Below are 56520 nucleotides of genomic sequence, written 5' to 3'. Positions count from 1 at the left end.
TCACCTGTCTCAGCGACACGTTTAAATAGGAGAGCGGCCCCACCACGAGATACGATGTCTAACAACGACATTCGCTCGTCCGGTACCAGCCGGGCGGGTCGAGTTCTTCGAGGGCACGCTAGCTACTGAGACCGAGTTCGAGTCCGCGCGGGTCTTCGACACGACCCTGCGCGACGGCGAACAGGCTCCCCGTACCTCCTTCTCCTACGACGAGAAGCGCACCATCGCCGACGCCTTGGACCGGATGGGAACCCACGTCATCGAGGCCGGGTTCCCGGTGAACTCCGACGCCGAGTTCGAGGCGGTCAGCGACATAGCCGCGAGTACGTCCGCGACCACCTGCGGACTGGCGCGCGTCGTGGAGAAAGACGTTGAGGCCGCACTCGACTCCGGCGTCGAGATGGTCCACGTCTTCGCCTCGACCAGCGACGTGCAGATAGAGGATTCGATGCACGCCACCCGCGAGGAAGTCGTGGAACGGTCGGTGAACGCGGTCGAACGCGTGAAGGAGGCGGGCGTGACAGCGATGTTCTCGCCGATGGACGCCACCCGGACCGACGAAGACTACCTGAAAACGGTCGTCGAAGCCGTCTCGGAGGTTGGCGTCGATTGGATAAACATCCCCGACACCTGCGGGGTCGCCACCCCGAGTCGGTTCGCCGACCTCGTTGGATTCGTGGACGACCACACCGACGCGCGAATCGACGTTCACACCCACGACGACTTCGGCATGGCCTCGGCGAACGCCATCGCCGGATTCGAGGCTGGCGCGGACCAAGCGCAGGTCTCGATAAACGGTATCGGCGAGCGCGCGGGCAACGCGGCCTACGAAGAGGTCGTGATGTCGGTCGAGAGCGTCTACGGCGTCGAGACCGGAATAGACACGACCGGCATCGCGGAACTCTCCGCGATGGTCGAGGAGTACAGCGACGTGCCGGTTCCGGCGAACAAGCCCGTCACCGGCGACAACGCCTTCGCTCACGAGAGCGGTATCCACGCCGCGGGCGTCATCGAGAACTCCGACACCTTCGAGCCGGGGTGCATGACTCCCGAGATGGTCGGCGCGGAGCGCGAGTTCGTACTGGGCAAGCACACCGGCGCGAACTCGGTCCGCAAGCGACTGGAGGACCGCGGATTCGTACCGACCGACGACGAAGTTCGGCAGGTGACGCGGCGGGTCAAAGACTACGGTGCGGAGAAGAACCGCGTCACTGTCGCCGACCTCGAACAGTTCGCCCGCGAGGTCGGCATCGCACACGAGGAATCGGAGGTCAGCGCCTGATGGCCCACTCGGCAGTCGCCTCCCCTCGCCAGCGGCGCGCGGCGCGTTCGGGACGCCGACCGACGAGAGTCGGGACGCCGACCGCCGGAAATCCGGCGGTCGGCGTCCCGGAGCGTGGGACCGACCGGACCTTCGCGCAAAGGTTGCCACCCGGACAAAGGTTATAACCGTCGGGGTCGGTACGTACGCAGTAACGATGCGACAGTCACCCACTGCCACCAGCGAGAGACGCTTCGCGTCTCTCGGCGGCCGAGCGGCCGACGCCGCGAGCAGTGCGACTGTCGAGTGCGTGATTATTGTAGGGGCTTGGGCCCCTACACTACCACTTCTCCGAACTTCCGTCCCGCATCGTTCCCGAAACCACCAGCACGCGCTCGACCAACCGTGACACGCACCACCACACCTATAACCCAAGACGCATCGACAGCGAACTACCCGGCACCGACAGATACGGGAGGGGTCCGAGGTGAGTGAGTCCGCACCGCGGCGACTCGCCGACGACACCGACGCCGAGGACTCATCGACCGAGGCGACGGCCGACGACGACCCGACCGACGCAGAGACTTCCGATTCGGGCGTCGAAACCGGCGCGGGAGCGGTCGTCGCCGCGCTCGAACGCGCGGGGGCGGAGACGCTCTTCGGCGTGCAGGGCGGGGCCATCATGCCCGTCTACGACGCGCTGTACGACTCCGACCTCCGGCACGTCACGATGGCCCACGAACAGGCCGCGGCCCACGCCGCCGACGCCTACGGCATCGTCTCGGGCACGCCCGGCGTCTGTCTGGCAACGTCCGGACCGGGCGCGACGAACCTCACGACCGGCATCGCCGACGCCGACATGGACTCGGACCCGATGGTCGCGCTGACCGGACAGGTTCCGTCGAACTTCGTCGGCAACGACGCCTTCCAAGAGACCGACACCACCGGCCTGACCGCGCCCATCACGAAGACGAACTACTTCGCCCAGCACGCCGACGACGTGGGTAACACCGTCGGCGAAGCGTTCGCGCTGGCGAGCGAAGGCCGACCCGGACCGACGCTGGTAGACCTGCCGAAGGACGTGACGCTGGCGGAGACCGACGCCGAGGTCCGGGACGCGGAGACGCCCGACACGTATAATCCTCCGACCTCGGCCGACGACGAGTCGGTCCGGTCGGCCGCGCGAGCGCTCGAACACGCGGAGAAACCCGTCATCCTCGCGGGCGGCGGCGTCGTCAAGGGCGAGGCCAGCGACGAACTCCGGGCGTTCGCCCGCGAGTACGAGATTCCGGTCGCCACCTCGATGCCCGCGGTGGGCTGTTTCCCCGAGGACGACGAACTCGCGCTGGAGATGATGGGGATGCACGGCACCGGGTACGCGAACATGGCGACGACCCACTGCGACGTGCTGTTCGCGGTCGGATGCCGGTTCGACGACCGACTCACCGGCGGCGTCGATACGTTCGCGCCCGAGGCCGAAGTCGTCCACCTCGACATCGACCCCGCGGAAATCTCGAAGAACGTCTACGCCGACGTGCCCCTCGTCGGGGACGCCGCCACCGTCTTGGAGCAGTTGGACGCCGAGATGGACCGCGCGCCCGACGCCGAGGAGTGGCGCGACCAGTGCCAGCAGTGGAAAGACGAGTACCCGATGGACTACCGGACGCCCGACGACGAACCGCTCAAACCGCAGTTCGTCGTGGAGGCGCTGGACGAAGCGACCGGCGACGACGCCATCGTGACGACCGGGGTCGGCCAGCACCAGATGTGGGCCGTCCAGTATTGGACCTACAAGGAACCCCGGACGTGGGTGTCGAGTCACGGACTCGGAACGATGGGGTACGGCCTGCCCGCCGCAATCGGCGCGAAGATGGCCGCGCCCGACACGGAAGTCGTCAGCTTCGAAGGCGACGGCTCGTTCCTGATGACGATTCAGGAACTCGCGGTCGCGGTCCGCGAGAATCTGGACATCACCGTCGCGGTCCTCAACAACGAGTACATCGGGATGGTCCGCCAGTGGCAGGACGCCTTCTTCGACGGGCGGCGGGCGGCCTCCGAGTACTCGTGGTGCCCCGAGTTCGAGAAACTGGCCGAAGCGTTCGGCGCGCAGGGGTTCACCGTCTCGGACTACGACGAGGTGGCCGACACCGTGGAGGCGGCGATGGCCTACGACGGTCCCTCCGTCGTTGACTTCCGCATCGACCCCGCCGAGAACGTCTACCCGATGGTTCCCTCGGGCGGCGCGAACGGACAGTTCGCACTCTCGGAGGACCAACTATGAGTTCGGACGACGCCGGACTACAGGGTCCGTCCCCGCAGGAGCGACCCCAACCGCAGGGTCGCCGGAACGAACAGGGCGAGCGAATCGACACCGCCACCGACCCCGAACAGGACACCCGAACCGCCGAAGTCTCCGCGTTGGTCGAACACGAACCCGGCGTGCTGGCGAAGGTCTCGGGCCTGTTCTCCCGGCGGCAGTTCAACATCGAGAGCCTGACCGTCGGCCCGACGACGGTCGAGGGCCACGCCCGAATCACGCTGGTCGTCGAGGAGACCGACTCGGGCATCGAGCAGGTGAAGCGACAGGTCGAGAAACTGGTCCCGGTCATCGCGGTGGGCGAGTTGGGCGACGACGCGGTGTGCGCCGAGTTGGTCCTGCTGAAGGTCCGCGGCCAAGAACCCGACAAAGTTCACGCCATCACTCAGATGTACGAGGGCCAGACGCTCGACGCCGGACCCCGGACCATCACGGTCCAGATTACCGGCGACCAGCAGAAGATAGACGACGCGGTGGACGCCTTCCGGCAGTTCGGTATCATCGAAATCGCCCGGACCGGTCAGACCGCCCTCGCGCGCGGCGACACGCCCACGACGCCCGGCGAGTCGCCCGCCGCGTCCGCGGAGAGTACAGCGAACACCGAAGACAGAGATTCCACAGCAAACGATGACTGACGAATTCGACACCACGGTATACTACGACGACGACGCGGACAGCGCCTACGTCGAGGACGAGACGGTAGCAGTCCTCGGCTACGGAAGTCAGGGCCACGCACACGCCCAGAACCTCGCCGACAGCGGGGTGGAGGTAATCGTCGGCCTGAAGGAGGACTCGTCGTCGCGGGCGGCCGCCCGCGACGACGGACTCCGGGTGGCGACCCCGAAAGAGGCCGCGAGCGAAGCGACCATCGTCTCGGTCCTCGTGCCCGACACGGTTCAGCCAGCGGTGTACGCCGACATCGAGGACGAACTGGAGGCGGGCGACACCCTCCAGTTCGCACACGGGTTCAACGTCCACTACGGCCAAATCGAACCGCCCGAGGACGTGGACGTGACGATGATAGCGCCGAAGTCGCCGGGCCACCTCGTCCGGCGCAACTACGAGAGCGGCGAGGGCACGCCCGGCCTGCTGGCGGTGTATCAGGACGCGACGGGCGAGGCCAAGCAACAGGCCCTCGCGTACGGGCAGGCCATCGGGTGTACGCGCGCGGGCGTGGTCGAAACCACGTTCCGCGAGGAGACCGAGACCGACCTGTTCGGCGAGCAGGCCGTCCTCTGTGGCGGCGTCACCGAACTCATCAAGGCCGGATACGAGACGCTCGTTGACGCAGGGTACAGCCCCGAGATGGCCTACTTCGAGTGTCTGAACGAGATGAAACTCATCGTGGACCTCATGTACGAGGGCGGGATGGGCGCGATGTGGGACTCGGTGTCCGACACCGCCGAGTACGGCGGCCTGACCCGCGGCGAGATGGTCGTGGACGAGACGGCCCGCGAGAACATGGAGGAAGTCCTCGAAGCCGTCCAGAACGGCGAGTTCGCCCGCGAGTGGATTGCCGAGAATCAGGCCGGGCGGCCCTCCTACCGCCAGCGCCGCATCGCCGAGAAGAACCACGACGTAGAGGAAGTCGGCGAGCGCCTGCGCGACCTCTTCGCGTGGGCCGAGGACGAGGAACCGAGCGAGAACGACAGCGAGAAAGTGACAGCGGACGACTGACCCAATGACCCGAACCAACCGAACCGACGCGCCACCGGACGACCGAACGACCGACCGACGAACGACCCGAATGGGCGACGTGAGCCACACCCATCCGTACGCCGAGCAGGGTGCGCTCGACCGACTCTTCGAACGCGGGCCGGTCGTGGCCGCCGACGGCGGAGAGCGCGAGGCCTACGACCCCGAGGAAGACGACGAGAGCGAACGAGACCGGATGAAGGACGTGAACCACACGCCGCCCCACGGCGAGGGCGCGGACCGCGTGTTCGAACGCGGCGGCGAGCGAGTCGTCTCCGAGGAGTGAGCGGCGGGAAAACGATGCACGGAGGAACCGATTTTTCCGACGCGACGACGGGTAGCCGACGGCCCGTAGCGGCGCACACTCCGACCACGGCAGTATCTGTACGGATTAAAGAACGATATACAATGTTTAGAGAAACATTTTCGATGGTAACGGAACGGAATAGTTGTTCGAGAGCGACCGGCGGGAGGCGGTTCGCGTGAGCGAGCGCACCCTCTACGACAAGGTGTGGGACCGCCACAAGGTGACCGAACTCCCGACCGGACAGGACCAGTTGTTCGTTGGTCTCCACCTCGTCCACGAGGTGACGAGTCCCCAAGCCTTCGGGATGTTGCGCGAGCGCGATTTGGAAGTCGCCTACCCCGAGCGCACCCACGCCACCGTGGACCACATCGTCCCGACGGCGGACCGCGACCGACCCTACGAGGGCGCGGCCGAGGAGATGATGGCCGAACTGGAGGAGAACGTCCGCGAGGCGGGCATCGACTTCTCCAGTCCCGACACCGGCGACCAAGGCATCGTCCACGTCATCGGCCCGGAGCAGGGTCTGACCCAACCCGGCATGACAGTGGTCTGTGGCGACAGTCACACTTCGACCCACGGCGCGTTCGGCGCGCTGGCGTTCGGAATCGGGACCTCTCAGATTCGGGACGTGCTGGCGACCGGCACCGTGGCGATGGAGAAGAAAGACGTGCGCCGCATCCGCGTCACGGGCGAACTCGGCGAGTGCGTCGGGGCCAAGGACGTAATCCTCCAGATTATCCGCGAACTGGGCACCGACGGCGGCGTCGGCTACGTCTACGAGTACGCGGGCGAGGCAATCGAACGCCTCGACGTGGAGGGCCGAATGAGCATCTGCAACATGTCCATCGAGGGCGGCGCGCGGGCCGGATACGTCAACCCCGACGAGACGACCTTCGAGTGGCTAAAGGAGACCGACGCCTTCCGCGACGACCCCGAGAAGTTCGAGCGACTGAAGCCCTTCTGGGAGTCGGTCGCCTCGGACGACGACGCCGAGTACGACGACGAGGTAGTCGTAGACGGCGACGACCTCGAACCGATGGTGACGTGGGGCACCACGCCCGGACAGGGCGTCGGCGTCACGGAGCCGATTCCCGACCCCGCGGACCTGCCCGAAGACAAGCGCGAGACCGCCCGACGCGCCCAAGAACACATGGGCGTCGAACCGGGCGAGACGATGGCGGGCTACCCCATCGACGTGGCCTTCCTCGGGTCGTGTACCAACGCCCGCCTGCCGGACCTCCGGCGGGCCGCCCGCCTCGTCGCGGGTCGGGAGGTCCACGACGACGTGCGCGCGATGGTCGTCCCCGGAAGCCAGCGCGTGAAGGCCGCCGCCGAGGAGGAGGGACTGGACGAGGTGTTCGAGGACGCCGGGTTCGACTGGCGCGGCGCGGGGTGTTCGATGTGCCTCGGCATGAACGACGACCAACTGGAGGGCGAGGAGGCCAGCGCCTCCTCCTCGAACCGCAACTTCGTCGGGCGACAAGGGAGCAAGGACGGCAAGACGGTCCTGATGAACCCCCGGATGGTCGCCGCCGCCGCAATCGAGGGCGAAGTCACCGACGCGCGCGAACTGCCCGAGACCGACGTGGCCGACTCGGAGGTGGAGGCATGAGCGACGAAATCGAGACGGTCGAGTACGCCTCGGGCACCGGAATCCCGGTCCGGGGCAACGACGTGGACACCGACCAAATCATCCCCGCGCGGTTCATGAAGGTCGTGACCTTCGACGGTCTCGGCCAGTTCGCCTTCCACGACCAGCGATTCACCGAGGACGACGAACCCAAGGACCACCCCTTCAACGAGGACAAGTTCCGGGACGCCTCCGTGATGGTGGTCAACGCCAACTTCGGGTGCGGTTCCTCGCGCGAACACGCGCCCCAAGCGCTCGTCCGGTGGGGAATCGACGCCATCGTCGGCGAGAGCTTCGCCGAAATCTTCGCGGGCAACTGCCTTGCGCTCGGCGTGCCGACGGTCACGGCCGACCCCGAGGACGTAGAAACGCTCCAGCGCTACGTCGAGCAGAACCCCGACGCCGAAATCGAGGTCGACGTAGCTCAAGAGGAAGTTCGCTACGACGGACACACCATCGACGCGACGGTGGACGACGCCCAGCGGAAGGCGCTGGTCGAAGGCGTCTGGGACACCACGGCCCTGCTCAAATCGAACGCCGAGGCTGTCGCGGATACTGCCGCGGACCTGCCCTACGTGGAGGGAGCGGAATGACCGCCGACCCCGAGCGAATCGCGGTCGTTCCGGGCGACGGCATCGGCAACGAAGTCGTCCCCGCGGCCCGCGAAGTGCTGGAGGCGGTCGGCCCGGACTTCGAGTTCGTGGAGGCCGACGCGGGCGACGAGGTGAAAGCCGAGACCGGCGAGGCCCTCCCCGACGAGACGCGCGAACTCGCCGCCAACGCCGACGCTACGCTGTTCGGCGCGGCGGGCGAGACCGCGGCGGACGTAATCCTGCCTCTTCGGAGCGCGGTCGATTCGTTCGCCAACGTCCGGCCGGTCCGGGCCTACCCCGGTACGGACGCCCTTCACCCCGACACGGACCTCGTGTTCGTCCGCGAGAACACCGAAGGCGTCTACGCGGGCCACGAGGACGAGATTGCGCCCGGCGTAACCACGCTTACACGGGTCGTTACCGAGTCGGCTTCCGAGGAAATCGCGCGTTACGGCTTCGAGTACGCCGCGGAACGCGGAGAGCGCGTGACAATTGCTCACAAGGCCAACGTGATGCGGACCACCGACGGCCTGTTTCTGGAGACGGCCGAGTCGGTCGCCGACGAGTTCGACGTGGAGTACGACACCGCGCTGATGGACGCGCTGGCGATGCACCTCGTGATGCGCCCCGAGGAGTACGACGTGGTGGTCTGCCCGAACCTCGCGGGCGACGTGCTGTCGGACCTCGCGGCGGGTCTCGTCGGCGGTCTCGGTCTCCTGCCGAGCGCGAACGTCGGCGACGAGCGCGCGCTCTTCGAGCCGGTCCACGGCACCGCTCCCGACATCGCGGGCGAGGGCGTCGCCAACCCGAGCGCGACGATGCTCTCGGCCGCGATGCTGTTGGAGTATCTGGGCTACGACGACGCTGGCGAGCGCGTCCGCTCGGCCGTGAAAGCCACGCTGGAGTCCGGACCGCACACGCCGGACCTCGGCGGCGACGCCACGACCAGAGACGTGACCGACGCGGTTCTGACGAAACTGTAACGCCCCGAGAAGTCCGAGAATCTATCCGAAGGGTTATCGAAGCGGTTCGCGCCCGCCGATGAGGTTCGTCGTGTCTACCTCGTCGGCGCGCGCACCTCCTTTCTTGACCTCCGTCGCGGTCATGCACTCCAGACAGCCGAAGACCTCGTTGTGGTTGTTTCCGAAGACGCGAGCGAAGTCCCGCGTGACGAAAGAGCCACAGCTCTGGCATCGGTTCTCGGCCATCGTGTCGTCGCCGTTGGTGAGTCTGTTGTCGGTTGTGGTCATGTCTGCGCGATAGATACACACAATCCTATCCACTTTGTTATCCAGTACCTACACCCCCGTAATCAACCATTAGCGGACCCAGTAACCGGGTATTACGGGATTCCTCACCCGCGGACCGATTCCGAAAGCGTACCCCTAATTTAAGATGACGGGGTGAGAATCCTGTCTGGTCCCGTTCGTGAGGCCGCCTAAACGCCCCGGAGAGGTACCAGAGCGACGACGAAGCGTCGGGTCGAACCCCGATAATCGCGCCGTACTCACGTTCTCACGCCCGTTAGCCCGGCCGCGGGCGCGAGCGAGAGCGGGCACTGCGCAAACGGGCACGCGCGCCTTCCCGTGCTCCCGTCGTCCGTTTCGCCGGAGCTAACGATTTCCTATTCGGTCGAAACGGTTGGCGACCGGTTATTCTCGACCGACGGCGAGCGCAAAAGACTCTCCAGACGCGAACGCCGCCGCGTCGAGCGAGCGAACGCGAACAGACAACCTTTTAGGCCTGCCTAAACCACGACGAACTAACGAATGACCGCGAACGAGGACATCTGCGTCGTCGTCCCGACGATTCGGGAGTACGACTGCATGCGGGCCTACTTCGAGAACGCCCGCGAACACGGCTTCGACTTGGACCGACTTCACGTCTTGCTCGTCACCGAGGACTTCTGTGACACCGACGAGATGCGCGAGATGCTGGCCGACGAGGGCGTCTCGGGCGAGGTGTTCGACGGGAGTCGGCGCGAACAGTGGTACGACGACCACGGCATCGCGGAGTACGACCACCTCGTGCCCGCCGCGAGTCACGCCGAGACGAGTTTCGGCCTGCTCTACCTCTGGGCCAACGACTTCGACTACGGTTTCTTCGTGGACGACGACACCCTGCCCCACGAGGACTTCGACTTCTTCGGTCGGCACCTCGCCAACCTCGGCTTCTCGGGAGAAATCGAAGAAGTCGCCTCCGACGAGAACTGGGTCAACGTTCTCTACCAAAACGTCGAGGAACACGGACTCTACCCGCGGGGCTACCCCTACTCGGCGATGGACGAGGCGGTCGAAACCGACACCGCCGAAGTCTCCGACGTGGTGGCCTCTCAGGGCCTGTGGACCAACGTGCCGGACCTCGATGCGGTCCGCATCCTGATGGACGGCGACCTGCAGGGGCAGGCCCAGACCCGAACCTCGACCGACGACTACACCGGCGACTTCGTGGCCGCCGACGGCAACTACCTCACCGTCTGCTCGATGAACCTCGCGTTCGAGCGCGAAGTCGTCCCGGCGTTCTACCAGCTCCCGATGGACGACAACGAGTGGGACGTGGGCCGGTTCGACGACATCTGGTCGGGCGTGTTCCTCAAGCGCGCCTGCGACGTGCTGGGCAAACACATCTACAACGGCTACCCCCTCTGCGAACACAACAAGGCCCCGCGCTCTACGTTCGGCGACCTGAACAACGAGGTGCCGGGTCTCGAACTCAACGAACACCTCTGGGAAATCGTAGACGACGTGGGTGGAGACGCGACCACCTACGCGGGCGTCTTCGAGGCGGTGGCCCGCGAACTCGCCGACGGCGACTTCGAGCAGTACGAAAACGGGGAGTTCTTCAACTACGTCGGCGAGTACATGCTCGATTGGCTCTCGGCGCTCGACGAACTCGAATCGCTCCAGACGACCCCGACTCCGGCCGACGACTGAGACGCCGCGCCGACGGCCGAATCGGTAGGTATAAGACTTTTAGGGCAACCTAATTTCAAACATGAACGAGCGTCGCGGATGGACACGTCGTCGGCTTCTCGCGTCGGGTGCGGTCGGCGCAGTAGCCGGACTGTCCGGTTGTCTCAGCCAGTTTACCCAACAGGAAGAGAGCGGTTCTGACCTCACCATCTCGGACTTCCGCGGGTCCGGTCCGCTGGTCGAGTCGCGGTCCGCGCCCGGCGGCACCTCGATGGACGACCTGCCGGACCTCGACGGCACCCTGAACGTCTATCTCGGCGGCGGGGAGGGCGGTCTCTACGAGAATCTAGTCCGACTCATGGAGAGAAAGTACCCCAACTTCACCGCCAAGGTCAGGATGGCCCCCTCGACCCAACTGGCGAACGAAATCATCGAAGTCGAGAAGGGCGGCGAGAGTCCGGCCGACGTGTTCTGGTCCATCGACTCCACGTCGCTCGGACTCGTCGCCGACGCCGGAATTACCGCGAAACTCCCCGAGCGCGTCGTAAAACCGGTTCCGAACGGCTTCCGCGACGGCGACCGTTCGTGGGTCGGGGTCGCCGGGCGCGCGCGGTCGATTCCGTACAACACCGACGAATTCTCGGAGTCCGACATCCCGAACAAAGTCCAGCAGTTCACACAGAACTCCGGTCTGCAGGGCGCGATGGGGTGGGCACCCACCTACGGCGCGTTCAAGTCGTTCGTCACCGCGATGCGCCTGCTCGAAGGTCCCGAGAAGACCAAACAGTGGCTCCGCGGGATGCAAGACCAGAACGTCTCGCGGTACTCCGACGAGTTTCAGGTGTCAAACGCCGTCGCCGACGGCGAGATTACGGCCGGATTCGCCAACCACTACTACGCGCTCCGGGTCATCGCGTCCCGAGAGGACGCCCCCATCGACCTCGCGTTCACGAAGAACGACGCGGGCGCGCTTGTCAACGTCTCGGGGTGCGAAATCATCAAGGGCACCGACCAGAAGGAACTGGCGGCCGACTTCGTTCGACACCTGCTCTCGGCGGAGGCCCAAGAGTTCTTCGCCACGACGACGTTCGCGTACCCGACGGTGCCCGAGGTATCGCCGGTGGGTCCGCTCCCGACCGTGGACGAACTCGAACCGCCGGAAATCGACCTCTCGAAGCTCTCGAACCTCGAACCGACTCTGAAGCTGATGCGCGAGGTGGGGGTACTGTAGCGGATGGCGACGAGTGACCGCATCCGAAACGCGACCGCGAAACTCGGCGGCGACGACTCGTCGCCGCCGGTCTCGCTGGTCCTGCTGGCGGGGTCGGTCGCGGCGGCGGTCGCATTCCCGGTGGTATGGTTGGTTCTGCGGTCGCTCGAAATCGGCTTCCAGCAAGCGATTGACCTGCTCTTTCAGCCTTCGACGCTCGAAGTCGTCACCAACAGCGTCCTCCTCGTCGGGGGCGTCACCGTCGGGTCGGTCCTCGTCGGCGTTCCGCTCGCCGTCCTCACGGTCCAGACGGACCTGCCGTTTCGCCGGTTCTGGACCGTCGCGGTGTCGCTCCCGCTGGTCGTGCCGAGTTACATCGGCGCGTTCGCGTTCGTCTCGGCGTTCGGACCCCACGGGGTCCTCTCGGACCTGCTCGCTCCCCTCGGCGTCGAGTCGATTCCGACGATTTACGGCTTCGAGGGTGCGACGTTAGTGCTAACGCTGTTTACGTACCCTTACGTCTTCCTGACGACGCGGGCCGCGCTCCTCTCGTTCGACGGGACGCTGATGGAGGCCGCCCGGACGCTGAACCACGGCCGGTGGTCCGCGTTCCGGCGAGTGACTCTGCCCCAAATCGCGCCGGGCATCGCGGCCGGAAGCCTGCTGGTCGCGCTCTACGCGCTCTCGGACTTCGGCACGCCCGCCATCATGCACTTCGAGGTGTTCACACAGCAGATTTACGTGACGATGTGGGAACCGAACTACGCGGCCCTGCTGTCGCTCCAACTGCTCGCGTTCGCCGCGGTCATCCTCGCGCTCGAAAATCGTCTCTCCGAGAGCGAGGACGGTGCCCACGTCTCGCGCGGGTCGGGGTCGGTCCGCATCTCGCTGGGCGCGTGGAAGGTTCCGGCGCTACTGTTCTGTGCGCTGGTCGTCGTGCTGTGTCTGGTCGTCCCGGTCGGCATCCTCTTCATGTGGCTGACCCGGAGCGGCCCGGCCTACACCGGCGGCGGGTTCGACTTCCAGTTGGTCTACGGCCTGAACTCGGTGTGGGTCGCGGTGCTGGCGGCGCTGGCCGCGACCCTCGGGGCGCTTCCCGTGGCGTACTTCTCGGGGCGGTCGGACTCCCGACTCGCCACGCTGTTCGAGCGAGTCAGCTACGTCGGGTACGCGACTCCCGGCGTCGTCCTCGGTCTCGCGCTGGTCTACTTCGCGTCGTCGAACGCGCCCGCGCTCTACCAGACGATTCCGCTGTTGGTGTTCGCCTACGTCGTCCGGTTCCTCCCGCAGGCGGTCGGCGCGGTCCAGTCGTCGGTCCTACAGGTGGACCCCAAACTCACCGAGGCCGCCCGGACGCTCGGCGAGTCGCCGAGCGCGGCGTTCCGCCGGGTGACGCTCCCGCTGGTCCGTCCGGGCGTGGTCGCTGGCGCGGCGCTGGTCTTCCTGACGACGATGAAGGAACTGCCCGCGACCCTGCTGGTCCGTCCGACAGGTTTTGAAACCCTCGTCACGTACATCTGGCGAGTACAAGACGCCGGGTACTTCGGACAGGCCGCGGTTCCGGCGCTGGTCCTCGTGGGCGTCTCCGCGCTCTCGATGCTCGTCCTCCTCAAGCAGGACGGCAGTCTCGTGCGACAAGAAGGAGGAAAAGATGCCTAAGGGAACGATGTCTAGTCAACCCATACACGACGACTCCGAAACGATGGACGTACCCGAATCAGAATCCATGGCGGCGACCGCACCGAGACGCGAGAGCGACGACTCCGCCGACGCCGGGACGGTGCTGGAACTCGACGGCGTGGTCAAGGAGTACGCCGCCGAGACCGCGGTGGACTCGCTGTCGCTATCGGTCCGGGAGGGCGAACTGCTCACCCTGCTCGGACCCTCCGGGTGCGGCAAGACCACGACGCTCCGGATGATGGCCGGTCTCGAACGACCCGACGGCGGTGAGGTCCGACTCGGCGGCGAGGTGGTCTCGGACACGAGCAATCACGTCGAACCCGAGAACCGCGACGTTGGTCTCGTCTTTCAGGACTTCGCGCTGTTCCCACACCTCAGCGTGGGCCAGAACGTCGCGTTCGGTCTCACGGACGCCGACGAGACCGAGACCGAACGCCGCGTGACCGAGTTGCTGGACCTCGTGAACCTCGCGGGCCACCGCGAGGCCAAACCCGACGAACTGTCCGGCGGCCAGCAACAGCGCGTCGCGCTCGCTCGGTCGCTCGCGCCCGAACCCGACATCCTCCTGTTAGACGAACCCTTCTCGAATCTCGACGTGCGCCTTCGGGTCGAGATGCGCGAGGAGGTTCGCCAGATTCTGAAGGAAGCGGGCGTGACGGCGGTGTCGGTCACGCACGACCAAGAGGAGGCACTCTCCATCTCCGACCGCGTGGCCGTGATGAACGACGGCCGGATGGAGCAGGTCGGTACGCCCGAGAGCGTCTTCGAGCATCCCGAATCCCGGTTCGTCGCGTCGTTCCTCGGACAGGCCGGGTTCCTCTCGGCGTGGTACGAGGAGGGGACGGTCGTGACGCCCATCGGCAACTTCGCGCCCCAGCGACTCAACGGCCTGACGACCGAGTACGCGGGCACCGACCTCGACGTGTTGGTCCGGCCCGACGACCTCCGGGCGACGGTCGTAGACGAGTCGGAGGCCGACGGCCATATCATCCACCGCCAGTACACCGGCCCGTCGTTCGTCTACCGGGTCGAACTCGACAACGGCGACATGGTTCACTGCCAACACAACCACGTCAAGGAACTCGACATCGGCAAACCGGTCCGGGTCGAGTTGGACGCCGACCACACGCTGGCGTGGTACCCGCCGAAGGAGGGCGAGGAGTCGATTACCGAGCGAGTCTCCCAGTCGGCGTGACTCGATGAATCGCCGCCGGTTCCGTCTCTTCTCGGCGATGCTGGCCGCGTTCGCCGGGGTCGTCGTCTTCCTCGTCGCTACCAAACTGTTTCCGTACCACACGACCAACCACGACGAGGCGGTCTACCTCCAGCAGGCCGCGATGCTTCTGGAGGGTCAGCTATCGCTGTACCCGCCGGTCCCCGACTCGTTCCGGCCGTGGTTCTTCGTCCGGGACGGAGGTCGCCTCTACCCGAAGTACGCGCCGGTCCCCGCCGCGACGTTCGCGGTCGGAAAGCTACTCGGTAACGCTCGCCTCTCGCTCGCGCTGGTCGGGGCGGGAAGCGTGGCGCTGACCGCCGCGATTGCGTCGGAAGCGTTCGACCGGCGGACCGGCCTGCTGGCGGGCGTCTTTCTGCTCGCCTCGCCGCTGTTTCTGGTGGACTCGTCGGTGTTCCTCCCGTACGCGACGACGACGTTCTGGAACCTGCTTTTCGCGTTCGCCTACGTCCGGTCGGCCCGACGCTCGCGCACGCCCGACCCGTCTGCGCGTCCCGCGGGCGAGAGCGCCCGCGGGACGCGCGGGGCGCACGGCTACGCCCTGCTCGCCGGTCTCGCAATCGGCGTGGCGTTCTTCGCGCGACCCTACACCGCGGTCCTGTTCGCGGCCCCGTTCATCGCCCACGCGCTCTACTCGCTGTGGACCGGTCCCTCCGCGACTCGGTTGACTCGGCTCTCGCTGACCGCGCTCGGCGGGTTGGCCGGGGTAACGACGGCACTGGCGTACAACGCCGCGATGACCGGCTCGCCGTGGGTGTTCCCCTACGCCGCGTTCGCGCCCCAAGACGGACTCGGGTTCGGCCACCGCGAGATTCTGGGCTACGCCCGCGACTACACCCCGGAGCTGGCGCTCCGGGCCAACGCCGAAGTGGTCTCGCTGTTGTTTACCCAGTGGGTAGTCGGCGGGCCTGTCGGCACCCTGCTCGCGGCGGTGGGCGTCGGCGCGTTCCTGCGGCGCGCGGGTTTCCGGCCCGCAGACTGGTCGGCCGAGTTCACCGACGCGCAGTTGCGGGCCGTCCTCGCGGGTCTGTTCGTCTCGGTGGTCGCGGGCAACGTCTTCTTTTGGGGCAACCTCAACGTCCTCGGGTCGCTGGCGAACCCCGACGACGGACTCGTCTCGACGCTCGGGCCGTACTACCACTTCGACCTGCTCGTTCCGACCGCGGCGTTCGCGGCGCGCGGGGCGCTCCTCGGGGTTGGCCGGGTGCGGGCGCTCGCGAGCGAGCGCACGCCGCGCTCCCGGCAGGTCGCGGTCGGCGTGGCGCTGGCGGGTGCGCTCGTCCTCGCGGGCGCGACGGCGGGCGTCCTCGCACCGACGATTTCGGAGAACGCCCGGATTACCGACGAGTACGAGCGGGCGTATCAGCCATTCGAGGAGCGGGACCTCTCGGACGCCGTGGTCTTCCTGCCGACGCCGTACGGCGACTGGCTCAGCCACCCGTTCCAGCACCTCCGGAACGACCCCGGATTCGACGGCGAGACGGTCTACGCGCTGTCGGACGGGCCGGACGACTTCGAGGTGGCCGCGGCGTACCCGAACCGGACGTACTACCGCTACGTCTACCGCGGCGAGTGGATGCCCTACGGCGGCGAGTCGGTGGACCCGGCGCTCCAGCGAGTCCGCGTGGTCCGCGGCGAGCGCGTCTCGGTAGACGCTTCGTTGGCGGTGCCGGAGTACGCCCGCGGCGTGTCGGCCCGCGTCTCGGCCGACGGCGGGTCGGCCTACTACGCGGTCGAAGGCACGCCAGCGAACCTCTCGCTCGACCTTCGGGTGGCGAACGGGACGGCCCGACTCGCCGGGCGGGGCGTCGGTCCGGTCGGCGAGAACGCCACGGTCCCGGTCGGGCGCGAGGACGAGGTGGTCGTGCAGGTGTTCGTCAGCGAGGGCGCGACCGGCTTTTCCTACCGACTGGAACTCCCGGTCCGGCGCGCGAACGGGTCGGTCGCCGCGCTCTCGCCCGCCAGAGAGGTGTGTCTGGTCGCGCGCAACTGCAACGGCGCGGCGGCCTACGTTCCGGGGTCGGTGCCCGAGCGCGTCGGGATGGAGACGACGCTCCGGGCGAACGGGTCGGTGGACGAGCGCGGAAACGAGACCGCTCGGACTTCTCCGGACGGTCCACGGGGTTTCGACGGTCGTCACCGACCGACGCGGCTTCGATAGACGTGACTAACCACCCGGCGCGCGGGGGTGCGACCGCGAAGCGTGTCGCACCCGTCCGCGCGAGGGAGGCCGCGGACGCGGCCGCCGAGGTTGGGGAGGCGTGAGGCCCGCGGTGGTGGTGGTGCGCGGTGCTGTGCGGTCGCTCCCCCGGCCGCACTAGAACCTCACCCCGCGCTCTCAGACCGACCCTCCGACGCCGGACCGTCCGACCCTCCGACGCCGGACCGAAACGGCGAAACGAGTTCGCGGAGAACCGACGCCTCGATGACCGACCCCGACTCGCTCGCCGACCGGGACGACGTGCCGAGAAGCGCGGAGACGGTTCACCTCGACGCCGAGGAGTTCGAGACCGTGTGCCGACACGTCGAGGCGGGCCGGGACCGCTGGGTGGGTGCGTTCGTCCGCGACGACACCGACGCCGCCGACGAAAGCCGAATCGTCCTCGTCCGAAATCGCTGGGGCGACGGCTGGGTGCTTCCCGGCGGGACCGTCGAACTCGGCGAGACGCTCCGCGAGGCGGTGGTCCGCGAGGTCCGCGAAGAGACGGGTCTGGACGCGACCGTCGAGCGTCCGCTGGAGGTGGTCGAACAGACGTTCGAGTCCGACGGGTCGGCCGCGTCGGGCCGCTTCGTCGTGTTCGAGGCCCGCGCGAGCGACACCGAACTCGGCGACGACCTCGGCGTGGACGCCGACGAGATAGCCGACGCCGCGTGGTTCGACGCCGTGCCCGACGAGAGCGAGCAGGCCGGTCTGCTGACTCGTCACTTCTGACACCCGGCGGTGTCGGACGTGGAGCGTTGTTCTTTAGAAATCAAATCCATTCCAAAAGAAATATTTTCGATTGCTTTAGCAACGTCCCTATATTCGACGGTTGGCTCGGCCCTCGCGGGCTACCCGGACTGACGGTCTCCGACCCCGACTTCCGGGCGACCGCACGTGGCGTCCGGGCAGGGTTCGTCCCGTCTTCCGATGTAAACGTTCGGTCGTCGAGCGCACTCCGGTACTCACGCCACCGCTATCGCTCGTCCAGACACACCTTCACGATGGACTTGGCAATCGCCGCGCCGCCCGCGAAGGGGTCGAGTTTCGTCTCGCCCGCGCGCTCGTCGTACTCGATGGGAATCTCGCGCACGTCGTAGCCTCGCATCTGCGGGCGAATCAGCAGTTCCGCCGAGAGTCCCGTGTTCTCGGTCCATCGGATGGTCTCGATTACGTCGCGGCGGTACGCCCGCATCCCGGTCGTGGTGTCGTGGACGAGTTCGCCCATCAGGAGACTCGTCAGCGCCGCGAACGCGTAGTTGCCCCACCGGTTCAGGTCGGGCATCGCTTCGGCACCCCAGTAGAGTCGGTCGCCGCTCACCACGTCGTAGCCCCGGTTTATCCAGTCGAGAAACTCCGGGAGTTGGTCCATCGGGTAGGTGTCGTCGCAGTCGGTCGTCACTACCACCGGGCGGTCGGGGGTCAGGAGGGCCTCGCGCACCGCCACGCCGTAGCCCTGCGGTTCCTGTTCGACCACCTGCGCACCCTTCTCGCGGGCGATTTCCGGCGTCCGGTCCGACGAACCGTCCACGCAGACGACTTCCGCGCGCCCGTCGGTCACGCGTTCGATGTCGTCCAGCACCGTCCCGATGGCGGCCTCCTCGTTGTACGTTCCCATCACGACGCTCACGTCGTCGAAGGTGTACTCGGGACCGTCGCCCGCATCGCCGCTGTCGTCCGACCGCGCCGTGTCCGTGTTCATGCTGTCCGTCGGTTGTCCCGGCGCGTATTTGAGCTTTTAGGTTCGCCAAAAACGGACGGTCGGCGGACTCGGGGACACGCTTAACCCGGTCACTGCCGGGAGTGTTATTAGGTAGCGTCCGACACGGACCGGCCGCATCGACCGGCTACGACACACCGACCACACCATGACCGAACGCATCGACTTGGACGAACTCGACGCCGGAGACGCCGACGAGTCGGCCGCGTCTTCCGGCGCAGACCCCGACCCGATGCCCCGCGTCCCCCGCGAAAACGAGGACAAGCCAGTTGGCGTCCTAGCCGAGTCCGGCGGCGCGGGCGCAGGTGCGGGCGACACCGATGCGTCCGGCGCGCCCGCATCGGGCGCGCCGGACGCAAACGGACGTTCTCGCTCGCGCGCGGGCAAAACACAATATAGTACTCCGCAGTCGCCCTCGGGACCTCACGGCGGCGACGCGGCCGACATGACGCTGGCGTTCACCTACGGCGCGGCGACCCGCCTCTCGAACTTCGGCGGGGTCGCGGCCGACGCCTACGGGTGGGCCGACTGGGTTGGGTCTCGTCGGCCGGGTCCCGGCCCACGTCCTCAACAAGTTCCAGCGCGACCGAAACGTGGACCTCGACTTCTTCAACGGCGCGAGCGCCGACCCCGGCGAGGACGAACCACTCGCCGAGCGCGCGGACTGGGAGTTCGTCCCCCTCCCGGAGGCCGTCGAGAAAGCCGGATGGGAAGTCACCGAAGCGGACGAGGTAGGCGACGAGGCGGACGACGGGACTGAGCCGCCGGAGTAGCTTTTTCACCTTCGTCGTGGTAGCACGGGTCATGGGGGAGTACAGATGTCACGCGGTCCTCGCTGGCCTGCGTGCCCCGAAGTCCCGACCGAAAGCCCATGAACATCCGGTCTCCCTCGGAGAGCGGCGCGTTCTCGGGAATCCCCTCGGCGTCGGTGTGTTCGACCGGGAGTCCGGCCCCGCGGAATCCGGTCCGGCGCTCGGCCACGTCGAACACCTCGCCGAGGCGCGCCCCGACCGACTCGCCCGCCAGCGAGTCCCTGTCGCCGAACGCCGCGGCCTCGGTCGCTCGGAGGTGCGAGGCGGCGTCACTGGCCAACACCAGCGCGGCGTCGAAGTCGAGCAGGTCGGGGTCGTCGGTTCTGGAGAGGATTCGGGGCCGCCTGACGGGGGCCGAGTCGAGTTCGCCGATGCGCTCGAAGTACCGCGTCCCCCACGCGAGGGCGTGGAGCAGGCCGTCGGGAGACCAGTCGTAGGCGGATTCGAGCGTCCGCAGAGCGCGTTCCACGCGTGCCGTCTGCTCGGCAGGTCGTGAGGATTCTCCGGCAGGTCGAGTTCGGCCGTCCGGCCGTCGGTCGCCCGGAACTGCGAACACCCCGCGAGTCCCGCGGCGGCCGCCGCGCCAGCGAGTGTCCCGAGCAAGCGGCGTCGTGAGGCCATCGTGGTAGTCGAGAGGGCTAGCGCGGGCACGGGAAGGGTGGCTCCCGACTCGTCGGCGCGGCCGACCGGTCGTCACCGCGTCACTTCCGAGATGACTCGCTCGATTTCTTCGAGACTGTCGGCGACGTGTTCGCGGTGGGTTCGGTATCCGAGGACGCAGATTCGAACGGCGAACTCGCCGTCCAGCGTCGTCCCCGAGAGGTGGATTCGGCCCCGAGAGTTGATCACCTCCAAGAGTTCCTCGTTGAGCGCGTCGAGCGCTTCGCCCTCGACGCCCGGCGGGTTGACCCGGAACGCGAGCGTGGACAGTTGCGGTTCCGCGACTATCTCGACGTTTTCGAGTTGGCGGAGGCAGTCGGTGGCTTGCTCGGCGAGTTCCAACTTCTCGGCGAGGGTGTCCCGGAAGGCATCGACGCCGTGCATCTTCAGCGGTAACCACGCCCGAAGGCCGCGGAAGTCCCGAGACTGTTCCGGCCCGAGTTGGCTGAAGTCCACCGTTCCGGACTCGGGGTCCCAGTCGGGGAGGTAGTTGGCATCCACCGAGTGGGTCCGTGCCAGCGCCTCCACGTCTCGAACCAAGAGCGCCCCCGTGCCGTACGGGAGAAATAGGCCCTTGTGAGGGTCTACCGTGATAGAGTCGCACCGGTCCAGTCCGTCGAGTTGCTCGCTTCCCTTCTCGGTCAACGCGAAGAACCCGCCGTAGGCACCGTCGGCGTGAAGCCAGAGGTCCTCTCGGTTACAGAGGTCCGCGAGAGCGTCTAAATCGTCCACCGCGCCCGTGTTCGTGCTTCCTGCGGTCCCGACCACGAGGAAGGGGTCCTTTCCGGCGTCTCGGTCCTCCTCGATTGCCGATTCGAGGGCGTCTACGTCGATGCGAAACTCGTCGTCGGTCGCAATCGAACGCACGTTCTCCGACGGGAACCCGGCCAGAAGCGCGGCTTTCGCCACCGAGTGGTGCGACTGGTCGCTGGTGTAGATAACGCCGTCGAGGAAGTCGTCGGCGAGGCGTTCCTCTCGGGCGGTAATCGTAGCGACGAGGTTTGCCATCGACCCGCCGGACGTGAGCAACCCGAAGGCGTCTTCGGGGTAGCCGAGGAGGTCACAGAACCACTTGACGACGTTCGTCTCGATAGCGACGAGGGCGGGGGCTTCGACCCACGTGCCGACGTACCGATTGGTCGCGTTCGCCACGAAGTCCGCCAGTGCCGCGTGGAACAGGCCACCGCCGGGGACGTAAGCGAGGAACTTCGGGTGCGGGTTGGCGGCGGAGTGCGCGATAGCGTCCTCGAATAGCGTGTCCAGTAGGTCGTCGTAAGCAGTCGGTTCTCGGGGGACCGACTCGCGTAACTGCTCGGCTTTCTGGTGTGCGTGGTCGAGGTTGGCCGCAGGTCCTTCCGGAAGGCGTTCGAGGTGGTCCTGCACGCGCTTTGCGCTCTTCCGAATCATCTCGTCTCTCTTCTCGCGGGAGAACTCGAGCGGGCGGTCGGGGTTGACTTCGGAGTAGCGACTACCGTCGGTCTCGAACGACTGCTCTTTGTCTTCCCCTGTAGTACTCTTGGAATCAACCATCTCGGTAAAAAATAAAAACCCGATATTCAAAATGGTTGCCCCACAGATATATTATTTCGCCTCTTACTCGGTGCCCTGCTCTGTGTGTCGAGACGGTGCGCGGGTGGCGTTTGACCCGTTGGGCCTCTCAGACGGTGACTGTATCCGGGGAGCGACCCCGAATCAGCGCACCGCGCCGGAGTTCTGTATCCCGTCGATGTTCTCCGGAAGCGCGCTGACGAACTCGAACTCGCGGGGTCGCTTGTAGCCTTCCAGTTCGTCCCCCTCGACGCAGTGGTCTTCGAGTTCCTCCGCCGTCAGGTCGTCGTCTCCGACGACGTACGCTTTCGGGACCTCACCCCACTCGTCGTCCGCGATGCCGACGACGGCGGCGTCTTCGACGGCGGGATGGGACGCGAGCGCCGTTTCGACGTTCTTCGGATAGATGTTGTCGCCGCCGAACTTGATGCGACTGCTGAGTCTCCCGGTGACGACGTAGTGGCCCTCTTCGGTTTCGCGGCACGCGTCACCCGTGAAGTACCACCCGTCCTCGAACGACTCACCGGCGTTCTCGTAGTCGTTCAGGTAGCCTTGGAACGCACCGGGGGCGTCACGGTGGATGATGATTTCTCCCTCTCGACCCGGTTCGACTTCCGCCGTCGGGTCGCGCGACCCTATCTCGACGATTCGCATGTCGTTGGACGCCTCGGCGTACCCGAAGACGGTGGGGTCGTCCCGATTTCGGAGGTTCAACATCGTGTACGGCGGGAAGATTTCGGTCATCCCGTAGGTGTTGTAGATGTAGTCGGGGTCAATTCGCTGTTTGATGTCGGCGAACAGTTCCTCGCTCATCGGGGACGCGGCGGTGGCGATAGTCTCGACGGACTCGAACACCTCGCGGTCTTCGGTCTCGCTGGGTCGTTCCGACTCGTCGTCGGGGTCGAGCAACTTCTTGTAAATCGGCGGCGCTTCGTGGAGGTAGGTGACGTTCTCTTCTGCAATCACCTGACGGGCCACGTCGAGTTCCGAGTGGGGAAGCAAGACGTACGTACCGCCGGTGACGAACGCTGGCAGTAGGTTACCGTGGACCGCGATGGTGTGGTAGAGCGGAATCGTACCGAGGATAGTCTCCCTGTCGTAGTCCTCCTGCGTGTGGATGTTGAGGAAGGCCCGGTCGATGCCGCCGCGGTGCGTGATTTTGATTCCTTTCGGGTCGCCGGTGGTCCCGGAACTGTACTGGACGACGCTGAGGTCCTCGGGATGTACCTTCGTGGTAATCGGCCCGTCGGGTTCCCGTACCAGCGTTTCGTACTCGTCTACGCCCGACGCCGAAACGTCGGCAGTCGTGACGAACGTGTCACAGTCTAACTCCTCGCGGAGGTCCATCACCTGCTCTGCTACCGTCTCCCCGAACGCCAACAGCGACAGCTCGGCGTCCGAAACGAAGTAGCGGAGTTTCTTGTCGGTGATGCGATAGTCGAACGGCACGGCGACGGCACCGACTCGCTGAACCGCGAGGAAGAGAAAGACGTGTTCCGGCGTGTTCGGAAGCGCCGTCCCAACTCTGTCCCCTTTCTCGATACCGAACGCCCGGAGACCGGCCGCTACCTGCTCGACTTTCTCGTCGAGTTCGGCGTAGCTAAACCGCCGTTCGCTTACCGGGTCGACGACGGCGGTCCGATTGGGCGTCTGGTTCACCGTATTTCGAAGCAGTTCGTTGACGTTCCACATTGTTCTGTTTTAGATATACGTAACGTAAAAATTTGTCGGCGTCCTATATTATAAAATATCGTCCGAGCGTATTCTTTACCGGAGTGTCTCGTATCGTTGTACACGCGGGACGTTCCTCCGGCGGGTGTCGCCCGGTCGTTACCTTCCGAGGGAAGTTCAATATAGACGTAAGAATTTATGTGTTCGAACGTGAATGACCCGAGTAGTGGTAGCAATCGGACCGCCCCACGGTGGGACCGGGATGAACCTGCCGCTGGCGGCCGACACCGCGAGTCTGATACTCGCGGTCGGTGCGGTCGTCTTCGGTCTCGTCGTCTACGACGCCTATCGAACCTACTGGGGGTAGCACGTGCAGGGAGACACGTTCGCGTCGCCGCGCCCTCGGACTGCTCCGGGGGTCGGTGTACGCCCTGACCGCACTGCTCGGTCTCTCGTTGCTCGTCATCGGCACCATCGCCGTCATCGCCGAGGTGAAGGGGACGTGGCACTGGTCTATCCACCTCGAATCGACGCTGAGTTTCGTCGGCCTGTTCGTCCAGTACCTGCTGGCGGCGCTCGTGCCCCTCTTCGGCCTGTTCGTCGCGGTCCGCGGGCGGTGGTCGGATGCGTGAAGCGTCCGCCCGCCGGGTCGCCCCACTCGCGCCGTTCGTCCTCGTCGGGGCGCTTCTGGTCGTCGTCGCGGGCGTCGTCTGGTCGCGGCCGTCGCCGAGACCCGACAGACGTGGCGGTGGTACTTCCGGATGGAACAGTCGGTAGCGGCGGCGACGCCGGTCGTTCTGGGCCTTTCGGGGGCCTCGCTGGTCGCGCTGTTCGGCGCGGTGTTTCTGACTGGCGACTAGAGATATGTTTGGGATAGTTGAACTCGTCGCGTCGTACCGAGCGACGCCGAAGGAGCGTCAAGCACCGGTTGTTTTCCCGGATTCGGTGGGCTCGACGTACACCCCACCACCCCGAGATTCCATATATCGAAAAGTAATTTATACGTGCGAAACAGACCGCCCGGAAAAGTTAGATGCCACACATTCTTGGCGCGGTCACCACCAACTCTCGAAATATCCGTCGCGGACGCCGGATTACTCACACCGTCGGCAGCGAGTCGTCGGACGGTCGAACCGCGCCGACTGCGGAGCGGCGCGACGACAGAGCCGACGAGATTACAACAGCGATAGATGTTTTGCTCGTGGACTTCCCGAACTCGGTCGCCCCAGTTGTGGGTGTAGGTGTCGGTGATGTCGTCGGCCACGTCGCCGCGGAGGTACTTCACGATACCCCGGTCGCCCGTCCTATCGCGGAGGTGGGTCGTGAAGAAGTGCCGGAAGTAGTGGGGCGTCACGTTCTCCTCCGCCCCACCGCCCGTCCGGTACCACCCGGCCTCGCGCGCGTGAGTCTCCACGACGTTCCGGACCATCTGTGGCGTGAGTCGCCGACCTCCTTGCTGGTGCTGACGGACAGGGGTTCGGCGTCCGAAATCGCGTCGGGCCGGATTGCCAACCATCGAGTCAGCACTGCGGCGAGTTCCTCGTCCACCGGAACGATGGTGGCGCGCTTGCGCTTGTTCGCCGCCGAGCGTTCCTCGGCGTTGACCGTCTCGCCGCGGTCCACGCTGGCGACGAACAGCGAGTTCCCCCGGCCGTCGAGTTGCGGCCGCGCACCGAGTCGGTACGCCTCCGCGACTTCGCCCGAGAGTCGGAGGTCCCGAAGGTCAAGGTTGCAGAGTTCGCCGACGCGCAACCCGGTCTTCAACAGGCTGACGACCACGGCCCACTCCAGCGGGTGGGTCACTTCGACGACGAACGACCGCATCTGCGGGACCGAAATCTCGCGGCGGGTCGGGTCCTTGTCGATGGACTCGTTCATCTCCTCGACGACGAGCGCCATGGGGTTGGCGTCGAATTCACCGACCTGCGTCATGTAGTCGTAGAACCGGTGGAGGTAGGAAGCGTAGGTAGCGACCGAACTCTCCGCGAGGTCGGTCCGGAGACCGTGGACCCACGCCATGCAGTCGCGCCGAGTCGCCTCGCCGGGTGCGAGCGACTCGCCGCCGGGGTTGCGCTCGGAGTCGGCGAGGAACTGCTCGAACTCCCAGAGGACCCGCTCGTAGTACTTCCGCGTGCGCTCGCTCTTGCCGTGGAATCGCAGGTCTTCGAGGAAGTAGCCGATTGGGTCGTCGGGGTCGGTCTCGTCTGCGGTCGGACTACTCGCCATCGCTCACCATCGTGTACCCACCCCGGCGGCCGCTGTACTGAACCCGGTTCTGGTTCTGGAGTCGCTGGAGTCCCCTCCAGTCGGTCCTCGAAGTCGCCCGATAACTCCTCGACCAGTCGGTCCCACGACAGGTAGTCGTCCGAGTCCAGAGGGTCGAGGAGACGGATTTCGAGACCGTGACCCCTAGGGTTGGAGTCGTTCTTAGGGCCTTCCGCGGGAGTCCTCGAACTAACCACAAAAATATTGCTTTAAGAAATATTTTTGTTTCTATCGTGGTGAAGTAGTATTGTCGACGAATCGACCGCGACCAGTAGCCGGATGTCAGTACGAACCCCGCCAGAATATTTAAGATAATTTTTGCTTTTCGGAGATGACTGCCCTCTCCAGCCACGTATCGAGACGTAGACTATAATAGAAATTCTAACATTTCCGGTAGCGGGGAAGATATTAGAGGCGTGAGTCTAGGACAGCTACTACCCAAAAGCAGTGCTATAATCACAAATAATTGGTTCTAATCGGTGTTCGAGACGGACTCCTCTCCAAAATAAGATTGTTTATTTGCTTGTCTGGGATAGTTTGATAGTGGTGGGGTGAGAGGGGAGAAATATGTCCGAAGACGAGAACGTCGATACGTCTCGGAAAGTAGTAAAGACGTTCGTCCCTGCGTATCAGAAGGAGGAGTGGAAACGACACGCCGACGAACTCGACATGAGCCAAAGCGAGTTCGTGCGGACGATGGTACAGGCCGGTCGGTCCGACTTCGAGTTCGAAGCAACGGGAACGCCCGAGTCGGACACGGAGGCCGAGAGTACACGTAACGGTGGCGGTGATTTAGAAGAACACGTTCTCTCGGTCCTCTCGACGACAGAACACCTATCTTGGGACGGACTCACCGACGAACTGACGAACAACATCGAAGACAGACTGGAGGAGACCCTTCAACAACTCCAGACGGAGAACCGAATTCAGTACAGCGGCCGTCACGGAGGATATGCGTTGATTTCGGGAAACGATGGCAACTGAGAAGTCTCGAAGCGACGAGAGTGCCGAAGATTCGGTCGCGTACTTCCTACAGGACATGACCTATCACGGAAAGACCGAACGTACCCGAGACGCCTACGAGCGCGTTCTCAGGCAGTTCGAGTCGTTCCTAGCCACGCCCTCCGAAAATCCAATGGGGACCAGCAAGACGCCCGGCGAGGCGACTCGACGCGACTGCATGGCGTGGATGCACGAACTCCGTGGGACTGTCGCCGAAAGCACGGTGGCTACCTACGCCTCCTACCTCCACCGGTTCTACGCATACATGACGCAGGTCGGTGAATTCGACGCCAACCCCATGGCGCTCGTCGTCGAGGAGATGGACGAACGAATCGACACGAATCCGACTCGCAGAGATATCTCGGTGTCGGAGATGCGGGCCTTCGTGGAGGGAATACGACACCCTCTCGACCGAGCTATCGTCGTTACGTTGCTCAAAACGGGAATGAGAGCGGGTGAACTCTGTAATCTCGACCTCCGAGACGTTTCGATGGTCGAGGCTAAACGCGTTACACGCCCGCAACTCGACGGGAAAGCCGATTCAATCTACGTCTCGCCGGAACCGACTGTCGGCGAAGACTTCAACGGAGAACGCCGTTCAGCCTCGAACAAACGAAAGCGGGCGACCGTGATACCGATGGATGACGAATTGAAGCAGACGGTCAAAAGATGGCTGGCTGTCCGCCCGGACGCGCCATCGCCTGCCGAACCGCTTTTTACGACGACTCGAGAAGGATGGGGGAATCGAATCACACCGGATATTGTCCACTCCGTCGTGAAAAAGTACGCTCGTGAGTACGGTTGGCATCAGCAAGGCGGCGGGGCGGAGGAGAACGTGACGCCCCACTACTTCCGGCACTTCTTCACGACCCACCTCCGCGATAGGACGGGCGACCGGGGCATCGTGAAGTACCTCCGCGGCGACGTGGCCGACGACATCATCGACACCTACACCCACAACTGGGGCGATAGAGTCCGAGAAGTCTACGAACGAAACATCTACCAGCTCTGCTGAAGGACGCTCGAATATACACCGTCCTTCGATATATTCACCACTGAGCCGAGCATCCCGAAGTGACCCGCATCCCGCGGGGTCAGTAAATCGCCATCTCGGTCTCGGTTTCGGACCGCGCGAACAGGTCTTTCACGCGCTCGGCCACCTCGCCGCTCTCCTCGTAGTTCTCCATCAGAACCGTCTCGCTGGGGAACAGTTCCTCGCCGACGACCAGTCCGTGTTCGCGCGCCGTCGAACCGGTCACGGTCAGGTAGACGCCAGCGCCGGTGTCGGCGATGGCGGCCTCCTCTTCTTCGTCCTCGTCGGGATAGTTGAAGTCGAGTTTCCCGGCGTTTCGCGTCCCGAGGACCGCCTCTACGAGACGCTCGTAGCGCGGTGAGATACAGAGACCGCCCTCGTAGTTCGTCAGAAACTCGCGGGTGGGTCGGTCGCCCTGCGGGAGCGTCTCGGGGGTCGCCATCAGGGTGTGATACACGGTGTCGCCCATCCCGGCGACGACCCGAACGTCGGTGTCGTGCGGGTCGATGCGGGCGTTCACGTCGGCGATTCGGGTCAGCGGGTCGGGTCGCAACTCCACGACTTCCTCCAGCACGAGGTCGGCGCTGTCGAACCCGAGCGCGAAGTCGTGTTTGCGGAGCGAGCGAAACGGCTCCTCGCGGCCGACGAGTCGCAGGTCCACGTCGCCCGCCGAGAGGGTCACGCTGTCGAAGACGATTCGGCGGGGCTTTCCGGCCCGGTCGTCGCGCAGGAGCGTGAAGTCCGGTCTCGCGGGGTCGCCGAGGTTGCTGTACTCGGCGAGTCGGTGGTAGGCGTCTTCGTCCGGGGTCTGGTCGCCCTTCGTGACGGCTTTCTCGTAGCGGAGCGTCGAGATAATCTCGTCGGCGACGCCCTCGGCATCGGCTTCCTCGGCGACTCGCTGGAGAACCGCTTCCAGCGGACGGCCCTTGCGCGGCACCGCAACCGGAATCGTTTCGGTCATTGTTCACTCAATGGAATGGCGGGAGTAAACGCGTTGCGCTTCGTGGTATCCGGTGGCTTGGTTGCCGATAGCAGGCGATTCGAGGGGGAGCTACGTCCCGCCGCCGCCGAGGAACTCGAAGCGCGCGCCGCCCGCCTCGCTCTCGGTGATGCGAATCCGCCAGTCGTGGGCCTCCGCGATGCGCCGGACGATGGCGAGACCGAACCCGGTGCCGTCCGACTGCGTGGAGTAACCGCCCTCGAAGACGAGTTCCCGGTCCTCCGGCGGAATACCCGGCCCGTCGTCGGCGATGAAGAAGCCAGCACTCGCGTCGGCGGGAACACCGTCGATGTCGCCGACGACGACGGTCTGGCCGCCGTGGTCTACCGCGTTGCGAAAGAGGTTCTCGAACAGCGCCCTGAGTCGCCTGCTGTCCGAGACGACGGTTCGGTCGGTCTCGACGCGGAGGTTCATCTCCGGCGTCTCGACGGTCATCCACGCCTCCCGCGCGGCGCAGTTGAGGTTCACAGCGGTCGGGTCGTCTACCGTGTCGCCGCGCCGAGAGAGCGCCAGCACCTCGTCTACCAGTCGCTCCATGCGGTCGTGGGCGTCCTCGACCGCCTCGAAGTGGCGGTCCTCGCCGGTCTCGCGGGCGAGTTCGAGGTGGCCCTGCGCGACGTTCATCGGGTTCCGGAGGTCGTGAGAGACGATGCTGGCGAACTCGTCCAGTCGGTTGCGCTGTTCGGCCAACTCGTCGGTGCGCTGTTGGAGGCGACCGTAGTAGGCCCCGAGCAGACCGCCACCGAGGACGCCGAGCGTAACCTTCGTCAGGACGATAGACGCGGGTTGCAACATCGGTTGGCCCGTTATCGACTGGAGTAGCGAGAGCCATCCCGTCAGCAGGCCCATCGACACGCCGCCCGCGAAACTCCAGAGAAAGACGACGCCGACGAACTTGTCCGGAAACTCCGCCGTCCGAAGCCACACCCCGAGCGCCACGACGAACAGCGAGAGCGCGGTTGGGATGGCGAACTGGACGAACTCGGGGGTGGTGAACGTGCCGTCGATGGCGACGTAGCTCACCGAAACCGCGAGAAGGCCGCCACCGAGTCCGACGACCGACCAGTTCCTGAACGAGACGGCATACTGGGACACTACCGACACGTCTAACCGCGAGAACATAAAAGTAGTCGTCAATTAGTTGCCGAACACGTCGTTGATTCGCTCGCGCCACTCCTGAATGCCTTCGAGTTCGTCGTGGATGTCGGCAACGTCGCCCTCGACGCTCTCGACCCGTGCGGTGAGGTTCTCCTCCAGCGCGTCGAGGTCCGTAGACAGCGACTCGACGCTCTCGGAGACGCTTTCTACCTCGTCGGCCACCTCGCTCACGTCGCCGAGTTCCTCGCGGACCGCCTGTAGTTCGTCGCGGACATCTTCGAGTTCGTCACCGACTGCTGTCACGTCGCCGGTGTTCGCGCCGACGAGTTCTTCGAGTTCGTCCAGTTGGGTTTCGAGCGTCTCTACGTCCTCGCCGACCTCGCTGACCTCGGCGAGTTCGTCTTCGAGGGCTTGGACTTCCCCGCGGACGCTCTCCAGCGCCTCGACTTTCTTCCGAACGTCGTCCAGCGCTTCGACCTCCTCGCGGAGTCCTTCGAGGTCTTCGACCTCCTCGCGGAGACTTTCCAGACTCTCAACGTCGTTGCGGAGTCCTTCGAGACCCTCAACGTCGTCTTCGAGGTCCCCGAGGTCCTCGCGGAAGTCGGTCTTGAACTCGCGCACGTCGTCGCGGAGGTTGCTTTCGACCTCGCGGAGGTCGCTCCGCAGGTCGTCGAGTTCGGCGAGGTCGGATTCGAGTTCCGAGAGTTCCGCGTCGAGTTCCTCGACGCGGTCGTCGGTCGCGTCGGTCTCGGTCCGAACCGCCTGCACCTCGTCCTCGAACGCTTCGATGTCGGCCCGCATCTGTGCGAGGTCGTCCTCGAAGTCGCCGAAGATGTCTTCGGCGACGCCGTTCTCGTCGATGAACTCCTCCAGCGCCTCGGTGTACGCCGAGAGGTCCTCGACCCGCGACTGGAGGTGGCGGATGCGGACGTTGGTACTCTCGGGCATCTTCACGTCGAGTTCGCGCTGGAGGACTTCCAAGTCGCCGTCGTCTACCTCGCCAGCGCGAATCTCGTCGGCGAGCGCGGCCGCGACGCTTCCGGGACGCGGCGGCGACGGTTCGGGGTCGGCGGTCGTCGTCTCGTCGGCCACCTGCGAGGGTGGCGTCGAAACGTCGGAGTCGGCCGGTTCGTCGGGGTCGGGGGCGGCATCCTCGTCGGCGAGGTCCGGCGTTTCTTCGTCGGCGCTCGCGCGGTCGTCCGCGGCCGAGTCGGACGACTCGGCCGCTCCAACCATGTCGTCGGTCTCGACCACGGCGTCCTCCTCGGTCGCGTCGGTCGATTCGGTCTCGTCGGCTACTTCCTCGCTCTCGGGGTCGAGGAAGCTATCGGCGCCGTCTTCGTCCGCGTCCCCGGCCAGCGGGTCGTCCGAATCGCCGAGCAAGTCGTCGTTGCTCTCGGCCAGCGGGTCGTCCGCGCTCGCCGACTCGTTCTCGCCGCCGGTCGCCAGCGGGTCGTCCGCGTCTCCCGCCAGCGGGTCGTCCGCGTCCCCGGCGTCCCCTGCCAGCGGGTCCTCGGCGTCGTCGTCCAGTCCGAGGTCCTCTTCGCCCGCCACTACGTCGCGGACGAGTTGGCTGTCCTCTTCGGAGACGATGTCCGTGATGGTGTTTCCGTCCGGGCCGCCGACTTCGCCGTCGAGGTCCGGGCCACCCGCGTCCGCCTCGGGTTGTGGGTCCGGTTCGGGTTCGTCTGCCGTTTCCGGAGCGGCCGAACCGGAGTCGGACGTGCCGGACGCGACTCCCTCGATGCTCGGCGTGCCGAGGAACGTCGAGGGGTCGTCGCCGTCGGCGAGTCGGACGCCGTAGACCGTGACCAGTTCCTCGCCGGGTTCGAGTTCGCGCTCGAACTCCACGCGGTGGTCCTTGTACGCGGTCCAGTTGTCGTTCTCGTAGTCGGGGTGAAAGCCGACGTTGTCCATCGGGAACTCCTCGGGGATGTCGTCCGCGAGGCGGAGAGTCGCGCGCTCGTCTCGCTCGCAACGAATCACGAACTTGATTGCGGGTACTGCGAACTCGTCCCCCTCGAAGGACTTCTCCACGACGACGCCACTCTCGTTCGTCGTGACCACCTCGGTCATACTGTCACTCATACGGTTCACATCCCAGAACGGCCATATAAATCACACGCCCGCACGGGACGAAACGACGACCGGGACGCTCGGACGTGGCGGGGCGTGGCCGAGAGACGCCGCCGACGGGATGCATCTATTTGGGCGCGCCGGGCCTACCCACGACTATGTTGCTCGCAGGAACCTACGACGGCGTCTACCGCGCCGACGGACCGCGGTTCGACTCGCCAGAGCAAGTACTCGACGCCGGGCGCGTCATGCGCGTTCGGCAGTTCGACGGCTGGGACGGCGTGTTCGCCACCACCAAGTCCGGTCTCTACCGCTCGACGGACGGCGGCGACTCGTGGACGGAGTTGGGCGTCCCGCGTGAAGAGGTGTACTCGGTGCTGGGCGACCCCGCGGGCAAGCGCCTGTACGCCGGCACGCACCCCGCGCACCTGTACGTCTCCGAGGACGACGGAGCGACGTGGCGGGAGCTATCGGGCCTTCAGGACCTCCCGTCGCGCGACCGGTGGCACACGCCGCGCCACCGCGACGAGGCCCACGTCCGGAGTCTGGGCGCGCACCCGGACGCACCTGACCGCGTAGTCGCGGGCGTGGAAGTCGGCGGCGTCCACGTCAGCGACGACAGGGGCGATACGTGGACCGAGCGCCGGTCGGGGGTTCACGACGACGTGCATCACGTCCTCGTGCGCGGGCCGAACCACTACGTCGCGTCCTGTGGCGGGGGTCTCTACCGGACGAGAGACGCGGGCGAGACGTGGATTCGACTGGACGACGGCGCGGACCACACCTACTTCCGGGAGGCGTTCGCACTCGACGGCACCCTCTACGCGGCGGCGGCCCGGTCCTCGCCGGGGACGTGGCAGGGCGAACGCGGCGCGGACGCGGCGCTCTTCGAGTCCGACAACGACGGCGACACCCTCGAAGCGGTCCCGTATCCGGGCCAACCGGAGGAAGTCGTGCTGTCGTGGACCGACGACGACGGCCGCGTCGTCGCTGGCACGAACGACGGCGGCGTGATTCTCCGGGCCTCCAGTGAGTGGGTCGTCGGTGGCCGGATGCCCGCGGGCGTGGCGTCGCTCTGCGTGGTGTGAGCGACCGGGCGACGCGAATCGCCGGGCCGAAAATTGTTAGCACTTCGCACTCCGAAGCTTCTGTATGGTGGGTCCTGCGCAGAAGGTGGGAATCCTCGTCGAGACTGCGGTGTTCCTCATCGCGGTTCTACTCGTCGTGCAACTGCTGGAACTCTCGGGCCTACAGGGAATCGGCGTCGCGGCGGGACTGCTCGCCGTGCTACTGCTCTTTGCGCTGTTCACGAGGCTCTCGTTCACTCTGTTCGACGTGGTTGCGAACCGCGTCGGGAAGACTCGGAACGCGCTCCGTCACCGCCGGGAGTGACGTGCGTGTGGCGAGGGTGGCGCGCGTAGCGAGGAACCCGACGGAGTGCGGCGTGAGTCCGGACCGACGGCTCTTCGACCTCAGTGAGGCGACTCTCGGCCTCGACGCGGCGGACGCCAGCGTCCGCCGCGTCGAACTCGTGGCTCAGCCCTCTCGGGGTAGTCGGGCTAATCCACCTTTTTCTCGTCGGGTGTCCTTACGCCCTCACTTCGTTCGGGCGTTGCGGCCACCGCTCCTCGAAAAACCTGAACCAAAAAGCCCGCTCGCTCCTCGCTCGCGGTCGGTCACGGAGAGTCTCTGCTCAGCCGTCTCCGGTTAGTCGGACTGGCGGTCCCGCGGCGCGCGGGCAGTGCCCGCGCGCCGCCCGCGCTCGGAACCGCGCGGAGCGTCCGAGGGAAGTTGGTCCCGCCCTCGTATTTGAACCTTTTGGCAACCTATACAATTCTTAGAGCAATAAAATTAATCTTCTCGCGTGGCTTCGTGTTTCCGTCCCGGTCGCTTCGGCGCGGGGCGCGGCGCGTACGCGCCGCGCCCCCGCGTGCGAGTCTAACCCCGCCGACTCCGTGACAGCGGCGTTCAGAGGTCCACGCGGTCGCCGATTTCCGCGATTTCCAGCCGTCGCGGATACTCGAAGCTCCGGACGTGGTCGTGGAGCGCCGTCGGGTCCGCGGTCAGGCCCTTCCACATGTCCCAGTGGCTCGGCAGGAAGCGGTCGAACTGGAGGTCGCTGGCCGCTTCGACGGCCTGATTCTCGTCGTTGTACCACCGCGTGCGCTTGGGTTCGCGGGTCTCCTTGTCGGGGATGTTCCCGACCGTCCCGAACGCCAGCACGCCGAGGTCCACGTCGTACTCCTCGCCGACGCGGGCGAACTCGTCGCTGGGCTTGGTGTCGCCGCCGTGGAAGAACGTCCGACCGTCGTACTCCACGACGTAGCTGACCGGATGGGTCGCGTCGGGGTCGTGGGCGGGTTCGACGTGGACGGTGAACGCGCCGACCTCGAAGGTGTCGCCCGCCGCAACTTCCGCGAGTTGGTCGTCGCTCACGTCCCACTCGTCGGTCCAGTTCTCCTCGTCGCGCGCGACGGCGAGACCGTCGTCGGGCGCGTAGAACGTCGCGTCCGTCGATTCGAGAATCGGGGCCTGACTCGGGCCGTGAACGTGGTCGGTGTGTTCGTGGGTCGCCAGCACCGCGTCGGCCTGCTCCACGTCTGCGGGGTCGAAGGGTACCGGCACCATCCGAATCGTGCGCGGCGGGTCGCCGGTCCCGAGGTACGGGTCGATGAAGACGGTGGTGTCCTCTGCCTTCAGGACGAACCCGTTACAGCCGAGGTACCACACCGCGATGCCCTCGGGGTCGGCGTCTTCGACCGCGCGCGGAAGCCAGTCTCCCCAGTCGCTGTGGATTGCCATGTGGCCCACTGGACCGAGAAAAGAGGTAAGTGTTGTTCTTCGGGGCGACTGCGACTACAGCTTTCGAAGCCGAACGTGGTCGTCGTCGATTTCCGCGATGCGGTCGGGTTCGACGGAGTAGGCGTCTTCGTCGTGGCCTTCCCACCCGAGTCGGGTCTTGACGCGCTGGGCCAGTCCGGGGTTCGGGTCTACGTAGAGGAGGTTGGCATCCTCGTCTACTTCGGTGACGACCCCGACCTTCTCGTCGGTGTCGTCTAGCACGTCCTTGCCCACGTCGTCGTCGTCAAGCACAATGGCCTCGTCTTCGACCACCGTCTCGTCCGACGCTGCGGCCGTCTCGTCGCCCATCGTGGTCCCGCTTTCCGCGGCCGTGGTCTCGTCGGTGGTCGCGGTGGACCCCTCGGCCGTCGCCGTCTCGGTCTCCGCGCCGGTCTCGTCGCGGTCGATTCGAATCCCCTCGGCGCTCGTTCGCTCGCCCTCTACGGCTTCGCCCGTCGCGTCCGACCCGACGAGCATGGTCTCGACCACCGTGGACGTGACCGTCTCGCTACTCACGAGTTCCTCGTCGGTGAACTCGAAGACGAGTCGCTTGCGGTCCACTATCTCGTCCTCTACGATGCGGCGCTCGTAGAGGTGGGTCTCGATGACGCCCTCGTCGGTGAACTCGCTCTCGACGTGGCCGCCTTCGATGACATCCTCGGTGACGATTTCGCCGCCGAGGATGTCGCTTTCGAGGATGTTTCGCTGGACGCCTTCGAGGTTCACGCGACTCTCCAGCGTGTCGGACTCGACGGTCTCGGTCTCTTCCACGTCGTGGTCCACGACCCGACTCTCGACGCGCTTGCGCTCGATAATCTCGCGGGTCACGTTGCGGGTCTCGTCTACGTCCACGGTGACGACTTCTCGCTCGGTCACGTCGAACTCCTGAACGTCTTCCTCCCACCCGACGCTCTCGCGGTCCTCCACGATGGCGATTCCCCGCTCTTCCTCGCCGATGCGCATCCCGACGATTTCCCGCCGGACGAGTTCGGTGTCCACAACCTCGTCGCGGACGGTTTCGCTGTCTACGACCTCGCTCTCGATGGTCTCGGTCTCTCGGACCGTCTTCTCGATGACCTTCGTCTCGGTAATCTGGGTCTCGACCGTCTCGCCCTCCATCAGCGCCTGTTCGACTTCTTCGTCCTCGAGGGTCGCGCGCTCGATGGCCTCGGTCCGGTCTACGAGGTCGAACTGCTCGCGGCCCTCCTTCGGTCGGTCGGCGTGGCGGGCCAACGCGAGTTCGTGTTCTTCGAGGTGACCGTGGAACTCGTCCCACGAAGTCTCCTCTACGTTCTCGGTCGTCTCGTCGTCCGGATAGTGAATGTACGGTTCGCGCTCGCCGGACTCGGTAGTCCGGAACGCGGGCTTGGCCCCGCTGTCTTCGACCCACGTCCGAATCGTCTCGCGGTCGGTCGTGACGTTCGTCGCGTCGTCTCGCCCTGCCTCGTCCGTCGTGCTTCGATTTTCGTCTACCATAGTTCCCCCACTGTAACAGAGGTGGGTCTCGACGGACTTAGGCGTCGTTGCCAGATGTCGAAGGTGAATCAGAAAGAAGCGCGGCGTCGGTCAGTCAGTCTTCACAGCAACCGCTCGCTTGGTCGCCGAAGTCGATGGCCAGCGGTTCGGAGATTGCCGAGTTGACGGCCTCCATCTTGGCTTCCAGTTCCTCTTGGGCCTGCAGGTACTCCTCCATCACCGGCATCGAGTGGAGTTCCTGCTGGGCCTCCCGGACCTTCTGGATGTCCTCTTTGGTGGCCTCGCCGGTCTGTCGCGCGAGCATGAACTCTTGGCGCAACTGCTCGAACTCCTTGACTTGCTGTTGGGCCTCGTCGTCGTCCTCGACGGCCGCCTTGGTCTCCTCGAACCGCCGGTACTCCGGCGTCTCCGCGATGGCCTCCCCGAGTTCCCCCGCGAGTTCTTCGACGTGAGAGAGTTCGGTCGCCTCGCCGTCGGCCTCGGTTTCGATGCTCATGTGCGTCTGGATTGGAACTGCGGAGTTTTCAACCTGCCGGATACTCCCGGCGAATCGGAGTAGAACTGATGAGCGAACGACGAGTCTAGCGGTCGGGGTTGCTCTCGGCGTGATGGTCTCGAAAGCTTCGGGGGACCTGTGGTCGCCCAGCTACCTCTCCGGCGCGCGCAGTCCTGCGCGCGCCGGATAGCACCTGCGCCGGGACGACGGCGAAACACTCGGCCGACCAAACCACGCCCTCGGCGGAATCGCAAAGGCGAGACCGCCTCAAGTCGAATCGAAGAGTTGGACGACCCCGCCAGAGAACACGGGTCTTAAACGTCCTGACCGACAAACCAGTTCCAATGAGCCAAGACAGCGAGTACAGCGAGGGAGACCTCCGAAACACCGGGATGTCCCTCAAGCACGACCGGGAGTGGGACTACGAACTCGACCGCATCGTGGAGGCGGTCGAAGAGCGAGACGCCACCAAGGTCGGTCTCCAGTTCCCCGAGGGCCTGAAGCGCCGCGGCCCGAAGGTCGCCGACGACATCCGGGAACTCGTCCCCGACGACGTGACCGTGATGCTGTCGGGCCAGCCCTGTTACGGGGCCTGTGACCTCGACACCTTCCTGATGAAGCGGACCGACGTGTTCGTCCACTTCGGCCACTCGCCGATGAAGAACACGGACAAGGTCATCTACGTCCCGCTGTTCTCGAACGTGGACGTGTTCCCCATCATGGAAGAGTCGCTTTCCGAACTCGCCGACCCCGACGAGAATCCGGACGTGGGTCTCGTGACGACCGCCCAGCACATGAACCGTTTCGAGGAGATGAAAGCGTGGTTGGACGAACGTGGGTTCGAGGTCCACACCCGGCGCGGCGACGACCGACTCACTCACGAGGGGCAAGTTCTGGGCTGTAACTACGCCAGCGCCGACATCGACGCCGACCAAGTGCTGTACGTCGGCGGCGGGAAGTTCCACCCCCTCGGTCTCGCCATGGAGCATCCCGACAAGAACGTCGTCATCGCCGACCCCGTGAACAACGTCGTCACGGTCGCGGACACCGAGAAGTTCCTGAAACAGCGCTACGCCTCGGTCCACAAGGCGATGGACGCCGAGAAGTGGGGCGTCATCTTCTGTACGAAAATCGGACAGGGCCGGTGGGAGCAAGCCCAAGAGATTCTGGACGACAACGACGACGCCTACCTCATCACGATGGACGAGGTGACGCCCGACCGCCTCCGGAACTTCGACATGGACGCGTTCGTCAACACCGGGTGTCCGCGCATCACGACCGACGACGGCCCGCAGTTCCACAAGCCGATGCTGACGCCCGGCGAGTACGAAATCGCGGTCGGAAACAAACCCCTCGAAGACCTCTCGTTCGACACCTTCCACGGAACGTGGTGAGGTAGCTTTCGCCCTCTTCTCGCCGAGTCAGAAGTTCGAGACGACTTCCGCCATGCACCCGTCGCCGGGTTGGTGGTACGAGAAGTGGTCGGGCACGTAATCGACGTTGTGGTCGTCGTAGTTCGCGGGCGGAGTGCCCTCACAGCCCTCTTCCCCGACCGCCGAATCGAACTCGGCCGTGGAGTACGCCCAGTTCAGCACGCCGTCGTCGGACTTCCAGTAGTTGTCTACCGACTTGGCGGCCACGGCGATGTCGTCTCCGTACTCGCCGTCTACGGCCACCGCGTCGTTGTCTGTCGCCGCGCCGAGAAGCGTCGCCGACTCCACGAAGTCCGACTTGCCGAGTCCGTTGAGTGCGCGGAGCGTCGCGGGCACGACCCGGCCGCCCATCGAGTGACCAATAAGTCGGATTCGCGCGCCGGTCCGTGAGCGGTAGTCGGTCAGGAAGTTGGCGAGTTTCTTGCCGTTTCGCTCGGCGATGTCGGTCGTGGGCCACCAGTTGTCGGTGCTGGTGTCCGAGTCGTAGCTGAATCCGATAACCGGGTAGTCGTAGCCGTTGTTCCGGAGCGACTGCTTCACCGTGGCGAAGTGGTCGGGGGCCTCGTCGGGCGCGACTCGCCAACCGTGGACCGAGACGAGAACCTCGTTGGGGTTGGCCGTCCCGTAGCCCGGAATGTCGCCGACCGTGCTGTAGTCCCACGCGGTGTGACCGTCGGTCAACTGGTCGCCGTACCACCAGTGGATGTCGAAGTGGCCGCGGGTGGTCGCCCGCGGGAAGTCGGCCGCGCCGGTGATGTCGCCGTCGTCGCCCTCGAAGGCGGACGCGGACCCGACAAATCCCGCGAGACCGACCGTTGCGGCCGTCCCCCGGAGGAACGTCCGCCTGCCGATTCGACTCGATGCACCGTGTCGCTGACTGTCAGGGGAGCGCATACTTTTGTGTCGAATTGCTCTATATTAAGTTTAATCGTGAGAGTTTCAACTAGAGAAGCGTTGTTAGGTGTAAGGGAGATTACCATCGCCGAGGATATAACTGACATGCATTTGCCTAACCTTTTTGTATGAGTAAGGGGTATGTGCTGGTAACGATGAGCGCCACCCGTTCCGCAGATGTCCGAACTGCTATCGAACGCTGTCGCGTAGAAGACGCCACGCCGGTCAGTCTCGACGCCGACGCCATCCCTTCGACGGCCCGCGAGGACCTCCGGGAACTCAAGCGTGAACTCGACGCCGACGACTTCGTGGCCGCCCGCGTGGTCGTGAGCGCCTGCTTCGGCGAGGACTGCTCGTTCGCCACTCAGGACGAGGCCGACCGCGTGCGCGAGTACGTGCAGGCCGCCTCGTTCCTCGGCGCGAGTACCGTCACCGTCGAGTTCGACAGCGTGGCCGACGAGTCGAAGGTCCGCCCGGCGCTCGCGGCGGTCGCGGAACGCGCCCGCCGCGAGGGTGTCACCCTCGACGTGGCCGGTCCCATCACGCTCGAACACTGACAAAGCTGTCTTTCGGCAATCTGTACCTAGCCAAGAGAAATTTTTCCCTTTTCTAAATATTTCTCTACATTTGTGCGTTCGGTCGCGCTCGGCCGACCGCCGAAACGCGCCCGGCGCAACTCCAGTAGCGCGCCCGCCGACCGCCGTGGGAGGGGTAAGGGCCGCCCGCTCGCGGGTCGTAAAACCCGCGAGCGGGCGGGGCTTTCGAGGGATTCATCACTCCGTTCCCGCGGTGCAGAGCGACGGCACTCGTCCGAAAACGGTACCCAACCTCCGACGCGGAACAAAACAAGCCGAGAGAGAACCCGAACGCTCACTTACGCGGAACGACTCCCCACACGCATGAACAAGGCCGCGCTGGAGCGCCGTCTCTCGCGGGTCGAGGGGTTCGCGGACCCCCGACTCGACTTGGAGCAGTACCCGACGCCCGCGGACCTCGCGGCCCACCTCGTCCACCTCGCCAGCGTGCAGGGGGACATCGCCGGGAGAACGGTGGTGGACCTCGGCACCGGGACCGGGATGCTGGCGCTCGGGGCGGCGTTCCGCGGTCCCGCGCGCGTCCTCGCGCTAGACCGCGACCCCGCGGCACTCGCGCAGGCCCGCGAGAACGAGCGCGCGGTCGGGGTCGCGGGCGCGAGCGAGGGCGAGGGCGCAGACGCGGGCGTCGCGGACGCGGACGCGCCCGCGTCCGCGACCGGCGTCGAGTGGATGGTGGCCGACGCCGCCCGCGCGCCGCTCTGCCCGCCGGACGCCGACCGCGCGAACGTCACGGTCCTGATGAACCCGCCGTTCGGCGCGCAGGCGGGCAACGAACACGCCGACCGCGCGTTTCTGGCGACCGCCAGCGAGATTTCGGGGGTCTCCTACTCGATTCACAACGCCGGGAGTCGGGAGTTCGTGGAGTCCTTCGCCGCCGACGAGGGCGGCGAGGTGACGCACGCCTTCCGCGCGGAGTTGGCGCTCGCCCGGCAGTTCGCCCACCAGACCAGCGACCGCGAGGTAATCGACGCCGAGGTGTTCCGGATTCGGTGGCGCTGACGGAGGGGTCCGCCGGTCCCCGACTCAGTTGTACGTCTCGCGGGACGCGACCCGGACTCTGGTCCCGTCGTAGGCCGCGAACAGTTTCGGTCCCCTGCGTTCGAACCGGATGCCGTCGAGGGTCACGTTCCCGCCCACGGCGGGCATCGGCGCGTCCGCGACCGTCGAGTTATTCTGTGTGACGTGGACGACGAAAGTGCCTTGGTTCGGGACGATTGCGACCGACCGATTCGAGAGTTTCGGCCCGGCTATCGCCGGTTCGGAGGCGAACGCGTGAGTCCACTCGTCGTCGTCCGGGCCGCGAAGCCACACCTGATAGGTGGTTCCGCCGTCCACGACCGACCACCCCCGGCGCTGGACGTTGACGACCTCCGACCACCCGACGCCGCCGACCCGGACCCCCGCCCGGCCGCCGAAGGCGAGACGCCCCTTCGAGACGGCTTGGGTCCAGATTTCGCGGTCCTCGTTGACCACGACGACGCCGCTGGTGGTCACGTCGGTCGTCTCGCCGAACAGCGACACGTCGATGGCCGAGACCTTCTGGTTCGGCACGTTCTCGGCGTAGGTCACGTTGTAGCCCCGGACTTCGACCGCCGGGCCGTCGCCGGGTACGCTGGCGTCCCCGACCGTGGTGAGGTTGACCGGGACCGCCACGCCGACCATGACCGCCAGCGGGAGCAACAGCGCCAGCAGGCCGACCTGCTGGCGGGACACGTCGCCGAAGAGGGGTCTGCGGTCGGCAGTCGCCGCGACGGTGGTCAGGGCGGCGAGCGCCACCACGAAGACGACGCCCAACCCGCGATAGAGGACGTAGGTACTCTCGCCGCGATACCACCAGAGCGCCCAGAGCGTCATCGACATGCCGAGAACCACCGTGCCGGTCCAGAGTCGGAGCGCGCCGACGCGTTCGCGCCGCCGGTAGAGAACCGCGACCCCGAGCAGGATGCCGAGCAGAAGACCGAGCGCGTGGCCCTGCACCGCGATACCGAACCACCACGGGTCGCCGAAACTCCGCGAGGCCGACCCCTGAATCACGGGGTCGCGCATGGCGCGGTAGGCGGTCCGGATGGCACCCTGCGCCGACACCGCGACCACGGTCATCAGGGGGTATCGGACCAGCGCGAACCCGACGAACGCGAACGCCACGCCCGAGAAGCCGATGATTGGTCCCCACGCGAAGACGCTGGTCGCCAGACCGACCAGCGCCACGCCCGCGGGGAAGATGACGAACGCGCGAATCCACGGGTTCGAGGTCCGCGAGAAGAAGGGGTTCTCGCCGCGCTTCGACGGGAAGTGACCGAAGAAGTACTCCGCCAGCGGTGCGACGGCGAGCGTCGTCGTGAGGTTGCCGACGAGGTGGCCCGGCCCGGTGTGGGAGAACGGTGCGAGCAACCAACCCGTCGGGTAGAGATACGACCACGAGGAGAACGGGAGCGTCACGGGATTTCGCCAGTGGTTCCACCCCTGCTGAACGAACAGATACACCGCGAGGACGCCCGCTATCGAGACGAGCGTTCCCCACGGAACGCCGAGCAGGAACCGCGAGCGAAGTCGCTGGCCCCACCGACCGCTCGGCCCGTCGAGTCGCCGGACCAGAACGAGCGACAGCAGAACGGCGAGCGGAATGGCGACCTGTTCCGGCGCTGGCAACCATGAGGGCAACTGAACCATACCGATGGTTTTGACCAGCATCGTATAAATGAATGTCCGGAGTCGCGGGTCGGGCGCAAAATGTGAATCATACTACACCAATATTTGGAGAGAATGTTTCAACAATAATTAGAAAATAGTTACATAATTAATAGTTTTGTAGCGGATATGAGTGGGAACCAGACACCGCCGGGACCGTCGGGCCTTCCGCTGGTCGGTAGCATGCCGAAGTACGGACTGAATCCCTTCGAGTATCGGAAAGAGTGGGCCGAGGAGTACGGGGACATCGTTTACGTAGACGGCGGACTGGGACGAGACGGCTACATCCTCAGCAGTCCGGAACTGTTCGAGAAAGTTCTCGTTGAGGACGACGAGAAGTACCAGCGACCGCGGGAGTTCCGCGAGGTGTTCAGAGAGGGTATCGGTGCCAGCGAAGGTGAGTTCTGGCGTCAACAGCGGGAGATGATTCAGCCAGCGTTCTACCCCCAGCGAATCAAGTCGTACGCCGAGGAGATGAAGACTGCGACCGAGGAGCTAATCGAGGGATGGAGCGACGGCGAGACCCTCGACATCGAAGCGGAGATGAAAGCTCTCACGCTCGACGTGTTCGCTCGGACCGCGTTCGGAATCGACGACGTGGCCGACTACCCCGCAATCAAGGAGGCGTGCGAGGCGATTAGCGACAAGACGGCGGCATCGAATCAGGTCTTCCCGAGTTGGTTCCCGACGCCAGCGAACCGCCGGTACGAGAAGACCCAAGAGAAGTTGAACGACACGCTGGACCGAATCATTCGGGAACGCGCGGACGAGGACGACGACACGCTCCTGTCGGTCATGATAGACGCGGAGGCCGACGACGGCCACCAGATGTCCACCGAGACGCTCCGCAACGAGATGATTACCCTGATGTTCGCCGGGCACGAGACTACGGCCCTCGCGTTGACGTACGCGTTCCACCTGCTCTCGAACAACGAGAACGAACGCGAGCAGTTCTTCGCCGAGGTAGACGAGGTGGTCGGCGACGAGGGAATCACCCCGACGAACGTCCGGAACCTCGACTACACGAACAAAATCATCAAGGAGACGCTCCGTCTCCGCGCGCCCGGCCACACCGTGTTCAGACAACCGCAGGAACCGGTCACGATAAACGGGTACGAGATTAGCGACGGAGCGGCGATTTTCCTGCCGATTTGGTTGCTCCACCACGACGAGCAGTACTACGACGACCCGATGGCGTTCCGGCCCGAGCGATGGGACGGAACGCTCGAACGCGAACTGCCCAAGTACGCCTACGCGCCGTTCGGTGCCGGTCCCCACCGGTGTATCGGCGAGCGGTTCGGAAAGATGGAACTCCGAATCATGCTCCCGACGATTGCTCGGGAGTTCGAACTCGACTACGTGGGCGAGGAACCGCTGGAGTTCGAGGCGGGACTGGCCGCGGAACCGAAAAACGAGATGCTGATGGACGTTACCGCGCGGTAGGTCGAGAGGCCCCCGTCCGAAGACATCCCCTCCCGCGAGCGAAGAAGTCGCGTTCCGTAATGTTGAAACGCGCAAAGCCAGAACTGAGGGGTATGGAACTACGGGTCATCGAGAAGGCCGAGGACGAACTCTCTATCGAAATCGCCGGTGAGGACCACACCTTCATGAACGTGCTGAAGGGCACGCTCCTCGAACAGGAGACGGTCGCGGCCGCGACGTACGACGTGAACCCCGAGCAGTCCGGTGGCCAGACCGAACCGATTCTGACCATCAAGACCGAGGGCGAGGCCGACCCCCTCGATACGCTAGAGAGCGCCGCGGGCGACATCAAGAACAAGACCGCGACGTTCGTGGACGCCTACGAGAACGCGGCCTGAACCGACTTCGAGAGCGCGGTCCGCAGTCGAGCAACTTCTACGTTTCTCTCAGCAACGAAATTGTTTCTTATAACCATACATCGGTGCGTCCGAGGCGGCGACCCGAAGGGGAGACGCCGAGCGCGGACTCCGGCCGTCTGACACCGAGCGCGGACTCCGTGCGACTGCCCGACGCCGGTCGCTGGCGCTCCCGGCGTCGGGAGTCGTGCGGGCGAGTGGAGCGACGAACTGCGACCGTTCAGTCCGTTTATCGCCCGCCGACGAACCGTCCGTCCGCGCGTCCGCCCGGAGAACGCCTCGAATCGGGGATAAGCCGTGCCTAACGGCCGTAATCGGGCACGGAACTCCCGAACGGTCGCGGCGGTTTATTGGCGCAGTCCGAAAAGTCCAGTCCGCATGAGAACACGCCCAATCGTCGTAGCGGCGCTGGTACTGCTCGCCGGGGCATCCTCGGCGCTCGCGGCGACGCCGAACGCACACACCTCGCACACCCCGTCGGCGGTCGAATCGGGCGCGCTCGCGGCCCAAGACGGCGCGCAGAACGACACCGAACTCACCTACGAGAACCTGACGATACAGCGGTTGGAACTGACGAACGCCACCGTCCGGCAGGTGGTGCTGAACGAGACGACGCTGAGTAGCGACGGCGGAGCAGAGACGACCACCGCCGGAACCGCGACGGGCGAGACGACCGAAGCGGGAACCGCCGCGGCCGACTCGCTCGGCACCGCCACCGCGACGAACCTCACCGTCGTCAACGCGACGCTCCGGAACGTCACGCTTCAGGACGTGACCATTCGCAACCAGACCGTCGCGGAAGCGCTGTTCGGCGGCGCGCCGCCCGAGGGAGAGAACGCGACGCTCGAAAACGCCTCGCTCTCGGAAATCACCATCGACTCGCTGTCGGTGGACGAGGGGACCGTCGGCGACGTGGAAATCAACGACGTGCGCGCGGCAATCTCGCCCGGCGTGACGGGTGACGCCGCGACGATAGCAGACCAATCGACTGTCGAAGTCGGAACGCTGAGCGTCGGTAGCGCGGTCCTCGACAGCATCGAAGCCGACAGCGTCGGCGTCGAGAACGCCTCTATCGGTCTGGGCGTCCTCGGGGGCGGCATGGGCGGCGAGGAGACTACGACTGCCGGTGGCGAGACCACCACGGCCGCGGGCAACGCGAGTGCGCTCGGCGCGCCCGGACTCTAAGCCCGACTGCGCTCAGACTGCGCTCACGCTCCGGCGTCGGCGTCGTCGAGCAGTTTCTCGGCCGCTTCGACGCTCTCGGCGGTTTCGACGGCGTACTCCGCGTCGCCGGTCCGGTCGAACTGCATCTCCGCCAGCGGCGAGTCGCCGACGACGCGGACGACGGTGCCCACGTCGTGGGCCGAGAGGAATAGCTTCGAGCGTTCGAGGTGGGTCTTCGCCTCTTGGGGACTCGCCTCCAACTCCCGGATGTCGGTCACTACGTCGAATCCGGGGTCGAGTCGCTCCGTCGCCTCGATAGTTCGCTCGGCGGACGCCGCGGCCTCGTCCTCGTCGAACCGTCCCGCGAGAGTGACGTACAATCGGTTACGGCTCGAATCTGCTTCGATTTCGTGCATGAAATCCACGTTCTTCCGACGTGATTTTTACCTTCTGGATTGGGGTCGATAGATGGTAGACGAGTCACCGCTGGCGCGCAGAAGAAACCTCGGTCAGAGTCGGACCGGCACGCCGTGGTCGTCGAGGTACTCCTTGACCTCTCGAATCGAGTACTCGCCGAAGTGGAAGATAGAGGCCGCGAGCGCGGCGTCAGCGCCCGCGTCCTCGAACACCTCGTACATGTCCTCGGGACCGCCGCATCCCGACGAGGCGATGACCGGCGTGTCCACGGCGTCACAGACGGCCTTCGTGAGCGGGATGTCGTAGCCGTCTTTCGTGCCGTCGGCGTCGATGGAGTTGACGAAGAGTTCGCCAGCTCCGCGTTCCTCGGCTTCCTCGGCCCACGACACCACGTCGAGACCGGTCCCCTCCCGGCCGCCTTTGACGGTACACTCGAACCAGCAGGACTCGCCGTCCACCTCGACGTAGTGGTCGCCTTGCTCGTCGTATCGGCGCTCGGCGTCCACCGAGATGACGATGCACTGGCTTCCGAACGCTTTCGCGCCCTCGTTCACGAGGTCCGGGTTCGCTATCGCTCCGGAGTTGATAGACACCTTGTCGGCCCCGGCGCGCAGGGTCTCTTTGATGTCCTCGGTGGTCCGGATGCCGCCGCCGACGGTGAGGGGAATGAAGATTTCGTCGGCCACGTCTTCGACGACGCCGAGCATGGTCTCGCGGCCGTCGGCGCTCGCGGTGATGTCGAGGAAGACGAACTCGTCGGCCCCCGACTCGTTGTACTCGCGGGCCATCTCCACCGGGTCGCCGGTGTATTCGAGGTCCTCGAAGTTGACGCCCGTGTAGACGGCGGGGTCGCCCTCGTCGTCTAAGTCCACGTCGATGCACGGGATGATGCGCTTGGTGAGGGTCATTCGCTACGTGGAGGTTCGCGCGTTCGGGGTTTCACGGTTTCGACTGCGGCAGTTGCTCGGGGTCGGGGGACTGGGGTCTGCGCCGGGGAACGGTCGCGCTCGGGCCGGCGTTTCGCCCGTGGTTCGACATCCACCCCGGCGCGCGCTGTACGATTTTTCGTCCCCGGCGCGTGCTGGCGCGACCGCGTAGCGTGTCGCGCCCATTCGTGCGAGGTCGTCGGCGTTGTGCGCCGACTGCTCGTCGGAACTCGCTTCCGACGGTGGACGAGGACCGCAGGACGCAGGCCGAGGACCGCAGTCGGTTGGGGAGGGTGTGGCCCGCGGTGGCGGTGCGGGGCGGTGCGGTCTCATAGGACTCGGAAGTAGCTAGCTTTCTGCTTCTTCCACTCTCGTTTCGGTGGGAGTCGGGAGTAGCTAGCTTCCTGCTTCTTCCCCTGCTACCTGCTCCCTCCATCTGCGTTCCGAGGCCGACTTACTCCCCGCGTTCGAGTCCCGTCGGCCGAATCCCAACTTTCACGACCGCAGACCCCGAAACCCCGACGATGACCTGCAAGATGGTAATCCTCGCCGTCCGCGACGACGACACCAGCCACGACGAGTGCATCGAGTACATGCACGAGGAACACGCGCCCCTCGTCAACGACCTGCCGGGGCTTCAGCGGTACACCTCGTCGGTCCCCACGGACCCCGAGAAGGCGGGCTACGACTACGTGGCCCAACTCTGGTTCGAGAGTCCGGGCGCGATGAACGAGTCGTTCGGGTCCGAGACGGGCCAAGACGTGCAGGCGGACGCGGCGTCGTTCCTCGACATGGACGCGACGAAGATGATTCCCGCCGCGGACGAGACGGTCCACTTCGAGGCGGAGTAGCTTCGGAGCGAGGTCGGAGTCTCTTTTACTTGGCTCGATGCCGACGGAACTGACCGCAGGGACCGCCGCGACGACTGCGAGAACCGTCGAGAACGAGTCTTAGAAAGCCCCCGTCCGGTCGCCGCCGTCAGAGCGTCGCTCTGACGAGCCTTCGGTCGCTTCGCTCCCGAAGACGCCGGAAGACGGTCCTGCTCACTTCGTTGTCGCCGAAAATCGAAGATTTTCGGGATGACGAGAGCGTTGCTCTCGAACCACGCGGGCTGTGACTTCCGAGGTCTCGTTCACATCCGTTCACGAGACGGCCGCTCAGTGACATATCCTCGCTCGCTCACTGCGTTCGCTCGCTCGGATAGGGGTCACTGAGGCGACCACAGTGAACGCGACCGGACGGTCCCTTCACCCCACCCGGGCGGTTGGTCGTCCGGCGCGCGTCCGGTGGTTCGTCGGGCCGAGTGCGGACCTCGCGCGTTCGCGCGGCGCACGAGAGCGTCGCGCTCGCGCGTGCCGTACATCAAATAATATAACCTCAAAAGCCAGACTCGGGCAGTCGTCTCCCCCGGAAAATCACTCCAACTCGTACACTCGGGCCTCGTAGGGCCGCATCTCGAACGAGCGCGGTCCCGCGGCGTCCACCGCGTAGTTGTGCAGGACGCACTCGGCGTCGTCGTACTCTATACCCGGCGGGAGCGAGAACGTCGGGGTCCCGTCGCCGAAGTTCAGGACCGCGAGGAGTCGGTCGTCGCCGAGCGTCCGAAGGTAGGCGTAGATGTCCGGGTCGTCGGGCAGGAGCAGGTCGTAGTCGCCGTAGACCGCGACGGGCGTCGATTTCCGGAAGTCCACGAGGTCCCTGTAGTAGTGCCAGATGGAGTCGGCGCGCGCCCTCGCGTCCGCGACGTTCACCGTCTCGTAGTTCGGGTTGACCGGAATCCACGGCTCTCCGTCGGTGAACCCCGCGTTCTCGGCGTCGGACCACTGCATCGGCGTCCGGGCGTTGTCGCGGCTTCTGCGGGTCACGATGCGGAGAATCTCGTCCATCTCCCGGCCCTGTCGCTTGGCGCGGTTCACGAAGTTCCGCGCGCCCACGTCCATGACCTGCTCCTCGCGCTCGAAGGGGAAGTTCGTCATGCCGATTTCGTCGCCCTGATAGACGTAGGTCGTCCCGCGGAGGGTAAACAGCAACGTCGCCAGCATCTTCGCGGACTCGATGCGGTAGAGGTCGTCGTCGCCGAACCGCGAGAGCATCCGGGGCCAGTCGTGGTTGCCGAGGTAGACGCTGTTCCAGCCCTCACCCTCCAAGCCGTTCTGCCACTTCGTCAGCACCTGCTTGAACTCCGGGAGCGAGAAGTCGCCGATGGTCCACCGGTCGCCGCTCTCGCCGTAGTCGAGCGTGACGTGTTCGAAGTGAAACACCATGTTCAGGCCGTCGCCGTCCGGTCCGAGGTACTGCTGGGCCTCTTCGACAGTTGCACCGGGCATCTCGCCGACGGTCATCACGTCCCGGCCCGAAAGCACCTCGTCGTACATCTCCGAGATGTACTCGTGGGCGCGCGGCCCGGTCATGAAGTGTTCCGCGCCGACCCATCCCGAGTCGGGGTCGCCGTCGGGCAGGCCGTCGGCCTTCGAGATGAGGTCGATAACGTCCATCCGAAAGCCGTCGATGCCTTTGTCGAGCCACCACCGCATCATCTCGTAGATTCGTTCGCGGACCTCGGGGTTCTCCCAGTTGAGGTCGGGTTGCTTCTCGTCGAAGAGGTGGAGGTAATACTGCTCGGTCCGGTCGTCGTAGGTCCACGCCGACCCGCCGAACGCCGACTCCCAGTTGTTGGGTGGCTTTCCCTTCCCGCCCGGTCCGTCGCCGCGGCCGTCGCGCCAGACGTAGAAGTCCCGGAACTCGCCGTCTCCGGACTCGCGGGACTTCCGGAACCACTCGTGTTCGTCGGACGTGTGGTTGACCACGAGGTCCATGATGAGCCGAATATCGCGCTCGTGGAGTCCGTCGAGCAGGCGGTCGAAGTGGTCCATCGTCCCGAACTCGTCCATGATGGCGCGGTAGTCGCGGATGTCGTAGCCGTTGTCGGCGTTCGGCGAGTCGTAGACGGGGTTGAGCCACACCACGTCCACGCCGAGGGCCTCGAGGTAGTCCAGTTTCTCCTCAACGCCGCGCAAGTCTCCGATTCCGTCGCCGTCGGAGTCGAAGAAGCTCCGCGGGTAGAGTTGGTAGACGACGGCTTCCTTCCACCACTCCCGGTTCACGCCGAGCGCATCGGACCAGTCGGCGGACGCCTCGGCGTCTCCGCTCGCGTCTACCGACGACTGGGGGTCACCTCGCTCCATGTGGTCGGACTATCGAGTCCCGACGGCTTAGGTTTGGTTGCGCTTAAGTGGGAGGACCGGGAACGCTGAGGCATGGACGACCACAACGACGACCACACCGACCACGGCCACGACGTAGAGGGTCTAGACCGAGTTACTTCCCCGATGCAGGACTTCTCGATGTCGCAGGTCGGCATCGGTTTCGCGGTTCTCGCGGTCGGACTCGTCGTGGCGTTCGCGCTTCCGCTCCTCGCGGCCTGAGCGACCGTCTCGGTACTTTTTCGGCGAGTTTTTGCTCTTCGGGAGCGCGTCGTGGCGTCGCCGACGGTGGATGTCGGGGGGTCGGTGTCGTGAGAGTGTAACAGTTCGAAGGTCCGCGAGTGGAGAGTGATAGTTACGAGGGAGCGAGCTACTGCCGACTCCTGTGAGACCGCACCGCGACCGCGGGACACACCCTCCCCAACCGATTGCGTTGCCCGCGACCGCAGGTCAGCGAGACGCGAAGCGTCTCGCAAGCCTCGCTCTCTCCGGTCGCTGTGCTACTCATCCCTCGCGCGACCGGGCGGACCACGGAGGGCGCGCCCGCACGCGCCGGGGAAAAAGAGATGCCGGGAACAATCCCTACCTAGTCGAGTTCGCGCGCCAGCACGTCCCGGAGGTCGGCGATTTCCGCGGCGCCGTAGTTCAGCGACTCCCCATCGACCGTCAGCGAGAGCGCGCCCGAGTCGTCTGCCTCGCCGAGTTCGGCGACCGGCGCGACGCCCTCGAACGCCTCGCGGACTGCCTCGGCGTCGGTCGTGGCGACGACGGCGCGACCCGGCGTCTCGGCGAAGAGAGCTTCGACCGACGCCACGTCCGCCGTCGCGCCCGCCTCGTCCGTGACCATCTCGGCGAGCGCGACCGCCAGACCCCCGTGGCTCACGTCGTGGACCGCGGCGGTCGCCTCGTGGTCCGCAATCTCGGCGAGCGTCTCCACGACTTCGCGGGGATTCTCCGGAAGCGCGGGGAAGCGGTCGCTCCCGCCCGTCTGCGCGAGGTACTCCGACCCGCCGAGTCGGTCGCCGCCCGAGTCGCCGACCGCGAGGAGGGTCGAGTCGGCCGCGTCGTCCGAGAGGGCGGCCGGAGGCGCGTCGTAGCCCTCCTTCGTACCGGTCATCGCCAGCGTCGGCGTCGGCGGGATGGGACCCGACGGCGAGTCGTTGTACAGCGAGACGTTCCCGCCGACGACCGGCGCGTCGAGCGCCGAACACATGTCGGCGAGACCGTCCACGATTCCCTTGAATCCGCCGTACACGTCGGGCTTCTCGGGGTTGCCGCCGTTGAGACAGTCCACCGCGGCGAGGGGGGTCGCGCCCTTCGCCGCGAGGTTCGTGGCGTTCTCCAACGCGACTGCGCGCGCGCCCTCGTAGGGCGCGGCCGCGGTCCAGCGCGGGTCCGCGCCCGAGGAGACGGAGAGACCTTTTTTCGGCCTCTCGGAGCGCGAGAACCGCGGCGTCGTCGCCCGGTCCGGTCGCGGTCCGGACCTGCACCTCGTGGTCGTACTGGCGGTAGACCCACCGCTTGCTCGCGGTGTTGGGGTGGCCGACGACCGACTCGAACGCCTCCCGGAGGTCGGCGTCGGGCAGGTTGCGGTCGGGTCGGGTGGGTTCCTCGGCGTCGAGGTCGTTCATCGGTGCGCCCTCGCCCAAGAACTCGGCATCGACATCGACTACGACCTCGCCCTCGAAGGTGCAGACGTAGTTGCCCTCCGTGACTTCGCCGATGACCGAACAGCCGAGGTCGTACTTCTCGGCGACTTCCCGGACTGCATCGACGTTCTCGGGGCGGACCTCGTAGCACATCCGCTCTTGAGATTCGGCGAGCAGAATTTCGAGGGCGTTCATGTTCGGTTCGCGCTGGTGGACGCGTTCGAGTTCGATTTCCGCGCCGAGACCGCCCTTGGCTATCATCTCGCTCGACGCGCCGCCGAGTCCCGCCGCGCCGAGGTCGCGGGCCGCCTCGACTAACTCGCGGTCGACGAGGGTCTCGCTCGCCTCGATGAGCAGTTTCTCGGTGTAGGGGTCGCCGACCTGTACTGCGGGCCGGTCTTCGGTCTCGGCGTCCTCCGAGAGGTCCTCGCTGGCGAAACTCGCGCCGCCGAGTCCGTCCCGGCCGGTCGCGTTGCCGACCAGCATCAGTTTGTTGCCCGGTTCCTTCGCGTCGGCCGTGACGAGGCGTTCGGCGTCGAGCAGGCCCACACAGGCCACGTTCACGAGCGGATTGCCCTCGTAGTCGGGGTGGAACGCCGTGCTTCCCGCCACGGTCGGGACGCCGATGGAGTTGCCGTAGTCCGAAATCCCTTCCACGACGCCCTCCAGCAGGTAGCGGGAGTGTTCGCGGTCGAAGTCGCCGAAGTACAGCGAGTCGGCCAGCGCGATGGGGTAGGCACCCATCGAGAGGGTGTCGCGAACGATGCCGCCGACACCGGTGGCCGCGCCGTCGTAGGGGTCCACGAACGACGGGTGGTTGTGGCTCTCGATACCCATCGTGACGTACGTGCCGTCCGCGACTTCCACGACTGCGGCGTCGTCGCCCGGACCGACGACGACCTGCTCGCCCTCCGAATCGAAGGCCGACAGGAGCGGTCGGGACGACCGGTACGCGCAGTGTTCGCTCCAGAGGTTCTCGAACAGCGCCGCCTCCGCCGGGGTCGGGTCCCGGTCGAGTTCGGCGACGACGAGTTCGCGGTCTGGTTCGGAGAGACTCATTCACCTGTCTGTACAGACACGGCGAATTAATGCCTTTCTATGTGCAGGTGCGTGCATACCACCCGGAGAGACGGAGCGGCGTCTGCGCTCGGCGTCGGGTGGCGAGAGCAGGCCGACGGCTCGGAATTTCGGGACTCTGCTCGCGGTTCTTGTCCTATCGGTGATGTTTCTCGGTGCGCGACTGCTGACTCGTAAACTATATGTCGATATACTAAATCCGAGTTCGGGCGGCCCGTCGCGGACGGATTCGCGGAGCAAGCGAGTTAGTGTGGAGACGGATGTGAAAGACATAGAAATATGTCTCTAAGACAATTTTATATTTCTATAAGAAATATTTTAGATTTCTTTAGAAATGTGTAGGTGGTTCGGCCGCTCGCGCAGGCGGCGAGAAAACCTGACACAACTTTTAAATTGTTTTAGTTTATTAATTTTTATAGGTGATAGCTTGAACCGAAAATCCGACTCCAGCGACGTAGGACGACGAAGCGTACTGAAGACGCTCGGGGCGGCCGGAACCGTCGGCGGTCTCGGGTTCTTCTCGACCCGAACGGAGGCGGCCGGACCCACCGGTAAGGCCGTCTCGCCCGAGGACCACGAACCGCCGAACCCAGACGTGCAGGTCCGGCGAGTCGATAAGTCGGTCAAAGCGGTCTCGGCGCGCTATCCGCTCCTGACGCTCCCGGAGGACACCGTGCTGTCGTACATCGACGCCAGCGGTCTCTCGAAGCAGGAGAAAGGCGAGGCACGCCGGTCGCTCGCCGAACTTCGGCGGCGGTTCCCCGTCCGCAAGGAGAAGGACGGAAACACGACGTGGTACACGCTGGCGACGAGTAACCCGTCGAAGACGAAGGAGGACGCCGAACACTTCTCGAAGGCGGGCCGAGCGTTCGCCAAGGGCACCGCGGGGGAACTCCGCGACGGCCCGTCCGCGGCGCACAAGACGGGTCTCCACCGCGCGATGACCCGCGACGCCTGCAACGAGATGGGCATCGACTCGACGGACACCGACGAGTTGGCGAGTTACGCCGACGACCCGGACAATCCGAACGTCGAACTCGGCGTACCCGACGGCATCCCCCACGAGCAGACCGTCGAGGAGGGACTCGAAAACGCCCTCGAAGAGGTTCTCCACCACTACGGCCAATACCTCGACACCGACGCCTTCGAGGTGTGGGAGAGCGGCGACCACAGCGACGACTTCGGGAACCTCGGCGGGGCACCCTACGCCGCCGACTGGCACGTCAACAACGCCCGCTACTCGTCGGGGAGCGAGCGCAACAAGTACCTCGGGAAGGCCACCCACTACCCCTCGGACATGAGCGTCCCGCTTCACACCGGGATGGGGTGGGAACAGGCCAACCTGAACGTCTACTACGACGTGTGGAGTCTCTCGATGGAATGGAGCGTGGACCCGATGTACTGGCTTCACAGCGAGTACGAGGAGTACGTCTCGGACAACTGGACTGGCGGCCACTACCTCAAGTACGAGTACGGAAGCGACCAGTGTAGCGACGGCTACTACTGTTACTACCCCATCAACGATGTCCAGCAGGCCATTCAGGACATGGCGACCGAGAGCGGCCAGTACTCCTACGACGTGTACCACCACATCTTGGACGAGGGCCGGACCGACTGGACCAACTGGGACGCCGACACCAAAGACTACATGAAGCGCATCACGGAGAACTGCATCGACATGGCGGGACTCTACATCCGCGGGTTCCTCCACGAGTTCCGCTGAACTCGGCTACTCGATTTCCGACTGCCCGACTTCCGGCTACCCGATTTCTATCTCTCCGTCGTCTACGTACACCGAGCGAGTCGCGGTGTCGTCCCCGACTGCCTGCTCCGACAGGTCCACCGTCGCCTCGCTCGCGCCGATTCCGGGAACCTCGACGCGGACGCGGTACGCGCCCGGTTCGGTCCACACCGCTTCGAGGTTGTAGGAGGGTCCCGCGTCGCTACAGAAGTCGCCGGGCACCACGTGGGTCTCGTCGTAGACGCTCTCGCCGGTTTCGAGGTAGGTCACGACGACGCGAACCTCCTTCGAGTCGGCGTAGCAGTTCTTCAACTGGATGTCGGGTCGTCCGGGCCGGTCCTCGGGCGAGTCGATGTCGTCGGTCGTACACCCCGCGAGCGTGACCGACGCGAACCCGACGAAAGCGGCGCGGAGAACTCGACGGCGCGGCGGACGAGGAGTCACGTCCGGGCACTGATGCGCCGGGAGCATACGATTTCCGGTCTCGAAAGCGGAACTAACTCCGGGCGGACCGTTCGGCCCGGTCGGTCGGTTCGTCCTTCGCCAGCAGGAGGTCGGCGAACGCCTCCGTAATCGGGAGCCCGGCCCGGCGCTCGGCGAATAGCCACTGCCCGGCCGGATTGACTTCGAGGAAGACGAACTCCCCGTCCGACGTGTACCGGAGGTCGATTGCGGCGTAGGAGAGTCCGAGGCGGTCGGTGAACGCCAGCACCGTCTCGCGGGCCGACTCGGGAAGGTCGAACCGCTCGAAGCGCGCTTCGTCCATCGCCATCCGGAAGTCCACCGGATAGGAGGTGTCCCCGGCGTCGATTGCCGCGGTGAACGTCTCGTCGCCGACGACGGTCACGCGCAGGTCCGCATCGGCCGGGACGTACTCCTGAAAGATGACCGGCGCGAACTGGACGCTCCCGAGCAGTTCGAGTTCGTCGGGTTCGAGGATTCGGGTCTCGCGCCACGCCTCTTCGGTCGCCGAGAACGCCTTGTACACCGTCTGTTCCGGCCCGCGCTCGTTCACGAACGCCCGCGCTCGCTCGGGGTCGTTCGTGATGCAGGTCTCGGGAATATCGAATCCCACCTCGTCGGCGACTCGAAGCTGATACGGCTTGCGACCCGCACGCTCGTCGCTGAGCGGGTGGTTGACCCACTCGGCGTCCAACAGCGACCAGAGACCGTCGAACGCCGACTGGCACTCGTTGTACGCGAACTGGTAGTCCTCCCGGCGCTCGACCGACTCCGGGAGCGCGAACTGCTGTGGCCGCCGCCACCAGACGACGTTGCACTCCGACAGCGGCAGGTCCTCGCTCGCGTCGGCGTGCCGAAGCCGAGCGTCCGGACGCCCGTCGTCGTAGTCTATCGTCAACCGGAGGTCCCGCGGGAACTCCGAGAGGTCGAGGAGTCGGGCGTCGCCACCCTCGCGGTCCACCTGTCGAGCCACGACCCGCGCGTGCCGGTCGTGTTCGGTGGAGACGACGAGTATCATCGGTCGTCGCGGTACTCGCGGAGCAACTGCCGGAACTCCTCGTTCATCTCCGCGAGTTCGCTCGCCCGACGGCGAATCTCGCGGTCGAGTCGCTCGATGGACTCGTCGTCCGACTCCCGGCCGGACTCGCCGCGGGACTCGCCGCCTCGCCGTCGTGCCCCGGAGTAGTGATGGGGCGTCTCCAGCGCGAACGGTCGGCTTCCGCCGCTCTCGCGGCGTCGTCTGCGCGAGCGGCCCTGTCTGGCACCCTCTCGGCGACGACGGGACTCGCGTCCGGAACCGCTCTCCTGCCGCCCGGACTCCGAGCGAGACCGCTCCAGTTCGACTCCCGGAAACGGCCGCCACGGGTCGCGCGGGTCACGCGGGAAGTCGTCGGACCCCGGGCGCTTCTCGTCTTCGAACTGCTTGTCGAGCATCGGTCGCTTGTAGTAGTCGATGTGGGGCGGGGTGTCCTCGTCCTCCAGCGGTAGCTTCCCGTTCCACTCGTCGATGATGGGGTGTTTGTCGGTAATCGGGTGCTTGTCGATGACGGGATGTTTGTCCCACTCGTCGATGATGGGATGCTTGTCGATGATTGGACCCGAGACGCGCTCGACGGCTCTGGCGGCGTTGACCCGGCCGTGGCCGTATTTCTCGTGTCGTCCGTCGCTACCGTAGCTGACGCCGCCCACCTTCTC

At 65.5% G+C, this 56520-nt stretch carries 50 protein-coding genes and 3 pseudogenes (1 of these 53 cut by a window edge); 31 read left to right on the top strand and 22 right to left on the bottom strand.

What is annotated here, in order from left to right:
* Nucleotides 1-49 precede the first annotated feature (49 nt).
* The 8 genes from P2T60_RS06205 to P2T60_RS06170 all read left to right on the top strand — a co-directional run bounded on the left by P2T60_RS06205 (nucleotide 50) and on the right by P2T60_RS06170 (nucleotide 8786).
* A complete protein-coding gene (locus tag P2T60_RS06205) occupies nucleotides 50-1282 on the top strand; it encodes a LeuA family protein (protein WP_276282180.1) in 1233 nt (410 codons plus the stop codon).
* A gap of 466 nt (nucleotides 1283-1748) precedes the next feature.
* Nucleotides 1749-3542 carry a biosynthetic-type acetolactate synthase large subunit gene (gene ilvB, locus P2T60_RS06200; protein ID WP_276281683.1) on the top strand — a complete coding sequence of 598 codons (1794 nt, stop codon included), beginning with the start codon at nucleotides 1749-1751 and terminating at the stop codon, nucleotides 3540-3542.
* Nucleotides 3539-4213: an acetolactate synthase small subunit gene (gene ilvN, locus P2T60_RS06195; RefSeq protein ID WP_276281682.1), complete on the top strand. Its 675-nt coding sequence runs from the start codon at nucleotides 3539-3541 to the stop codon at nucleotides 4211-4213. The genes ilvB and ilvN overlap by 4 nt, the downstream gene beginning before the upstream one ends.
* Nucleotides 4206-5255 carry a ketol-acid reductoisomerase gene (gene ilvC, locus P2T60_RS06190; protein WP_276281681.1) on the top strand — a complete coding sequence of 350 codons (1050 nt, stop codon included), beginning with the start codon at nucleotides 4206-4208 and terminating at the stop codon, nucleotides 5253-5255. The genes ilvN and ilvC overlap by 8 nt, the downstream gene beginning before the upstream one ends.
* 4 nt (nucleotides 5256-5259) lie before the next feature.
* The gene (locus tag P2T60_RS06185) at nucleotides 5260-5559 is read left to right on the top strand and encodes a DUF7989 family protein (RefSeq protein ID WP_276281680.1); all 300 of its coding nucleotides are present in this window, start codon (nucleotides 5260-5262) and stop codon (nucleotides 5557-5559) included.
* A 196-nt stretch (nucleotides 5560-5755) separates the two neighbouring features.
* Complete coding sequence (gene leuC, locus P2T60_RS06180; protein WP_276282179.1) at nucleotides 5756-7192, top strand: 3-isopropylmalate dehydratase large subunit; 1437 nt, start codon at nucleotides 5756-5758, stop codon at nucleotides 7190-7192.
* Nucleotides 7189-7803, top strand: a complete 615-nt coding sequence (gene leuD, locus P2T60_RS06175; protein ID WP_276281679.1) for a 3-isopropylmalate dehydratase small subunit — start codon at nucleotides 7189-7191, stop codon at nucleotides 7801-7803. Before leuC ends, leuD begins: the two co-directional genes overlap by 4 nt.
* Nucleotides 7800-8786 (top strand): isocitrate/isopropylmalate dehydrogenase family protein, encoded by a 987-nt coding sequence (locus P2T60_RS06170; protein ID WP_276281678.1) that lies wholly within the window; start codon nucleotides 7800-7802, stop codon nucleotides 8784-8786. The genes leuD and P2T60_RS06170 overlap by 4 nt, the downstream gene beginning before the upstream one ends.
* A gap of 33 nt (nucleotides 8787-8819) precedes the next feature.
* Here the strand turns inward: P2T60_RS06170 and P2T60_RS06165 are convergent, their stop codons facing one another.
* Nucleotides 8820-9053 (bottom strand): DUF7563 family protein, encoded by a 234-nt coding sequence (locus P2T60_RS06165; protein WP_115863977.1) that lies wholly within the window; start codon nucleotides 9051-9053, stop codon nucleotides 8820-8822.
* A 519-nt stretch (nucleotides 9054-9572) separates the two neighbouring features.
* Between P2T60_RS06165 and P2T60_RS06160 the strand changes: the two genes are divergently transcribed.
* The 6 genes from P2T60_RS06160 (at nucleotide 9573) to P2T60_RS06135 (ending at nucleotide 17771) form a co-directional block, all read left to right on the top strand.
* Entirely contained in the window at nucleotides 9573-10736 is a 1164-nt protein-coding gene (locus P2T60_RS06160; protein WP_276281677.1) for an alpha-1 4-glucan-protein synthase, read from the top strand.
* A gap of 61 nt (nucleotides 10737-10797) precedes the next feature.
* Nucleotides 10798-11946, top strand: coding sequence for an extracellular solute-binding protein (locus P2T60_RS06155; RefSeq protein WP_276281676.1), 1149 nt, complete (start codon nucleotides 10798-10800; stop codon nucleotides 11944-11946).
* 3 nt (nucleotides 11947-11949) lie between these two features.
* Nucleotides 11950-13584, top strand: coding sequence for an ABC transporter permease (locus P2T60_RS06150; protein ID WP_276281675.1), 1635 nt, complete (start codon nucleotides 11950-11952; stop codon nucleotides 13582-13584).
* On the top strand, nucleotides 13577-14800 hold the full coding sequence (locus tag P2T60_RS06145) for an ABC transporter ATP-binding protein (protein ID WP_420028703.1): 1224 nt from the start codon (nucleotides 13577-13579) through the stop codon (nucleotides 14798-14800). Before P2T60_RS06150 ends, P2T60_RS06145 begins: the two co-directional genes overlap by 8 nt.
* A 4-nt stretch (nucleotides 14801-14804) precedes the next feature.
* Nucleotides 14805-17000 (top strand): DUF7846 domain-containing protein, encoded by a 2196-nt coding sequence (locus P2T60_RS06140; RefSeq protein ID WP_276281674.1) that lies wholly within the window; start codon nucleotides 14805-14807, stop codon nucleotides 16998-17000.
* Nucleotides 17001-17264: 264 nt separating this feature from the next.
* A complete protein-coding gene (locus tag P2T60_RS06135) occupies nucleotides 17265-17771 on the top strand; it encodes an NUDIX hydrolase (protein ID WP_276281673.1) in 507 nt (168 codons plus the stop codon).
* 244 nt (nucleotides 17772-18015) lie between these two features.
* Here P2T60_RS06135 and P2T60_RS06130 read toward each other — a convergent pair whose 3' ends face one another.
* A complete protein-coding gene (locus tag P2T60_RS06130) occupies nucleotides 18016-18741 on the bottom strand; it encodes a dolichyl-phosphate hexose transferase (protein ID WP_276281672.1) in 726 nt (241 codons plus the stop codon).
* Nucleotides 18742-19292: 551 nt separating this feature from the next.
* Between P2T60_RS06130 and P2T60_RS06125 the strand changes: the two genes are divergently transcribed.
* Complete coding sequence (locus tag P2T60_RS06125; protein ID WP_276281671.1) at nucleotides 19293-19532, top strand: hypothetical protein; 240 nt, start codon at nucleotides 19293-19295, stop codon at nucleotides 19530-19532.
* Here the strand turns inward: P2T60_RS06125 and P2T60_RS06120 are convergent.
* The 3 genes from P2T60_RS06120 to P2T60_RS06110 all read right to left on the bottom strand — a co-directional run bounded on the left by P2T60_RS06120 (nucleotide 19474) and on the right by P2T60_RS06110 (nucleotide 23471).
* The gene (locus tag P2T60_RS06120; RefSeq protein WP_420028702.1) at nucleotides 19474-20127 is read right to left on the bottom strand and encodes a DUF7405 family protein; all 654 of its coding nucleotides are present in this window, start codon (nucleotides 20125-20127) and stop codon (nucleotides 19474-19476) included. The genes P2T60_RS06125 and P2T60_RS06120 overlap by 59 nt on opposite strands.
* A 137-nt stretch (nucleotides 20128-20264) precedes the next feature.
* Complete coding sequence (locus P2T60_RS06115) at nucleotides 20265-21761, bottom strand: pyridoxal phosphate-dependent decarboxylase family protein (RefSeq protein WP_276281669.1); 1497 nt, start codon at nucleotides 21759-21761, stop codon at nucleotides 20265-20267.
* A 162-nt stretch (nucleotides 21762-21923) separates the two neighbouring features.
* A complete protein-coding gene (locus P2T60_RS06110) occupies nucleotides 21924-23471 on the bottom strand; it encodes a class I adenylate-forming enzyme family protein (RefSeq protein ID WP_276281668.1) in 1548 nt (515 codons plus the stop codon).
* A 205-nt stretch (nucleotides 23472-23676) separates the two neighbouring features.
* Between P2T60_RS06110 and P2T60_RS06105 the strand changes: the two genes are divergently transcribed.
* Genes P2T60_RS06105 through P2T60_RS06095 form a run of 3 tightly spaced genes read left to right on the top strand, consistent with a single transcriptional unit; the run spans nucleotide 23677 to nucleotide 24227 of the window.
* Entirely contained in the window at nucleotides 23677-23817 is a 141-nt protein-coding gene (locus P2T60_RS06105) for a hypothetical protein (protein ID WP_276281667.1), read from the top strand.
* Nucleotides 23818-23872: 55 nt separating this feature from the next.
* Nucleotides 23873-24082: a hypothetical protein gene (locus tag P2T60_RS06100; RefSeq protein ID WP_276281666.1), complete on the top strand. Its 210-nt coding sequence runs from the start codon at nucleotides 23873-23875 to the stop codon at nucleotides 24080-24082.
* Nucleotides 24075-24227, top strand: a complete 153-nt coding sequence (locus P2T60_RS06095) for a hypothetical protein (RefSeq protein WP_276281665.1) — start codon at nucleotides 24075-24077, stop codon at nucleotides 24225-24227. The genes P2T60_RS06100 and P2T60_RS06095 overlap by 8 nt, the downstream gene beginning before the upstream one ends.
* 409 nt (nucleotides 24228-24636) lie before the next feature.
* Here the strand turns inward: P2T60_RS06095 and P2T60_RS06090 are convergent.
* Nucleotides 24637-25676: pseudogene (locus P2T60_RS06090) on the bottom strand (tyrosine-type recombinase/integrase); the annotation flags it as partial.
* Nucleotides 25677-25804: 128 nt separating this feature from the next.
* Nucleotides 25805-25912, bottom strand: a pseudogene (locus P2T60_RS06085) (hypothetical protein); the annotation flags it as partial.
* A 370-nt stretch (nucleotides 25913-26282) separates the two neighbouring features.
* On the opposite strand from P2T60_RS06085, the gene P2T60_RS06080 reads away from it, so the two are divergent.
* Both P2T60_RS06080 and P2T60_RS06075 read left to right on the top strand, forming a co-directional pair.
* Nucleotides 26283-26699 carry a DUF5805 domain-containing protein gene (locus tag P2T60_RS06080; protein WP_276281664.1) on the top strand — a complete coding sequence of 139 codons (417 nt, stop codon included), beginning with the start codon at nucleotides 26283-26285 and terminating at the stop codon, nucleotides 26697-26699.
* A complete protein-coding gene (locus tag P2T60_RS06075; protein ID WP_276281663.1) occupies nucleotides 26689-27732 on the top strand; it encodes a tyrosine-type recombinase/integrase in 1044 nt (347 codons plus the stop codon). Before P2T60_RS06080 ends, P2T60_RS06075 begins: the two co-directional genes overlap by 11 nt.
* 79 nt (nucleotides 27733-27811) lie before the next feature.
* Here the strand turns inward: P2T60_RS06075 and P2T60_RS06070 are convergent, their stop codons facing one another.
* The 3 genes from P2T60_RS06070 to P2T60_RS06060 all read right to left on the bottom strand — a co-directional run bounded on the left by P2T60_RS06070 (nucleotide 27812) and on the right by P2T60_RS06060 (nucleotide 31936).
* A complete protein-coding gene (locus P2T60_RS06070; protein ID WP_276281662.1) occupies nucleotides 27812-28711 on the bottom strand; it encodes a phosphoribosyltransferase HisG-related protein in 900 nt (299 codons plus the stop codon).
* Between the two features lie 90 nt (nucleotides 28712-28801).
* On the bottom strand, nucleotides 28802-29845 hold the full coding sequence (locus P2T60_RS06065) for a sensor histidine kinase (RefSeq protein ID WP_276281661.1): 1044 nt from the start codon (nucleotides 29843-29845) through the stop codon (nucleotides 28802-28804).
* Nucleotides 29846-29887: 42 nt separating this feature from the next.
* Entirely contained in the window at nucleotides 29888-31936 is a 2049-nt protein-coding gene (locus tag P2T60_RS06060; RefSeq protein WP_276281660.1) for a hypothetical protein, read from the bottom strand.
* A gap of 146 nt (nucleotides 31937-32082) precedes the next feature.
* Here P2T60_RS06060 and P2T60_RS06055 point away from each other — a divergent pair, with 146 nt between their 5' ends.
* Nucleotides 32083-33012, top strand: coding sequence for a WD40/YVTN/BNR-like repeat-containing protein (locus P2T60_RS06055; protein WP_276281659.1), 930 nt, complete (start codon nucleotides 32083-32085; stop codon nucleotides 33010-33012).
* Between the two features lie 64 nt (nucleotides 33013-33076).
* On the top strand, nucleotides 33077-33316 hold the full coding sequence (locus P2T60_RS06050; protein WP_276281658.1) for a hypothetical protein: 240 nt from the start codon (nucleotides 33077-33079) through the stop codon (nucleotides 33314-33316).
* A 576-nt stretch (nucleotides 33317-33892) separates the two neighbouring features.
* Here the strand turns inward: P2T60_RS06050 and P2T60_RS06045 are convergent.
* The 3 genes from P2T60_RS06045 to P2T60_RS06035 all read right to left on the bottom strand — a co-directional run bounded on the left by P2T60_RS06045 (nucleotide 33893) and on the right by P2T60_RS06035 (nucleotide 36737).
* Nucleotides 33893-34726 (bottom strand): MBL fold metallo-hydrolase, encoded by an 834-nt coding sequence (locus P2T60_RS06045; protein WP_276281657.1) that lies wholly within the window; start codon nucleotides 34724-34726, stop codon nucleotides 33893-33895.
* Between the two features lie 54 nt (nucleotides 34727-34780).
* Nucleotides 34781-36241 (bottom strand): hypothetical protein, encoded by a 1461-nt coding sequence (locus P2T60_RS06040; protein ID WP_276281656.1) that lies wholly within the window; start codon nucleotides 36239-36241, stop codon nucleotides 34781-34783.
* A 94-nt stretch (nucleotides 36242-36335) separates the two neighbouring features.
* On the bottom strand, nucleotides 36336-36737 hold the full coding sequence (locus tag P2T60_RS06035; RefSeq protein ID WP_276281655.1) for a YlbF/YmcA family competence regulator: 402 nt from the start codon (nucleotides 36735-36737) through the stop codon (nucleotides 36336-36338).
* Between the two features lie 344 nt (nucleotides 36738-37081).
* Here P2T60_RS06035 and dph2 point away from each other — a divergent pair, with 344 nt between their 5' ends.
* Nucleotides 37082-38131: a diphthamide biosynthesis enzyme Dph2 gene (dph2, locus tag P2T60_RS06030; protein WP_276281654.1), complete on the top strand. Its 1050-nt coding sequence runs from the start codon at nucleotides 37082-37084 to the stop codon at nucleotides 38129-38131.
* Nucleotides 38132-38158: 27 nt separating this feature from the next.
* On the opposite strand, the gene P2T60_RS06025 is transcribed toward dph2, so the two are convergent.
* Complete coding sequence (locus P2T60_RS06025) at nucleotides 38159-39064, bottom strand: esterase/lipase family protein (RefSeq protein ID WP_276281653.1); 906 nt, start codon at nucleotides 39062-39064, stop codon at nucleotides 38159-38161.
* 155 nt (nucleotides 39065-39219) lie between these two features.
* Here P2T60_RS06025 and P2T60_RS06020 point away from each other — a divergent pair, with 155 nt between their 5' ends.
* Both P2T60_RS06020 and P2T60_RS06015 read left to right on the top strand, forming a co-directional pair.
* Nucleotides 39220-39621 carry a DUF7961 family protein gene (locus tag P2T60_RS06020; protein WP_276281652.1) on the top strand — a complete coding sequence of 134 codons (402 nt, stop codon included), beginning with the start codon at nucleotides 39220-39222 and terminating at the stop codon, nucleotides 39619-39621.
* Nucleotides 39622-39963: 342 nt separating this feature from the next.
* The gene (locus P2T60_RS06015; protein WP_276281651.1) at nucleotides 39964-40659 is read left to right on the top strand and encodes an METTL5 family protein; all 696 of its coding nucleotides are present in this window, start codon (nucleotides 39964-39966) and stop codon (nucleotides 40657-40659) included.
* Between the two features lie 24 nt (nucleotides 40660-40683).
* On the opposite strand, the gene P2T60_RS06010 is transcribed toward P2T60_RS06015, so the two are convergent.
* Nucleotides 40684-42330 carry a rhomboid-like intramembrane serine protease gene (locus tag P2T60_RS06010; RefSeq protein WP_276281650.1) on the bottom strand — a complete coding sequence of 549 codons (1647 nt, stop codon included), beginning with the start codon at nucleotides 42328-42330 and terminating at the stop codon, nucleotides 40684-40686.
* A gap of 147 nt (nucleotides 42331-42477) precedes the next feature.
* Here P2T60_RS06010 and P2T60_RS06005 point away from each other — a divergent pair, with 147 nt between their 5' ends.
* The 3 genes from P2T60_RS06005 (at nucleotide 42478) to P2T60_RS05995 (ending at nucleotide 45371) form a co-directional block, all read left to right on the top strand.
* Nucleotides 42478-43791, top strand: coding sequence for a cytochrome P450 (locus tag P2T60_RS06005; protein ID WP_276281649.1), 1314 nt, complete (start codon nucleotides 42478-42480; stop codon nucleotides 43789-43791).
* Between the two features lie 92 nt (nucleotides 43792-43883).
* Nucleotides 43884-44168 carry a DNA-directed RNA polymerase subunit L gene (locus P2T60_RS06000; protein ID WP_276281648.1) on the top strand — a complete coding sequence of 95 codons (285 nt, stop codon included), beginning with the start codon at nucleotides 43884-43886 and terminating at the stop codon, nucleotides 44166-44168.
* Between the two features lie 396 nt (nucleotides 44169-44564).
* On the top strand, nucleotides 44565-45371 hold the full coding sequence (locus P2T60_RS05995; protein ID WP_276281647.1) for a hypothetical protein: 807 nt from the start codon (nucleotides 44565-44567) through the stop codon (nucleotides 45369-45371).
* Nucleotides 45372-45394: 23 nt separating this feature from the next.
* Here P2T60_RS05995 and P2T60_RS05990 read toward each other — a convergent pair whose 3' ends face one another.
* The gene (locus P2T60_RS05990; protein ID WP_276281646.1) at nucleotides 45395-45766 is read right to left on the bottom strand and encodes a hypothetical protein; all 372 of its coding nucleotides are present in this window, start codon (nucleotides 45764-45766) and stop codon (nucleotides 45395-45397) included.
* Nucleotides 45767-45859: 93 nt separating this feature from the next.
* On the bottom strand, nucleotides 45860-46675 hold the full coding sequence (gene hisF, locus P2T60_RS05985; protein WP_276281645.1) for an imidazole glycerol phosphate synthase subunit HisF: 816 nt from the start codon (nucleotides 46673-46675) through the stop codon (nucleotides 45860-45862).
* A gap of 542 nt (nucleotides 46676-47217) precedes the next feature.
* On the opposite strand from hisF, the gene P2T60_RS05980 reads away from it, so the two are divergent.
* Entirely contained in the window at nucleotides 47218-47544 is a 327-nt protein-coding gene (locus tag P2T60_RS05980; RefSeq protein WP_276281644.1) for an EthD family reductase, read from the top strand.
* Between the two features lie 564 nt (nucleotides 47545-48108).
* On the opposite strand, the gene P2T60_RS05975 is transcribed toward P2T60_RS05980, so the two are convergent.
* Entirely contained in the window at nucleotides 48109-49878 is a 1770-nt protein-coding gene (locus P2T60_RS05975; protein WP_276281643.1) for a glycoside hydrolase family 13 protein, read from the bottom strand.
* A gap of 72 nt (nucleotides 49879-49950) precedes the next feature.
* Between P2T60_RS05975 and P2T60_RS05970 the strand changes: the two genes are divergently transcribed.
* Nucleotides 49951-50118: a DUF7550 family protein gene (locus P2T60_RS05970; RefSeq protein WP_276281642.1), complete on the top strand. Its 168-nt coding sequence runs from the start codon at nucleotides 49951-49953 to the stop codon at nucleotides 50116-50118.
* A gap of 364 nt (nucleotides 50119-50482) precedes the next feature.
* Here the strand turns inward: P2T60_RS05970 and purL are convergent.
* Nucleotides 50483-52604: pseudogene (purL, locus tag P2T60_RS05965) on the bottom strand (phosphoribosylformylglycinamidine synthase subunit PurL).
* Nucleotides 52605-53049: 445 nt separating this feature from the next.
* Here purL and P2T60_RS05960 point away from each other — a divergent pair.
* Nucleotides 53050-54345, top strand: coding sequence for a phospholipase C/P1 nuclease family protein (locus P2T60_RS05960; RefSeq protein ID WP_276281641.1), 1296 nt, complete (start codon nucleotides 53050-53052; stop codon nucleotides 54343-54345).
* Between the two features lie 36 nt (nucleotides 54346-54381).
* Here P2T60_RS05960 and P2T60_RS05955 read toward each other — a convergent pair whose 3' ends face one another.
* The 3 genes in view from P2T60_RS05955 to P2T60_RS05945 are tightly spaced (at most 52 nt apart) and all read right to left on the bottom strand, a layout consistent with a single transcriptional unit that may run on beyond the window.
* The gene (locus P2T60_RS05955; protein ID WP_276281640.1) at nucleotides 54382-54807 is read right to left on the bottom strand and encodes a hypothetical protein; all 426 of its coding nucleotides are present in this window, start codon (nucleotides 54805-54807) and stop codon (nucleotides 54382-54384) included.
* 52 nt (nucleotides 54808-54859) lie between these two features.
* Nucleotides 54860-55843, bottom strand: a complete 984-nt coding sequence (locus tag P2T60_RS05950) for an MvdC/MvdD family ATP grasp protein (RefSeq protein ID WP_276281639.1) — start codon at nucleotides 55841-55843, stop codon at nucleotides 54860-54862.
* A protein-coding gene (locus tag P2T60_RS05945; RefSeq protein ID WP_276281638.1) for a S8 family serine peptidase crosses the window boundary here: on the bottom strand, nucleotides 55840-56520 show its 3' portion. 1452 nt of this gene lie beyond the right edge of the window; 681 of the gene's 2133 nt are visible here — the last part of the coding sequence; the start codon falls outside the window, past its right edge; it ends in the stop codon at nucleotides 55840-55842. Before P2T60_RS05945 ends, P2T60_RS05950 begins: the two co-directional genes overlap by 4 nt.

This window comes from Halorussus caseinilyticus (assembly GCF_029338395.1).
Classification (GTDB): Archaea; Halobacteriota; Halobacteria; order Halobacteriales; family Haladaptataceae; genus Halorussus; species Halorussus caseinilyticus.
Note: the sequence above shows the minus strand (reverse complement) of the source record. Positions and strands in the feature narration are given on the sequence as shown.

Excerpts from the sequence above, each read along its gene's own strand:
- ilvN (WP_276281682.1), top strand. The coding sequence starts at position 3,539 with ATGAGTTCGGACGACGCCGGACTACAGGGTCCGTCCCCGCAGGAGCGA.
- ilvC (WP_276281681.1), top strand. The coding sequence starts at position 4,206 with ATGACTGACGAATTCGACACCACGGTATACTACGACGACGACGCGGAC.
- P2T60_RS06185 (WP_276281680.1), top strand. The coding sequence starts at position 5,260 with ATGACCCGAACCAACCGAACCGACGCGCCACCGGACGACCGAACGACC.
- leuD (WP_276281679.1), top strand. The coding sequence starts at position 7,189 with ATGAGCGACGAAATCGAGACGGTCGAGTACGCCTCGGGCACCGGAATC.
- P2T60_RS06170 (WP_276281678.1), top strand. The coding sequence starts at position 7,800 with ATGACCGCCGACCCCGAGCGAATCGCGGTCGTTCCGGGCGACGGCATC.
- P2T60_RS06165 (WP_115863977.1), bottom strand. The coding sequence starts at position 9,053 with ATGACCACAACCGACAACAGACTCACCAACGGCGACGACACGATGGCC.
- P2T60_RS06160 (WP_276281677.1), top strand. The coding sequence starts at position 9,573 with ATGACCGCGAACGAGGACATCTGCGTCGTCGTCCCGACGATTCGGGAG.
- P2T60_RS06155 (WP_276281676.1), top strand. The coding sequence starts at position 10,798 with ATGAACGAGCGTCGCGGATGGACACGTCGTCGGCTTCTCGCGTCGGGT.
- P2T60_RS06150 (WP_276281675.1), top strand. The coding sequence starts at position 11,950 with ATGGCGACGAGTGACCGCATCCGAAACGCGACCGCGAAACTCGGCGGC.
- P2T60_RS06145 (WP_420028703.1), top strand. The coding sequence starts at position 13,577 with ATGCCTAAGGGAACGATGTCTAGTCAACCCATACACGACGACTCCGAA.
- P2T60_RS06140 (WP_276281674.1), top strand. The coding sequence starts at position 14,805 with ATGAATCGCCGCCGGTTCCGTCTCTTCTCGGCGATGCTGGCCGCGTTC.
- P2T60_RS06135 (WP_276281673.1), top strand. The coding sequence starts at position 17,265 with ATGACCGACCCCGACTCGCTCGCCGACCGGGACGACGTGCCGAGAAGC.
- P2T60_RS06130 (WP_276281672.1), bottom strand. The coding sequence starts at position 18,741 with ATGAACACGGACACGGCGCGGTCGGACGACAGCGGCGATGCGGGCGAC.
- P2T60_RS06115 (WP_276281669.1), bottom strand. The coding sequence starts at position 21,761 with ATGGTTGATTCCAAGAGTACTACAGGGGAAGACAAAGAGCAGTCGTTC.
- P2T60_RS06110 (WP_276281668.1), bottom strand. The coding sequence starts at position 23,471 with ATGTGGAACGTCAACGAACTGCTTCGAAATACGGTGAACCAGACGCCC.
- P2T60_RS06095 (WP_276281665.1), top strand. The coding sequence starts at position 24,075 with ATGCGTGAAGCGTCCGCCCGCCGGGTCGCCCCACTCGCGCCGTTCGTC.
- P2T60_RS06080 (WP_276281664.1), top strand. The coding sequence starts at position 26,283 with ATGTCCGAAGACGAGAACGTCGATACGTCTCGGAAAGTAGTAAAGACG.
- P2T60_RS06075 (WP_276281663.1), top strand. The coding sequence starts at position 26,689 with ATGGCAACTGAGAAGTCTCGAAGCGACGAGAGTGCCGAAGATTCGGTC.
- P2T60_RS06070 (WP_276281662.1), bottom strand. The coding sequence starts at position 28,711 with ATGACCGAAACGATTCCGGTTGCGGTGCCGCGCAAGGGCCGTCCGCTG.
- P2T60_RS06060 (WP_276281660.1), bottom strand. The coding sequence starts at position 31,936 with ATGAGTGACAGTATGACCGAGGTGGTCACGACGAACGAGAGTGGCGTC.
- P2T60_RS06055 (WP_276281659.1), top strand. The coding sequence starts at position 32,083 with ATGTTGCTCGCAGGAACCTACGACGGCGTCTACCGCGCCGACGGACCG.
- P2T60_RS06050 (WP_276281658.1), top strand. The coding sequence starts at position 33,077 with ATGGTGGGTCCTGCGCAGAAGGTGGGAATCCTCGTCGAGACTGCGGTG.
- P2T60_RS06045 (WP_276281657.1), bottom strand. The coding sequence starts at position 34,726 with ATGGCAATCCACAGCGACTGGGGAGACTGGCTTCCGCGCGCGGTCGAA.
- P2T60_RS06040 (WP_276281656.1), bottom strand. The coding sequence starts at position 36,241 with ATGGTAGACGAAAATCGAAGCACGACGGACGAGGCAGGGCGAGACGAC.
- P2T60_RS06035 (WP_276281655.1), bottom strand. The coding sequence starts at position 36,737 with ATGAGCATCGAAACCGAGGCCGACGGCGAGGCGACCGAACTCTCTCAC.
- dph2 (WP_276281654.1), top strand. The coding sequence starts at position 37,082 with ATGAGCCAAGACAGCGAGTACAGCGAGGGAGACCTCCGAAACACCGGG.
- P2T60_RS06025 (WP_276281653.1), bottom strand. The coding sequence starts at position 39,064 with ATGCGCTCCCCTGACAGTCAGCGACACGGTGCATCGAGTCGAATCGGC.
- P2T60_RS06020 (WP_276281652.1), top strand. The coding sequence starts at position 39,220 with ATGAGCGCCACCCGTTCCGCAGATGTCCGAACTGCTATCGAACGCTGT.
- P2T60_RS06015 (WP_276281651.1), top strand. The coding sequence starts at position 39,964 with ATGAACAAGGCCGCGCTGGAGCGCCGTCTCTCGCGGGTCGAGGGGTTC.
- P2T60_RS06010 (WP_276281650.1), bottom strand. The coding sequence starts at position 42,330 with ATGGTTCAGTTGCCCTCATGGTTGCCAGCGCCGGAACAGGTCGCCATT.
- P2T60_RS06005 (WP_276281649.1), top strand. The coding sequence starts at position 42,478 with ATGAGTGGGAACCAGACACCGCCGGGACCGTCGGGCCTTCCGCTGGTC.
- P2T60_RS06000 (WP_276281648.1), top strand. The coding sequence starts at position 43,884 with ATGGAACTACGGGTCATCGAGAAGGCCGAGGACGAACTCTCTATCGAA.
- P2T60_RS05995 (WP_276281647.1), top strand. The coding sequence starts at position 44,565 with ATGAGAACACGCCCAATCGTCGTAGCGGCGCTGGTACTGCTCGCCGGG.
- P2T60_RS05990 (WP_276281646.1), bottom strand. The coding sequence starts at position 45,766 with ATGCACGAAATCGAAGCAGATTCGAGCCGTAACCGATTGTACGTCACT.
- hisF (WP_276281645.1), bottom strand. The coding sequence starts at position 46,675 with ATGACCCTCACCAAGCGCATCATCCCGTGCATCGACGTGGACTTAGAC.
- P2T60_RS05980 (WP_276281644.1), top strand. The coding sequence starts at position 47,218 with ATGACCTGCAAGATGGTAATCCTCGCCGTCCGCGACGACGACACCAGC.
- P2T60_RS05975 (WP_276281643.1), bottom strand. The coding sequence starts at position 49,878 with ATGGAGCGAGGTGACCCCCAGTCGTCGGTAGACGCGAGCGGAGACGCC.
- P2T60_RS05970 (WP_276281642.1), top strand. The coding sequence starts at position 49,951 with ATGGACGACCACAACGACGACCACACCGACCACGGCCACGACGTAGAG.
- P2T60_RS05950 (WP_276281639.1), bottom strand. The coding sequence starts at position 55,843 with ATGATACTCGTCGTCTCCACCGAACACGACCGGCACGCGCGGGTCGTG.